This window comes from Streptomyces sp. NPDC056527, from assembly GCF_042794475.1.
Classification (GTDB): Bacteria; Actinomycetota; Actinomycetes; order Streptomycetales; family Streptomycetaceae; genus Streptomyces.
The window spans coordinates 1-47,648 of sequence record NZ_JBHTTQ010000040.1; the positions used below are offsets into that span (position 1 = coordinate 1).

The 47,648-nt window shown below is 72.2% G+C and carries 46 protein-coding genes and 1 pseudogene; 23 read left to right on the top strand and 24 right to left on the bottom strand.

Annotated elements, in window-relative coordinates:
- Positions 1-89: 89 nt before the first annotated feature.
- From ACFQ7Q_RS20095 to ACFQ7Q_RS20105, 3 genes are read right to left on the bottom strand one after another with little or no spacing between them, the layout of a single operon-like run.
- On the bottom strand, positions 90-683 hold the full coding sequence (locus tag ACFQ7Q_RS20095) for a TetR/AcrR family transcriptional regulator (protein WP_329122456.1): 594 nt from the start codon (positions 681-683) through the stop codon (positions 90-92).
- A 26-nt stretch (positions 684-709) separates the two neighbouring features.
- Positions 710-2,368 (bottom strand): AMP-binding protein, encoded by a 1,659-nt coding sequence (locus ACFQ7Q_RS20100; protein WP_383556879.1) that lies wholly within the window; start codon positions 2,366-2,368, stop codon positions 710-712.
- A complete protein-coding gene (locus ACFQ7Q_RS20105; RefSeq protein WP_383556881.1) occupies positions 2,365-3,135 on the bottom strand; it encodes an SDR family oxidoreductase in 771 nt (256 codons plus the stop codon). The genes ACFQ7Q_RS20100 and ACFQ7Q_RS20105 overlap by 4 nt, the downstream gene beginning before the upstream one ends.
- Positions 3,136-3,287: 152 nt before the next feature.
- Between ACFQ7Q_RS20105 and ACFQ7Q_RS20110 the strand changes: the two genes are divergently transcribed.
- The 6 genes from ACFQ7Q_RS20110 to ACFQ7Q_RS20135 all read left to right on the top strand — a co-directional run bounded on the left by ACFQ7Q_RS20110 (position 3,288) and on the right by ACFQ7Q_RS20135 (position 10,087).
- Positions 3,288-4,574, top strand: a complete 1,287-nt coding sequence (locus ACFQ7Q_RS20110) for an exo-beta-N-acetylmuramidase NamZ domain-containing protein (RefSeq protein ID WP_383556883.1) — start codon at positions 3,288-3,290, stop codon at positions 4,572-4,574.
- A gap of 78 nt (positions 4,575-4,652) precedes the next feature.
- A complete protein-coding gene (locus tag ACFQ7Q_RS20115; RefSeq protein WP_383556886.1) occupies positions 4,653-5,975 on the top strand; it encodes an erythromycin esterase family protein in 1,323 nt (440 codons plus the stop codon).
- Positions 5,976-6,086: 111 nt separating this feature from the next.
- Complete coding sequence (locus ACFQ7Q_RS20120) at positions 6,087-7,298, top strand: alpha/beta hydrolase (protein ID WP_383556889.1); 1,212 nt, start codon at positions 6,087-6,089, stop codon at positions 7,296-7,298.
- Between the two features lie 291 nt (positions 7,299-7,589).
- Positions 7,590-8,198, top strand: a complete 609-nt coding sequence (locus ACFQ7Q_RS20125) for a hypothetical protein (protein WP_383556892.1) — start codon at positions 7,590-7,592, stop codon at positions 8,196-8,198.
- A complete protein-coding gene (locus ACFQ7Q_RS20130) occupies positions 8,195-8,893 on the top strand; it encodes a 3-keto-5-aminohexanoate cleavage protein (protein ID WP_383556895.1) in 699 nt (232 codons plus the stop codon). Before ACFQ7Q_RS20125 ends, ACFQ7Q_RS20130 begins: the two co-directional genes overlap by 4 nt.
- Positions 8,894-9,016: 123 nt before the next feature.
- Positions 9,017-10,087 carry an RNA ligase (ATP) gene (locus ACFQ7Q_RS20135; RefSeq protein WP_383556897.1) on the top strand — a complete coding sequence of 357 codons (1,071 nt, stop codon included), beginning with the start codon at positions 9,017-9,019 and terminating at the stop codon, positions 10,085-10,087.
- A gap of 206 nt (positions 10,088-10,293) precedes the next feature.
- On the opposite strand, the gene soxR is transcribed toward ACFQ7Q_RS20135, so the two are convergent.
- The gene (soxR, locus tag ACFQ7Q_RS20140) at positions 10,294-10,758 is read right to left on the bottom strand and encodes a redox-sensitive transcriptional activator SoxR (protein ID WP_383556899.1); all 465 of its coding nucleotides are present in this window, start codon (positions 10,756-10,758) and stop codon (positions 10,294-10,296) included.
- 130 nt (positions 10,759-10,888) lie between these two features.
- Between soxR and ACFQ7Q_RS20145 the strand changes: the two genes are divergently transcribed.
- The gene (locus ACFQ7Q_RS20145) at positions 10,889-11,350 is read left to right on the top strand and encodes a MaoC family dehydratase (RefSeq protein WP_383556902.1); all 462 of its coding nucleotides are present in this window, start codon (positions 10,889-10,891) and stop codon (positions 11,348-11,350) included.
- On the opposite strand, the gene ACFQ7Q_RS20150 is transcribed toward ACFQ7Q_RS20145, so the two are convergent.
- From ACFQ7Q_RS20150 to ACFQ7Q_RS20160, 3 genes are all read right to left on the bottom strand, one after another.
- Positions 11,341-11,967: a TetR/AcrR family transcriptional regulator gene (locus ACFQ7Q_RS20150; RefSeq protein WP_383556905.1), complete on the bottom strand. Its 627-nt coding sequence runs from the start codon at positions 11,965-11,967 to the stop codon at positions 11,341-11,343. The two genes, ACFQ7Q_RS20145 and ACFQ7Q_RS20150, sit on opposite strands and share 10 nt — an antisense overlap.
- Before the next feature lie 59 nt (positions 11,968-12,026).
- Positions 12,027-12,314, bottom strand: coding sequence for a YiaA/YiaB family inner membrane protein (locus tag ACFQ7Q_RS20155; RefSeq protein ID WP_383556908.1), 288 nt, complete (start codon positions 12,312-12,314; stop codon positions 12,027-12,029).
- 70 nt (positions 12,315-12,384) lie between these two features.
- The gene (locus tag ACFQ7Q_RS20160) at positions 12,385-13,536 is read right to left on the bottom strand and encodes an acyl-CoA dehydrogenase family protein (protein WP_383556911.1); all 1,152 of its coding nucleotides are present in this window, start codon (positions 13,534-13,536) and stop codon (positions 12,385-12,387) included.
- Positions 13,537-13,610: 74 nt separating this feature from the next.
- Here ACFQ7Q_RS20160 and ACFQ7Q_RS20165 point away from each other — a divergent pair, with 74 nt between their 5' ends.
- The 3 genes from ACFQ7Q_RS20165 (at position 13,611) to ACFQ7Q_RS20175 (ending at position 16,107) form a co-directional block, all read left to right on the top strand.
- Entirely contained in the window at positions 13,611-14,288 is a 678-nt protein-coding gene (locus tag ACFQ7Q_RS20165; protein ID WP_383556913.1) for a TetR/AcrR family transcriptional regulator, read from the top strand.
- A 164-nt stretch (positions 14,289-14,452) separates the two neighbouring features.
- Positions 14,453-15,148 carry an ArsR/SmtB family transcription factor gene (locus tag ACFQ7Q_RS20170; RefSeq protein ID WP_383556916.1) on the top strand — a complete coding sequence of 232 codons (696 nt, stop codon included), beginning with the start codon at positions 14,453-14,455 and terminating at the stop codon, positions 15,146-15,148.
- A gap of 32 nt (positions 15,149-15,180) precedes the next feature.
- Positions 15,181-16,107 (top strand): DMT family transporter, encoded by a 927-nt coding sequence (locus ACFQ7Q_RS20175; RefSeq protein ID WP_383556919.1) that lies wholly within the window; start codon positions 15,181-15,183, stop codon positions 16,105-16,107.
- On the opposite strand, the gene ACFQ7Q_RS20180 is transcribed toward ACFQ7Q_RS20175, so the two are convergent.
- The 11 genes from ACFQ7Q_RS20180 to ACFQ7Q_RS20230 form a co-directional block, all read right to left on the bottom strand.
- A complete protein-coding gene (locus tag ACFQ7Q_RS20180) occupies positions 16,104-17,183 on the bottom strand; it encodes a zinc-binding dehydrogenase (protein ID WP_383557029.1) in 1,080 nt (359 codons plus the stop codon). The two genes, ACFQ7Q_RS20175 and ACFQ7Q_RS20180, sit on opposite strands and share 4 nt — an antisense overlap.
- Before the next feature lie 108 nt (positions 17,184-17,291).
- Entirely contained in the window at positions 17,292-18,683 is a 1,392-nt protein-coding gene (locus tag ACFQ7Q_RS20185) for an aldehyde dehydrogenase family protein (RefSeq protein WP_383556922.1), read from the bottom strand.
- Between the two features lie 122 nt (positions 18,684-18,805).
- Positions 18,806-19,279: a DUF3574 domain-containing protein gene (locus ACFQ7Q_RS20190; protein WP_383556925.1), complete on the bottom strand. Its 474-nt coding sequence runs from the start codon at positions 19,277-19,279 to the stop codon at positions 18,806-18,808.
- A gap of 81 nt (positions 19,280-19,360) precedes the next feature.
- Positions 19,361-20,161, bottom strand: a complete 801-nt coding sequence (locus ACFQ7Q_RS20195) for a class F sortase (RefSeq protein WP_383556929.1) — start codon at positions 20,159-20,161, stop codon at positions 19,361-19,363.
- Positions 20,148-20,936, bottom strand: a complete 789-nt coding sequence (locus ACFQ7Q_RS20200) for a hypothetical protein (RefSeq protein ID WP_383556932.1) — start codon at positions 20,934-20,936, stop codon at positions 20,148-20,150. Before ACFQ7Q_RS20200 ends, ACFQ7Q_RS20195 begins: the two co-directional genes overlap by 14 nt.
- A 152-nt stretch (positions 20,937-21,088) precedes the next feature.
- Complete coding sequence (locus ACFQ7Q_RS20205) at positions 21,089-22,504, bottom strand: CitMHS family transporter (protein ID WP_383556935.1); 1,416 nt, start codon at positions 22,502-22,504, stop codon at positions 21,089-21,091.
- A gap of 134 nt (positions 22,505-22,638) precedes the next feature.
- Positions 22,639-24,834 (bottom strand): molybdopterin oxidoreductase family protein, encoded by a 2,196-nt coding sequence (locus tag ACFQ7Q_RS20210; RefSeq protein WP_383556939.1) that lies wholly within the window; start codon positions 24,832-24,834, stop codon positions 22,639-22,641.
- A 76-nt stretch (positions 24,835-24,910) separates the two neighbouring features.
- A complete protein-coding gene (locus ACFQ7Q_RS20215) occupies positions 24,911-25,531 on the bottom strand; it encodes a TetR family transcriptional regulator (protein ID WP_383556942.1) in 621 nt (206 codons plus the stop codon).
- 148 nt (positions 25,532-25,679) lie between these two features.
- The gene (locus tag ACFQ7Q_RS20220; RefSeq protein ID WP_383556945.1) at positions 25,680-26,957 is read right to left on the bottom strand and encodes a hypothetical protein; all 1,278 of its coding nucleotides are present in this window, start codon (positions 26,955-26,957) and stop codon (positions 25,680-25,682) included.
- A complete protein-coding gene (locus tag ACFQ7Q_RS20225; RefSeq protein ID WP_383556947.1) occupies positions 26,954-27,916 on the bottom strand; it encodes a hypothetical protein in 963 nt (320 codons plus the stop codon). Before ACFQ7Q_RS20225 ends, ACFQ7Q_RS20220 begins: the two co-directional genes overlap by 4 nt.
- Entirely contained in the window at positions 27,913-29,982 is a 2,070-nt protein-coding gene (locus ACFQ7Q_RS20230; RefSeq protein ID WP_383556949.1) for a right-handed parallel beta-helix repeat-containing protein, read from the bottom strand. The genes ACFQ7Q_RS20225 and ACFQ7Q_RS20230 overlap by 4 nt, the downstream gene beginning before the upstream one ends.
- Positions 29,983-30,124: 142 nt before the next feature.
- On the opposite strand from ACFQ7Q_RS20230, the gene hmgA reads away from it, so the two are divergent.
- The 3 genes from hmgA (at position 30,125) to ACFQ7Q_RS20245 (ending at position 33,474) form a co-directional block, all read left to right on the top strand.
- Positions 30,125-31,450, top strand: a complete 1,326-nt coding sequence (gene hmgA, locus ACFQ7Q_RS20235) for a homogentisate 1,2-dioxygenase (RefSeq protein ID WP_383556952.1) — start codon at positions 30,125-30,127, stop codon at positions 31,448-31,450.
- A gap of 48 nt (positions 31,451-31,498) precedes the next feature.
- On the top strand, positions 31,499-32,248 hold the full coding sequence (locus tag ACFQ7Q_RS20240; protein ID WP_383556955.1) for a GntR family transcriptional regulator: 750 nt from the start codon (positions 31,499-31,501) through the stop codon (positions 32,246-32,248).
- Positions 32,249-32,319: 71 nt separating this feature from the next.
- Positions 32,320-33,474 (top strand): type ISP restriction/modification enzyme, encoded by a 1,155-nt coding sequence (locus tag ACFQ7Q_RS20245; protein WP_383557032.1) that lies wholly within the window; start codon positions 32,320-32,322, stop codon positions 33,472-33,474.
- Here ACFQ7Q_RS20245 and ACFQ7Q_RS20250 read toward each other — a convergent pair.
- On the bottom strand, positions 33,471-34,187 hold the full coding sequence (locus ACFQ7Q_RS20250) for a TetR/AcrR family transcriptional regulator (RefSeq protein WP_383556958.1): 717 nt from the start codon (positions 34,185-34,187) through the stop codon (positions 33,471-33,473). The two genes, ACFQ7Q_RS20245 and ACFQ7Q_RS20250, sit on opposite strands and share 4 nt — an antisense overlap.
- 62 nt (positions 34,188-34,249) lie before the next feature.
- Between ACFQ7Q_RS20250 and ACFQ7Q_RS20255 the strand changes: the two genes are divergently transcribed.
- The 3 genes from ACFQ7Q_RS20255 to ACFQ7Q_RS20265 all read left to right on the top strand — a co-directional run bounded on the left by ACFQ7Q_RS20255 (position 34,250) and on the right by ACFQ7Q_RS20265 (position 37,279).
- Positions 34,250-35,188, top strand: coding sequence for an ATP-binding cassette domain-containing protein (locus ACFQ7Q_RS20255; RefSeq protein WP_383556961.1), 939 nt, complete (start codon positions 34,250-34,252; stop codon positions 35,186-35,188).
- Complete coding sequence (locus ACFQ7Q_RS20260) at positions 35,185-36,012, top strand: ABC transporter permease (protein ID WP_383556964.1); 828 nt, start codon at positions 35,185-35,187, stop codon at positions 36,010-36,012. The genes ACFQ7Q_RS20255 and ACFQ7Q_RS20260 overlap by 4 nt, the downstream gene beginning before the upstream one ends.
- 70 nt (positions 36,013-36,082) lie before the next feature.
- Positions 36,083-37,279 carry a CaiB/BaiF CoA transferase family protein gene (locus ACFQ7Q_RS20265; protein ID WP_383556967.1) on the top strand — a complete coding sequence of 399 codons (1,197 nt, stop codon included), beginning with the start codon at positions 36,083-36,085 and terminating at the stop codon, positions 37,277-37,279.
- A 157-nt stretch (positions 37,280-37,436) separates the two neighbouring features.
- Here the strand turns inward: ACFQ7Q_RS20265 and ACFQ7Q_RS20270 are convergent, their stop codons facing one another.
- The gene (locus tag ACFQ7Q_RS20270) at positions 37,437-37,700 is read right to left on the bottom strand and encodes a hypothetical protein (RefSeq protein ID WP_383556970.1); all 264 of its coding nucleotides are present in this window, start codon (positions 37,698-37,700) and stop codon (positions 37,437-37,439) included.
- 334 nt (positions 37,701-38,034) lie between these two features.
- On the opposite strand from ACFQ7Q_RS20270, the gene ACFQ7Q_RS20275 reads away from it, so the two are divergent.
- Positions 38,035-39,609 (top strand): protein kinase, encoded by a 1,575-nt coding sequence (locus tag ACFQ7Q_RS20275; RefSeq protein ID WP_383556973.1) that lies wholly within the window; start codon positions 38,035-38,037, stop codon positions 39,607-39,609.
- Here ACFQ7Q_RS20275 and ACFQ7Q_RS20280 read toward each other — a convergent pair.
- Positions 39,593-40,399 carry an SGNH/GDSL hydrolase family protein gene (locus ACFQ7Q_RS20280; RefSeq protein ID WP_383556976.1) on the bottom strand — a complete coding sequence of 269 codons (807 nt, stop codon included), beginning with the start codon at positions 40,397-40,399 and terminating at the stop codon, positions 39,593-39,595. The two genes, ACFQ7Q_RS20275 and ACFQ7Q_RS20280, sit on opposite strands and share 17 nt — an antisense overlap.
- A 639-nt stretch (positions 40,400-41,038) precedes the next feature.
- Between ACFQ7Q_RS20280 and ACFQ7Q_RS20285 the strand changes: the two genes are divergently transcribed.
- The 4 genes from ACFQ7Q_RS20285 to ACFQ7Q_RS20300 all read left to right on the top strand — a co-directional run bounded on the left by ACFQ7Q_RS20285 (position 41,039) and on the right by ACFQ7Q_RS20300 (position 44,887).
- The gene (locus tag ACFQ7Q_RS20285; protein ID WP_383556978.1) at positions 41,039-41,869 is read left to right on the top strand and encodes a glycosyltransferase family 2 protein; all 831 of its coding nucleotides are present in this window, start codon (positions 41,039-41,041) and stop codon (positions 41,867-41,869) included.
- Positions 41,866-42,888, top strand: a complete 1,023-nt coding sequence (locus ACFQ7Q_RS20290) for a glycosyltransferase family 2 protein (protein WP_383556980.1) — start codon at positions 41,866-41,868, stop codon at positions 42,886-42,888. The genes ACFQ7Q_RS20285 and ACFQ7Q_RS20290 overlap by 4 nt, the downstream gene beginning before the upstream one ends.
- 20 nt (positions 42,889-42,908) lie before the next feature.
- Complete coding sequence (locus ACFQ7Q_RS20295) at positions 42,909-43,682, top strand: polysaccharide deacetylase family protein (protein WP_383557035.1); 774 nt, start codon at positions 42,909-42,911, stop codon at positions 43,680-43,682.
- 71 nt (positions 43,683-43,753) lie between these two features.
- Positions 43,754-44,887 carry a DUF5925 domain-containing protein gene (locus ACFQ7Q_RS20300; RefSeq protein WP_383556982.1) on the top strand — a complete coding sequence of 378 codons (1,134 nt, stop codon included), beginning with the start codon at positions 43,754-43,756 and terminating at the stop codon, positions 44,885-44,887.
- 97 nt (positions 44,888-44,984) lie between these two features.
- On the opposite strand, the gene ACFQ7Q_RS20305 is transcribed toward ACFQ7Q_RS20300, so the two are convergent.
- Positions 44,985-45,359 carry a GntR family transcriptional regulator gene (locus ACFQ7Q_RS20305; protein ID WP_383556984.1) on the bottom strand — a complete coding sequence of 125 codons (375 nt, stop codon included), beginning with the start codon at positions 45,357-45,359 and terminating at the stop codon, positions 44,985-44,987.
- Between the two features lie 73 nt (positions 45,360-45,432).
- Between ACFQ7Q_RS20305 and ACFQ7Q_RS20310 the strand changes: the two genes are divergently transcribed.
- Positions 45,433-46,353, top strand: coding sequence for a GNAT family N-acetyltransferase (locus tag ACFQ7Q_RS20310; protein ID WP_383556986.1), 921 nt, complete (start codon positions 45,433-45,435; stop codon positions 46,351-46,353).
- On the top strand, positions 46,334-46,819 hold the full coding sequence (locus ACFQ7Q_RS20315) for a DUF402 domain-containing protein (RefSeq protein ID WP_383556989.1): 486 nt from the start codon (positions 46,334-46,336) through the stop codon (positions 46,817-46,819). Before ACFQ7Q_RS20310 ends, ACFQ7Q_RS20315 begins: the two co-directional genes overlap by 20 nt.
- On the opposite strand, the gene ACFQ7Q_RS20320 is transcribed toward ACFQ7Q_RS20315, so the two are convergent.
- Both ACFQ7Q_RS20320 and ACFQ7Q_RS20325 read right to left on the bottom strand, forming a co-directional pair.
- Positions 46,806-47,219 carry a DUF6299 family protein gene (locus ACFQ7Q_RS20320; protein ID WP_383556991.1) on the bottom strand — a complete coding sequence of 138 codons (414 nt, stop codon included), beginning with the start codon at positions 47,217-47,219 and terminating at the stop codon, positions 46,806-46,808. The two genes, ACFQ7Q_RS20315 and ACFQ7Q_RS20320, sit on opposite strands and share 14 nt — an antisense overlap.
- A gap of 76 nt (positions 47,220-47,295) precedes the next feature.
- Positions 47,296-47,556, bottom strand: a pseudogene (locus ACFQ7Q_RS20325) (GNAT family N-acetyltransferase); the annotation flags it as partial.
- Positions 47,557-47,648: the final 92 nt, after the last annotated feature.

Genomic DNA, 47,648 nt, shown 5'->3' on the forward strand with positions numbered 1-47,648 from the left:
TACTCCCCTGGTTGCTTCTGTATTCCGTGTCACCCGGCGGGGGCCCCGGGGGGGCACCCCCCCGGGGCGCCCTCGGTCGTGCCGGAGCGTTACGGTCGCAGCGCCCGCAGCAGCAGGTCGGCGAGCTGGTCGGCGACCTGCTGAGGGGTGAGGGGTCCGTCCGGGCGGTACCAGGTGGACAGGTGGTGGACCGAGCCGAAGTGGTAGTCCACGACCAGGTCGGCGGGGGTCGCCACGGAGAACACCCCGGCCTGCTGGCCCTCCTCGATCAGGGCCCGGAACCGCTCGTGGTAGTGCCGCCGCTCGGCGCGCACCTGCTTGTTCTTCTCCGGGCTGAGGTGGTGCATCGAGCGGAAGAAGATCGAGGCGTCGTCGAGGTTCTCGATCGTGGTGACCACGACGTCGGCCGCGGCGTCCCGCAGCCGCTGCTCGACCGGGGCGTCCGCGTTCGCGAAGGCGTCGAGTCGCTCCTGCTGGAGCCGCAGCACCCGGGAGTAGACCTCCTGGAGGAGGTCCTCCTTGGAGCCGAAGTAGTGGTAGAGCGCGCCCTTGGTGACGCCCGCCGCCTCCACGATCTCCTGGACGGAGGTGCGGTCGTAGCCACGCTCCGCGAAGAGCCGGGTGGCGGCGGCCAGCAGCCTCTGGGGGACGGGGGTACCGCTCCCGTCCGTCGTCCTGGCCATGCGCCGCCGCCTTTCCCTTGTGATCGTCATGTACTGGGGGAACGGAGTTCCCGCCTCAGGATCTTCCCACTTGTCGTTTTCGGCAGCTCCGGCAGGATCTCGACCTCGCGCGGATACTTGTACGCGGCCAGCCGCTGCTCGCAGTACGCGGAGAGTTCCGCGGGCTCGGCGGCGGCGCCCGGGCGCAGGCTCACGTACGCCTTCACCGTCTCGCCCCGGTAGGCGTCGGGGACGCCGACGACGGCGGCCTCACGGACGGCCGGGTGGGTGTAGAGGACGTCCTCCACCTCCCGGGGCCAGACCTTGAAGCCGGAGGCGTTGATCATGTCCTTCTTGCGGTCGACGACATAGAGCCAGCCGTCCGCGTCCATGAAGCCGATGTCGCCGGTCCGCAGCTCCCCGTCGGGGAAGGTCTGCTCGGTGGCCTCCGGGAGCCCCCAGTAGCCCGGCACGACCTGGGGGCCGCGTACCGCTATCTCGCCCGGCTCGCCGAAGGGCACCTCGGCTCCGGTCTCGTCGAGGATGCGGACGACGGTGTCGGGACCGGGGACGCCGACCGAGAGGGTGCCGGAGGCGGGGTCGACGGGGGCCTCCAGCTCGGGCGGTACGGCGGCGCAGGGGGCGGTGCACTCGGTGAGGCCGTAGCCGTTGCGGATGTACGGGCCGAAGCCCGCACGGAACTTCTCCACCAGGGCCGGGGGTACCGGCGCGCCGCCCGAGGAGATGATCAGGAACGAGGAGAAGTGATCGCGGGTCGCGCCCGGGTGGGCGCCGAGCGCCATGAAGGCCGTGGAGGGGCCGACCGTGTACGCGGGTCGGTGCTCCAGGAAGGCGTCGAGGACGACGCCGGCGTCGAAGCGGTAGGCGAGGACGAGGGTGCCGGCGTTGCCGAAGCAGGCGGCGAGTTCGCAGACCAGGCCGGTGATGTGGAAGAGCGGGGCGAGCGCGAAGTAGCCGGCGCCCTCCGGTATCGGGTGCCCGGTGCGCTGGCGCTCGGCGTTGTAGCTGATGCCGTGGTGCAGGTTGAGCGCGCCCTTGGGGGTGCCGCTGGTGCCGGAGGTATAGCTGATCAGGGCCACGTCGTCGGCTGCGAGTTCACGGTCGGCGGGGGCGGGGTGACCGGCGCGGGCGACGGTCAGCAGGTCGTCCACCTCGGTGGGCACGGGCTCGAAGGCGAGGACGCGGGGGTCGTCGCGGGTCTGGAGCTCGCGTTCGCAGGCGGTGAGCGTGATCCGTACGGAGGAGTCGGCGGCGGTGTCCCGCAGATACGCCTCCCAGGCCCGGTCCGAACAGATCAGGGCGGTGGCGCCGGAGTCCCGCAGGGCGTGCCCGACCTCGGCCGACTTGTACATCGGGTTGAGCGGGACGACCGTGGCGCCGGCCTTCCAGGCGCCGAGCAGGGCGAGGACGAAGTGCGGGCTGTTCTGGAGCATGATCGCGACCCGGTCGCCCGGCTCCAGGCCGTGTGCGACGAGGTGTCCGGCGACCGAGTCGGAGAGCGCGTCGGTCTCACGGTAGGTGAGGCGGCCGTCGAAGTAGGCGAGGGCCGGGCTCTCCGGGACCCGTGCGGCGGAGGCCCGGAAGGCGTGGAGCACGGTGGGCGGCGGGGCGATGGGCGCCCGCTGGACCTCGGTGAGCCGGTCGAGCCAGGGCTTGGCCGCGTAGAGCGACTCGGTCGAGGTCATGCGCCGGCCCCTTCCCACTTCCGCTGGATGTGGTTCATGTTGCCGAGCCATCGCTCGGGGTCGGCCGCCCTGGCCCGGTAGAACTCGGCGACCTCGGGGTGCGGGAGGACCAGGAAGCGGTCGGCCTCGATGGCGTCGAAGAGGGAGTCGGCGACGTCCTCGGGCTCGATGGCGGTGGGGGCCAGGACCAGTTCGCCCGCCGAACCGGCGGCGGTGAGCATGTCCGTACGCACGCCCTGCGGGCAGATCGCGTGGACCTTGATCCCGCGGTGGCGGTAGGTGAGGGAGAGCCATTCGGCGAAGGCGTACGCGCCGTGCTTGGAGACGCTGTACGGAGCGGCTCCCACCATGGTCAGCAGGCCGGCGGCGGAGACCGTGGAGACGAAGCGGCCGGTGCCGCGCTCCAGCCAGTCGGGCAGCAGCGCGCGGGCCGCGCGGACGTGTGCCATGACGTTGACGTCCCAGGCGGCGGCCCAGACGGCCTCGTCGGCGAAGGCGTCACCGGGCGAGGCGAGTCCGGCATTGGCGCACCATACGTCGATGGAGCCGGTGCCGCCGAGGGCCTCGCGGGCCTCCTCGACGATCTCCGAGGCATCGCCCGGGACGGCCGTGGCGCCGATCTCCTCGGCGACGGCCTTGGTGCGGTCGGGGTCGAGGTCGTTGACGACGACCCGGGCACCCTCGGCGGCGAACCGGCGGGCCAGTGCGGCTCCGATACCGCCGCCCGCGCCCGTGACGACCACTCCAGCGCCCTGCACCGTACTCATCGAGACCCGCCTCTCCGTTGTGACAGTCCCAGCAGACTAACCAGTCGGTATGTTGCAGGGGAAGACCTCTGGCGCACGCCTCGTTCCCTGGGGCCGTCAGGAGCGCTAGCGTGCGGGCCCATGTCAGGGAAGGCGATCAAGGAGGTTTCCGCATGAGCCTGTCGAGCCCGTCGAACCCGTCGAGCCGGTCGAACCCGTCGGGCCTGTCGAGACGCGGTCTGCTCGCCGCCGGCGGCGCGGTCGGGCTGGGGGCCGCGGCCGCCCCGGTGGCCGTCGCGCACAGCGGCGGCAACCGGGTCCGCACCGGTTTCGAGCGGCTGGCCGCCGACGGGTACGCCCCGCTCGCCGGGCAGAAGGTGGGTGTCGTCACCAACCCGACCGGCATCACCTCGGACGTGCGCCACATCGTCGACGTCATGCATGCGGACGACCGCGTCGACCTGGTGGCCGTCTTCGGCCCCGAGCACGGCTTCCGGGGCACGGCGCAGGCGGGCGGCTCGGAGGGCCGCTACGACGACCCGGCGACCGGGCTTCCCGTCTACGACACGTACCTCAAGAGCGGGCAGCCGCTGGCGGACGTCTTCACCACCTCGGGCGTGGACACCGTCGTCTTCGACATCCAGGACGCGGGCGCGCGCTTCTACACGTACATCTGGACGCTCTACGACTGCATGGCGGCGGCCGCGCTGGCGGGGAAACGGTTCGTCGTCCTGGACCGGCCGAATCCGGTCACCGGAAGGGCGGCCCTCGGTCCGGTCCTCGACCGCGCCTTCGCCACCTTCGTGGGGCGCGAACCGATCGCGCAGGCGCACGGGATGACGGTGTCGGAGCTGGCCCTGCTGTTCAACGGGGAGTTCCTGGCGCGGCCGGTGGAGCTGGAGACCGTACAGATGTCGGGCTGGAAGCGCCGCGACTTCTTCGATGCCACCGGGCTGCCGTGGGTGCCGCCGAGCCCCAACATGCCCACGCCCGACACCGCGCTCGTCTACTCCGGCACCTGCCTCTTCGAGGGCACCAACCTCTCCGAAGGGCGCGGCACCACCCGCCCCTTCGAGCTGCTCGGCGCGGAGGGCGTCGACCGGCGGTGGGCGGAGGCGGCGAACGTCCTGGGGCTGCCCGGAGTGCGCTTCCGCGAGGCGTACTTCGCACCGACCTTCTCCAAGTTCCAGGGGAAGACGGTCGGCGGGGTGCAGGTCCAGGTGCACGACCGGGCGGCCTTCGACCCCGTACGGACCGGGATCGGGCTGCTGATCAGCGCGAAGCGTTCGTGGAGCGGCTTCGCCTGGCGACCGGACAACTGGATCGACAAGCTGACGGGCTCGACACGCGTGCGGACCCTGATCGACGCGGGCGCGGACACGGACGAGGTGGTGGGTGCGTGGGCCGCGGACCTTGCCGCCTTCCGTGCCGTGCGGAAGGAGTACCTGCTCTACCGCTGACAGGTGGGGCAAACCCCCGCATGATCATTGGTGCGGGCAGGTTGGCCACCGAAGGCCGGCCGTCGACAAGCTTGATCCATGAAGACGTTGACGCGACATCGGTTACCGCTGGTGGGGGCGGTCGTGGCGCTCTGCCTCGCCGCCCTCGCCCCCGCCGCGAGCGCGGACACCACGCCCGCCCCGGACCCCGCCCGCGAACTCGCCCGCACCGCTCGGCCCCTGGAGGACCTGCGGCCGCTGGAACGGATGATCGGCTCGGCCAAGGTCCTCGGGATCGGGGAGGCGACCCACAGCTCCTCCGAGTTCTTCGAGACCAAGCACCGGATCTTCGAGCACCTGGTGGAGAAGCAGGGCTTCACGACCTTCGCCCTGGAGGCCAACTGGTCGACGGGTCTGCTGATCGACGACTACGTACGCTTCGGCAAGGGCGACCCGCGGCAGATCCTGGACGACGAGTTCCAGAACGCCTACCGCTTCTGGAACACCGAGGAGTACCTCGACCTGATCACCTGGATGCGGCAGCACAATCTGCGCCACCCCGGCCACCAGGTGCGGTTCATGGGCAATGACCTCGGCTACGCGGGACCGCAGCTCTTCGACAAGGTCACGGGCTACGTGGCCCGCACCCACCCGCGGCTCGTGCCGCGCGTCCAGGAGCTGTACCGGGCCTCACGGCCGGTCGGTGACGTCGACACCTGGATGAACGGGTATCTCGCCAAGCCGCTGGAGGAGCGCCGGCGGATGGCCGCGGACGTGAACCGCGCCCTCGCCCTTCTGGAGGCGCAGAAGCCCGGCCGGGACCGCGAGGCGCATCTGTGGACGGTCCAGCACGCCCGCGCGATCGCGCAGGTCGGCACGGAGATGGCGCACGACGCGGGGAGCGCCACGGGCGTCGCCGACGCGATGCTCTACCGGGACCGGATCATGGCCGAGAACACCGTGTGGTGGCAGCGGGCGACCGGCGACCGGATCGTGCTGTCCGCGCACAACAACCACGTCGGCTACGAGACGACCAAGCCGGACCAGTACCCGCGCCTCCAGGGATCCTTCCTGCGGGACGCGCTCGGCAAGGACTACGTGAGCATGGGCGCCTCCTTCGGGCGGGGCTCGTTCAACGCCCATGACACCGAGGCACCGGGCGAGCCGATCCGTAGGTTCACGGTCGGCCGGCCGGGAGCGGACAGCAGCGCGGAGACCCTGGACCGGGTGTCGCCGCGCCCCTTCTACCTGGACCTGCGCACCGCGACGCCCGCCGCCCGCGACTGGCTGAGCGTGCACCGCCCGGCCTGGCTGATCGGCACCGCGTACCCGTGGGAGGGCAACCGCTCACCGGTCCGCCTGGCCACGGCGTACGACCTGCTCGTCCACTTCCCCGAGGTCTCCGCGGCGCGTCTGCGCTGAAAACCTGGCCGTCCCTCCGTGCGCGCAGGATGCTGTCGCGGGAAGAACATCCCCAGCAGTTTCCTCAGGAACTTCCTCAGCACTTCCTCGACGCGGAGGGACGGGCAGAGCATGGCCGGAATGAGTGTGGAGCCGTACCGGGAGATCACCTTCGACAAGGACGGCGACGGGGCGGCCCGGCAGCACGAGGCGCTCGCGGCGCTGGCCGCCCGAGGCGTCACGGATCTGGTGATGTTCGCCCACGGGTGGAACAACACCCGTTCCGTGGCCACCCGGTTGTACTCGGCGTTCTTCGCGCCGTTTCCGGAGGCCCTGAGGCCGGATGCGCCGGTGGGCTACGTGGGGGTGGTGTGGCCGTCGATGATGTTCTCGGACGAACCGATCCCCGACTTCGAGTCCGTGGCGGCCGTGCACCCGGGCAAGGAGACTGTGGTCGCACGGCTGGCCACGCTGCTGCGGGAGCAGCCGGACGACGAGGCGGCGCTGACCGAGTTCGGGGAGCTGCTGAGGCAGTTGACCGACACGAACGGCTCACAGGGCTTCACCAGGGACGACCCCGAGGTGCCGGACTTCCTGCTCGCGGACCCGGTGGCCGTCTGCGCGATGTTCGCCGACGCGCTGGAGGAGGCGGCGGGGCCGGGGAGCCTCCCGACCCCGCGCGAGGCGTTCGGGGGCAGACTGACGCGGTACTGGAAGGGCGCGCGGGAGGCCCTGCGGCAGGCCACGTACTACACGATGAAGCGCCGCTCCGGCACGGTCGGCGAGCGGGGCCTCGGTCCCTTGCTCGGCGAACTGGCCCGCTCCTCCCCCGGGCTGCGGATCCATCTCGTCGGCCACAGCATGGGCGCGCGGCTCGTCTCGTTCGCCCTGCGCGGCCTGCCCGCCGACGTCCGTAACGTGGCCTCGGTGACGCTCCTCCAAGGGGCCTTCTCCCACTACGCGTTCGCGGCCCGCCTCCCGCACGACCCGGGCAGGGGCGGTGCGCTGCGGGATCTCCAGCGCCGCGTCGACGGCCCCGTGGTCGCCTGCTACTCCCGCCACGACACCGCGCTGCGCGTGATCTACCCCCTGGCCTCCCGGCTGGCCCGCGACGCCGACTCGCTGCTCGCCGGCGACAAGCGCTGGTGGGCGATCGGCCACGACGGCGTCCAGGCGGTCCCGGGCACCCCCTCGCTGTCCCTGGCGAAGGCGCTGCGCGACGGAGTCCCCGCGACGGGATGCGTGAGCGTCGACACGGCCGAGGTGGTCGGGGAGCACAGCGACATCTGCCACGCGGAGCTGGCCCGGCTGGTGGCGTCGGCGGGCCGGATCGGGAGGCGGTGACCGGCTCCGCGGACACCCATCACCGGCAGGCCTCGACGGCGTCCGGCTGCACCCGGCCGACCGACGCCCTCGCGGCCTGAGCCGTGTCCGCCCGAGAGTGAGGATCGTCACGGAACAGCAGCTCCGGCAACGCCGGATTCTCCGCGAGCCCCAGTACGACGTCCCGCAACAGAGCTCCCCCGAGCGCCTCTGATGGCCCCCATCGAATTTTCGATGGAACACGAACGGGCAGTCGTTCGTCCATTCCATAACGTCCTTGACGCCGAAGTACCACCGACGGAGGTGCGAGCGATGGCGGGTTTCCGGAGTCTTGCGAGACAGGTGCGCGATCCCGGGAGTGATACGGCGCTGCGGAGGTACTCGCTGCGCAAGTGCCTGGAGCGGTTCGCCCCGTACGGGCACCGCGCGACCTGGGACCATCTGTGCCGCAGGCACAGGTTCGGCCCCGAGGATCGGGAGCTCGATCCTGGGCGGCTGGTGGCCGCTCTGGAGGAGCTGGAGGAGGCGCGGGCGGTGTGGCTCGCGTACGAGGAGGAGTTCGCGGCGCGGCGGCGGCGCGAGAAGCACGGCGGGCTGCGGCGGCCCGGCGCGCTGGACGACTGGCACCTGCGGACCTGGGGCGGGAACGGGGTCGCGCGGTGCGACGATCCGGCGCTGCATCCCTCGGAGCCGCTGGCCGAGGTGCTGCGGCGGCTGATCACCGCGCTGCAGTCCGCGCCCGGGGAGCGCTGCCCGGTGTGCGCGGGGCCCCGGATCGAGTGGCGGCCGGATCTGGACGACGAGCCGTGGTTCGGTCCGGTGTGCGGTGACTGCGGGGTCGTGGTGCCGCGGGCGGTGCTGACGGCGGGCGCGCTGGCACGGGCGCGGGACACGGTTCCACGGCTTGCTTCCGTGGCGTGATGCAGGTCTGTCTGAACGGGGGCCGCGGTCCGGGGGATTCGGCGGCCGTGCCGATGTCGCCGGCCGCGATGGCGGAAGCGGCGGCACGGGCGGTCGCGGCCGGGGCGACGGACGTTCATGTGCACCCCAGGACTCCGTGCGGCGGGGAGACGCTCTCGCCCCGGGTGCTGGCGCAGACCCTGACGGCGATCCGCGCGGCCGTGGACGTTCCGGTGGGGGTGACGACCGGCGTGGCGGAGGAGCCCGATCCGGTACGGCGAGTGGAGCGCGTCCGCGCCTGGACGGTCCTCCCCGACCACGCCTCGGTGCGCTGGCACGAGCCGGGCGCGGAGGAACTGGCGGCCGTGCTCCTGGAGCGGGGCGTCGGCGTGGAGGCGGGCCTGCGGCCGGGTACGAACGGTCCTGAGCGCTTCCTCGGTTCGCCCCTGGCTCCCCGAGTGCTGCGCGTCCTGGCGGAGGTCCACGGCCCCGACCCGGTCACGGCCGCCCGGGCGCTGCTCGCCGAGGTGGGCGAGGCCCACGGCCTCCCGATCCTCCTCCACGGCACGGACGCCGGCGCGTGGCCGGTCCTGCGGCTGGCCCGCCGCCTCGGCCTGGCGTCGCGTGTCGGTCTGGAGGACACCCTGTTCCTGCCGGACGGAAGCCTTGCCCGGGACAACGCCCAGCTGGTCTCGGCGGCGCTCTCGGAGGAGTAGCGCCATCCGCGGGGGCGGGAGGCTACCAGGACGAAAACCGCTGGCCCAGGGGGTATTCGCACGGGCACAGTGTCCGGCGATGAGAACGCCACACGCCTGCCCCTGAGTTGCCGGAGAACCGACATGTCGACACTGCGCGTCACCGCCGAAACCCTGACCGTCCATGACCACCCCAACGCCGACGCCCTCGAACTGGCCCAGGTCGGCCTCTACCGAGCCGTCGTCGCCAAGGGCGCGTACCGCACCGGCGAGGTCGCGGTCTACATCCCGGAGCAGGCGGTGCTCCCCGTCGCGCTCGTCGACGAGCTGGGGCTGACCGGACGGCTGGCCGGAAAGGCGTCGGACCGGGTCAAGGCGGTGCGGCTGCGGGGCGAGTTGTCGCAGGGGATCGTGTGCCGGCCCAAGGCGCTCGCGGATGTCGACCTGGCCGCGGCGGTCACCGAGGGAACCGACTTCGCCGAACTCCTCGGCATCACCAAGTGGGTGCCGCCGATCCCGACGACGATGAGCGGGGACGTCGAGTCCGCGCCGGATCTGCTGCCGTGGGTCGACATCGAGAACCTTCAGCGGTATCCGGACATCTTCGAGCCCGGCGAGCCGGTGGTCCTGACGGAGAAGCTGCACGGTACGGCGTGCCTGGCGACCTACGTCGTCGAGGACGACCGGCTGCGGGTCTCCTCGAAGGGTTTCGGGGCCAAGGGACTCGCCCTCCAGGAGGACCCGCGCAATCTGTACTGGCGCGCGGTCCACGGCCATGACGTGAAGGCGGTCGCGGCGCGGCTCGCCGCTCGCCTCGGCGCCGGCCGGGTCGGGCTGTTCGGCGAGGTGTACGGGGCCGGCGTGCAGGACCTCGGTTACGGCGCGAACGCCCGCAGCGAAGGCATCGGTTACGCCGTCTTCGACGTGTCGGCCGAGATCGACGGCCAAGTGCGCTGGCTGGACCCGGCCGAGGTCCTGGAGCCCGGCGAACTGCCGCTCGTACCAAGGCTGTACACCGGGCCGTACCACCTGGAGCGGGTGCTGGAGGTGGCGAGCGGCCGGGAGACCGTCTCCGGGCGGGAGCTGCACCTGCGGGAGGGCGTCGTGATCCGCCCGGTGACGGAGCGGTACAGCCCGGTGGTCGGCGGCCGCGCCATCGCCAAGGCGGTCAGCCCGGCCTATCTGACCCGCAAGGGCGGCACCGAGTACGAGTGATCCGCCCCGCCGGAACCGAGGGGCCCGTCCACGGGGGTGGCGGGCCCCTCTCCGCATGCGCGGGACCGCCGGCCGTCCCCTCTGGCCGCGGTGGCCCTTCCGGGACGGTCCGGCGCTCCGGGGCGGAGGAGGACCGGTCCGGCGCTCCGGCATCGAGGGGATCGCCCCTGCGCCCGAGGAGGGCCCGCCGGCCCCGGCGGTGGGGTCTAATCCTCCCGGCGTTCGGGCAGCAGCCGCGAGCCCGCCATCTGCTCGCCGATGACGTCGTCGGGGTTGGACAGCACGCAGTTCTTCAGCGACAGGCATCCGCACCCGATGCAGTCCGTCAGATGGTCGCGCAGCCGTCCGAGCTGCTTGATCCGCTCGTCCAGCTCCGTGCGCCACGCCGCCGAGAGCCGCGCCCAGTCCTCGTTGGTGGGGGTGCGCTCCTCGGGGAGCTCGGCGAGCGCGTTGCGGATGGTCGCGAGCGGGATCCCGACGCGCTGCGCGGCCCGGATGAAGGCGACGCGGCGCAGGATGTCGCGACCGAAGCGGCGCTGGTTGCCGCTGGTACGGCGGCTGCTGATCAGTCCCTTGGACTCGTAGAAGTGCAGGGCGGACACGGCGGCGCCGCTGCGCGCGGACAGCTGGCCGACGGTGAGTTCGTGGATCTTCTCTGGAATCTGCGGCACTCCTCGAACCCTACTGCTCGACCCTTCCGAACCGTTGACAGAGCCCTCACCACCCAGCCAGACTAAGCAGTCGCTTAGATGTGCGACGAGCAACGAGCGTCAAGCCGGGTGAGAGACAGGGAGCAGGGACATGGCCGAGCCGAGGATCTTCACCTCCGCCGAGGAGCTGAGCGCCGGAGTCGGCGAGCAGCTGGGGCACAGCGACTGGCTGGAGATCGAGCAGAAGCGGATCGACCTGTTCGCCGACGCGACCGGCGATCACCAGTGGATCCACGTGGACGCGGAGCGCGCGGCCACCGGGCCGTTCGGGAAGACCATCGCGCACGGCTATCTGACGCTGTCGCTGCTGCCGACGCTGGTCCCGCAGATCATGCGCGTCGAAGGCATGAAGATGGGCATCAACTACGGCACCGAGAAGGTGCGCTTCCCCTCTCCCGTACCCGTCGGCTCACGGCTGCGCGCCACCGCCGTGCTGACGAACGTCGTCGAGGCGGGCGGCGGTGTGCAGGTCACCGCGACCGTGACGGTGGAGCGCGAGGGCGGCGACAAGCCGGTCTGCGTCGCCGAGTCGGTGTCGCGCTACTACTTCTGAGCGCCGACCATCCGTAGGACGAGGTCGGCGTAGAGCGCGCCGACCTCGTCCGGCGTCCGACGGCCCTGCACGTTGAACCAGCGTGACACGTCGATGCAGAGCGAGAGCACCGCGACGGTCGTGCCGGACACGTCCGGCACGTCGAACTCCCCTGCCGTCACACCCTCGTTGATGATCCGGCGTACGGCCGCGTCGGACTCGCGGCGCAGCTCGACGATCTCCGCGCGGTGCTCGGGGGCGAGCGCGTCGAGTTCGTACTGCACTACCCGAGCGGTGGTGTGCCGCTCGGCATGCCAGCGCACGAAGGACCGTACGGCGTCCGCCAGCCGCTGCCCGGCCGTACCCTCACCGTCGGCGGCGGCCCGGAGGATCTCCAGGGCCCTGTCGTGACCGATGCGGCTGATCCGGTGGAGCAGCTCTTCCTTGGTCTTGTAGTGGATGTAGAGCGCGGCCGGGCTCATGCCGGCCCGGCCCGCGATGTCCCGGGTCGTCGTGGCGTGGTACCCGCGCTCGGCGAACGCCTCGACGGCCGCGACGAGCAGCCGCCTGGCCGCCTCGGGCGTGACCTCGCCCCACGGCATGTCCTCGCCGCCGGGCGTCTCCTCCGCCACGCTCATCGCTCGCCCCTCACTCCAGCTGTCAGGACGAACACCATACAACGAAGCTGAGCAAGCGCTTAGAGCTTCTGGAAGGGGTCGTGCTCGGCGAGGAGCTTCTCGAGGCGGGCCTGGTCGACCCGACTGACGATCTGACCCGCCTCCTGGCGGTCGCGGACGACCTTGGCGAGGGTGAAGGCCGAGGTGGTCAGGTAGAGGACGGCGATGGCGAGGAAGGCGCGCACCCACGCGTCGGCGTCCAGCTGGTAGATGCCGATCGCCACGGCGGCGAGCGCGAGTCCGAAGGAGAGGACGGCCTGCAGGTAGTAGGCGGCGGTGTTCTGCTGCTTGACGGGTGTGTCGCTCATGGACGAAGCATCGGGCGGATGCGGCGCCCGCCACATCCGCCCGGATACTCAGTGGCGTAGCGCGAGGTACTCAGAACGCGGACACACCCGTGAGCGCCCGCCCGATGATGAGCTTCTGGATCTGGCTCGTGCCCTCGTACAGCGTCATCACGCGGGCGTCCCGGAGCAGCTTTCCGACCGGGTACTCGTCGATGTAGCCGTAGCCGCCGAAGACCTGGAGGGCGTTGTTGGCGGCACGGACGGCGGCCTCGGAGGCATACAGCTTGGCCTTCGACGCGGCGGTGGCGAACTCCTGGCCGCGGTCGATCAGATCGGCGACCCGCCAGGTCAGCAGCCGGGAGGCGTCCACGTCGACGGCGATGTCACTGATCAGCTCCTGCACCAGCTGGTACGAGGCGATGGGCTTGCCGAACTGCTCGCGCTCCCCGGCATAGCGGACGGCCGCGTCGAGCGCCGCCTGCGCGATGCCGACACAGCCGGCCGCGACCGACATGCGCCCCTTGGCCAGGGCGGACATGGCGATGGAGAAGCCCTTGCCCTCGGGGCCCAGCATCGCGGAGGCGGGGACGCGGACGTCCTCCAGGACCAGTTCGGCGGTCGCCTGGCCGCGCAGACCGAGCTTGCCGTGGATGGTGCGGCGGGTGAGGCCGGGGGTGTCGGTGGGCACGAGGAAGGCGGAGACGCCCCGGTGACCGGGCGTGTCGTCGGTGCGGGCGAAGAGCAGGACGACGTCGGCCCAGGTCCCGTTGGTGATGAACATCTTCGAGCCGTTGACGACGTACGCGTCCCCGTCGCGGACGGCCTTGGTGGCGAGGTTGCCGGCGTCGGAGCCGGTACCGGGCTCCGTGAGACCGAAGCAGCCGAGGGCCTCGCCCGAGGCGAGCCGGGGCAGCCAGTCGGCCTTCTGCCGCTCGTCGCCCCAGGCCGCGATGGTCTTGGCGACGAGACCGAGCGAGACGGAGACGATGCCGCGCACGGAGGAGTCGCCGCGCCCCAGCTCCTCGGTGACGAGGCAGTAGGCGAGGTGATCGCCGCCCGAGCCGCCGTACTCCTCCGGGATCGTGAGGCCGAGGAAGCCGACGGCGCCGAGCTTCTTGACGATCGACCGGTCGACGTCCTCCGCACGGTCCCACTCGACGACGTGCGGGCTGACCTCGCGTGCGACGAAGTCGTGGGCGAGCTGCCGTACGGCTTCCTGCTCCTCGCTGAGCTCCAGGTTCACGCCCGACACCTCGGCTTCCGTTCACGTTTAATTACCACTGCTAGTTTTTAGCGGGCACGCCTACTATGTGCGCCATGGCCCGACCGCGCAAGCCCCTCCTCAGCCGAGACCGGATCGTCGACACGGCGAGCGCGCTCGTGGACGCGGAGGGCCTCGCCGCCGTCTCCACCCGCCGGCTCGCCGCCGAGCTGGGGGTGAGCGGACCGTCGCTCTACAACCACTTCCGCACGAAGGACGAGATCCTCGACGCGGTCGCCGACGCCGTCAGCGCGAAGGTCGACCTGTCGATGTTCGAGGAGGGCGACGCGCGCGACTGGCGCACGGCCCTGCACGACTGGGCGGCCTCCTACCGCGCAGCCCTCGCCGACCACCCGAACATCGTCCCGGTCCTGGCCCAGGGCCCGGGCCGCCGTCCGGCGGGCCTGAAGGTCGCCGACGCGGTCTTCGGCGCGATGGTCCGCGCGGGCTGGCCACCCGCCCAGGCGACCTACATCGGCGCGCTGATGCGCTACTTCGTCACCGGCTCGGCGCTGGGCTCCTTCGCCCGCGGCTTCGTCGACGACGAGACGGCCTACGACCCGGCGGACTATCCGCACCTGGGCCAGGCGCACCTTCTGGCGGAGCACCGCCAGAAGGTCGACGAGGGCGCTTTCGAGACGGGACTGAGGGCGCTGCTCGACGGGTTGGCGATGCAGTACGAGACGGGGGTACGGGGGACGTGGTCGCGAGAGGACTCGACGAGCGGCTCGTAGCGGCGGCGGTGCGGCGCGGGGACATGGACGCCGCCCGGAAGTCGCCGGGCACCGGGGCCGATCCGGCGGCCTGGTACGACCTCCGCCCGCCGCGCCCTCGGGAGCGGCGGCGGAATCGGCACACTTCGGCGGCTGCCGAAGAGCAGGTGCGCGAACCTTGTCGTATGGCAGCCAAAGACCTCGCCGCCCTCGCGGCGCTCCTCGCCGACGAGACCCGCGCCGCCTTTCTCCTCGCCCTCCTCGACGGGCGGGCCTGGACCGCAGGGGAGTTGGCGCGCCACGCGCGCGTGGCGCCCTCCACCACCAGTGAGCACCTCGGGAAGCTCGTCGCGGGCGGGGTGCTCGCCGAGGAGCGGCAGGGGCGGCACCGGTACGTGCGCCTCGCCGACGCCGGGATCGCCCACCTCGTCGAGGATCTGGCCACCCGCTCCGAGCCCGCGCGGAGGCCGCCACCGGGCTCGCTGCGGGCCGCGAGCGCCGGGCAGGCGATGGCACGGGGGCGGACCTGTTACGACCATCTCGCCGGGCGGCTCGGGATCACGATCACCGAGGCGATGACCGTGCGAGGACTGCTGCGCCAGGACACCGGATTCGCGCTCACGGACGCGGGCGTGGAGTGGTTCGGGGAGCTGGGGATCGCCCTCGCGGCCACGGGGCGGCGGCCGGTCGCCCGCGGCTGTCTCGACTGGACCGAGCGGAAGCCTCATCTGGCGGGGGTGGCGGGCGCGGCGCTCTGCCGGCACGCCCTCGACGCGGGCTGGTGCGTACGGATCGGGTCCGAGCGGGCCGTGAAGGTGACCCCGCCGGGCGAGCGGGCCCTTCGGCTGGCCCTCGGCATCGAGCCGGAAACAATTCGGTGAGCGCCGAAGGGTCCAGGGCCTACGGTCACCCCATGACCGAGTCTCCCGCCACCTCCCGCCTGGCGCTCGCCGCCGCCGGTGTCACCGTCGTCCTGTGGGCCTCCGCCTTCGTCTCGATCCGCAGCGCCGGGGCCGCCTACTCCCCCGGCGCGCTCGCCCTCGGCCGGCTCCTCGCCGGGGCACTCGTCCTCGGAGCGGTCCTGCTGATACGGCGGGAGGGGCTTCCTTCCCGGGCCGCCTGGCCGGGGATCGCGGTGTCCGGACTCCTGTGGTTCGGCGCCTACATGGTGGCGCTCAACTGGGGCGAACAGGAGGTCGACGCCGGCACGGCCGCGATGGTCGTGAACATCGGGCCCATCCTGATCGCGCTGCTCGGCGCCCGGTTCCTCGGCGAGAAGCTGCCGCCCCGGCTGATCGCGGGCATGGCGGTCTCCTTCGCCGGCGCGATCGCCGTCGGGTTCTCCATGTCCGGCGAGGGACACGCGTCCGTCCTCGGTGTCGCGCTCTGCCTGCTGGCGGCGGTCGCCTACGCGGGCGGTGTCGTGGCGCAGAAGCCCGCCCTGGCCCACGGCAGCGCACTGCAGATCACCACCTTCGGGTGCCTCGTCGGGGCGGTGGCCTGCCTTCCCTTCGCCCCGCGGCTCGTCGAAGAGGCGAGCCGGGCGCCGCTCTCCGCGACGCTGAACATGGTGTACCTCGGGGTGTTCCCGACCGCCCTCGCCTTCACCACCTGGGCCTACGCCCTGGCCCGTACGACCGCGGGCCGGATGGGCGCGACGACGTACGCCGTGCCCGCACTCGTCGTCGGCATGGCGTGGGTGCTCCTCGGCGAGCTCCCGGGGCTGCTCACGCTCGCGGGCGGGGCGCTGTGCCTGGCGGGCGTGGCGGTCTCGCGCTCCCGGCCGAAGCCCCCGTCCAGGACTCCGGCCGACAGCGTCGGGACAGGCAAGGCCCTCTAGAAGACGACCAGTGCCCGGCCGCCCTTGCCCGCGAGCATGTTGTCGAAGGCGCCCGGGATGCCGTCCAGGGTGATCCGCTCGGTGACCAGGGCGCTCAGGTCGAGGCGGCCGGCCCGGATGTGTTCGGCGAGGACGGGCAGGTCCGCGGCCGGGTCCGAGTTCCCGTACACGCACCCGGACAGGGTCCGGCCCCAGTGGAAGAGCTCCAGGGCGTTGAAGGTGACCTGCTGGTCCTTGCCGCCGATGCCGACGACCGTGGTGCGGCCGCCGCGCCGGGTGGAGTCCCAGGCGGTACGGATCGTGGTGGCGCGGCCGACGCACTCGACGGCCACGTCGGCGCCGTGACCGCCGGTCAGCCGGCGGATCTCCCTCGCGGTGGTCTCGGAGGCGACGACGTACTCCGTCGCCCCCGCGGCCCGTGCCAGGGCTTCCTTCTCGGGCGACACGTCGACCGCGATGATCGGCGAGGCGCCGGCGATCCGGGCGGCCTGCAGGGTGGCGAGGCCCACGCCCCCGACGCCGAAGACGACGACGGACTCCCCCTCCCGTACCCGCGCCGAGTGGTGGATCGCGCCCCAGCCGGTGAGGACGGCGCAGCCGAGCAGGGCCGCGTCCGTGAGCGGGACCCCGTCCGGCACGGGCAGGACACAGTTCGCCGCGACCACGGTCTCCTCGGCGAAGGCGGCCACGTTGAGGCCGGGGTGGAGTTCGGTGCCGTCCTCGGTCGCGGCGTACACCCTCCCGGCACCGGTCAGCGCGTCGGCGCAGAGCCAGACCTCGCCGAGCGAGCAGGGGTGGCAGGAGCCGCAGGACGGCGCCCAGTTGAGGACGACACCGTCACCCGGGGCGACGTGGGTGACGCCCTCGCCGACGGAGACGACCGTGCCGGCGCCCTCGTGCCCGAGGACGGCGGGGACGGGCACCCGCATGGTCCCGTTGGAGAGGGAAAGGTCGGAGTGGCAGACCCCGGCGGCAGCGAGGCGGACCCTGACCTGGCCTGGGCCGGGCTCGGGCAGTCGGATACCGGCTATCTCCAGCGGAGAGCCTACGGCGGGCAGGAAGGCGGCGCGGACCACGCTCATGACGCGTCTTGCTCCTCAGGGACTCGGAACAGGCTCGGAAAGGCTCAGGCCCGGAAGGGACCGGAAGGGACCGGAAGGGACCGGAGCAGGCTCGGAACGGGGTCAGAACTGGAGGGACTTGGTCTGGAGGTACTCGGACAGACCGTGGGCGCCGAGCTCGCGGCCCACGCCCGACTGCTTGTAACCGCCGAAGGGGGCCAGCGGGTTGAAGCGGCCGCCGTTGATGTCGACCTGGCCCGTGTCCATCCGGCGGGCGAAGGCGACGGCCTCCTCCGACTCGCCCCAGACGGCGCCGGCGAGCCCGTACACGGTCCCGTTGGCGATGGCGAGGGCGTCCTCCTCGTCCTCGTACCGCAGGATCGAGACGACCGGGCCGAAGATCTCCTCCTGGGCGATGGTCATGTCCGGGGTGACGTCGGCGAAGACGGTCGGGGAGACGTAGTACCCGGTCTCGCGCGGGGCCTCGGGGCCGCCTGCGACGATCCGGGCGCCCTCCTCGACGCCCTTCTCGATGTACCCGCGCACCCGCTGCTGCTGCCTGGCGTTGACGAGCGGGCCGACGCGGTCGCCGGGGACGTACTTCTTCACGGCCTCGGCGGCCAGCGCCACCGCCTCGTCGTAGCGGTCGGTGGGGACGAGCATCCGGGTCCAGGCGCTGCACGTCTGGCCGGAGTTGGCCATGACGTTGGCGATGCCGACGGCGACGGCCTTGCCGAGGTCGGCGCTCGGCAGGATGACGTTGGCGGACTTGCCTCCCAGCTCCAGCGCGACCCGCTTCACGGCGCCGCCCGCGAGGGCCCCGATCCGCTTGCCGACGGCGGTGGAGCCGGTGAAGGAGACGAGGTCGACGCCCTCGTGCTCGGCGAGCGCCTGGCCCGCGACCGGGCCGAGGCCGGTGACGAGGTTGAAGACCCCCGCCGGGATGCCCGACGCGTGGACCGCCTCGGCGAAGAGCTGGGCGGTCAGCGGGGTGTCCTCGGCGGGCTTGAGGACGACGGTGCAACCGGCCGCCAGCGCGGGGGCGACCTTGGCGACGATCTGGTGGAGCGGGTAGTTCCACGGGGTGATCGCGCCGACGACGCCGACGGGCTCGGAGTAGACGGTGGAGTTGCCGACCTTCTCCTCGAAGGGGTGGGCGGCGGCGAGATCGGCGTACGTACCGGCGACGGCGATCGGCAGGCCGGCGTGGACCGCGGCGGCGAACTGCGGCGGGGCGCCGAGCTCGGCGGTGACCGTGGCGGCGATCTCCTCGGCGCGGGCCGCGAGGGCGTCCCGGAGCGCGCCGATCAGCTTGGCTCGCTCCGCCGGCGGGGTGGCGGCCCAGCCGCGGAATGCGGCGCGCGCGGCATGGACGGCGGCGTCGACGTCCTCGGCGGTACCGGCGGGGACGTGACCGATGACCTGCTCGTCCGCCGGGTTGACGACCGGAATGGTGTCGGTGGAGGCGGCCGGACGCCACTCCCCGCCGATGTACATCGCGTCGTGGCTCTTCATCCGCTGTCTCCTCTGCACCTGTTCCGCACCTACCGGCCGGTTCGTCGTCCGCGACCCAAACTAGCGCTGATAGTTTTCTGGCGCCAGAGCCGCCTTCGTACCGTTCCCTCCGTCGCGCCGGCTCAGAAGTCGGCGCGGGTCGGCTCGTCGAGCCGCGCCACGGACTCCTGCCCGAACGCCTTCCTGTACGCCTCCCTGACCCGCTCGATCCTCGGGTCGTGGAGCCGCGCCTCGGCCGACGGGTAGAGAAGGATCAGCTCGTACGAACGCTCCCGCTCGATGGTGCCGTTCGCGTCACGCCACTGTCCACGCCCGTCCTGGACCGTCAGGCCGGCCGGAAAACCCGGAGTGACCTCCTTGTCGACGAAGGCCATGAACTGCTGGTCGGTGACGTCCGGGCCGCCGTCGGGGCGCTCCGTCCCGAAGAACAGCCGCGTCTCGACATAGGCCTTGCCGCGCGTCTGTGCCGTGCCGGCGGCGGGCGAGGTCGCGTCCTCGCCGAGGGTGGCGTACGCGGCGGGGGCGCCGGCCGCGATCAGCAACCCGACGGTGGCGACGGCGACACGGGCGCGGGTGGTCGGCAGACCGAGGGGCATGTGCGCTTCCTTGCCGGCTCGGGGCCGGGGCCCGGGATTCCTTACGGTCATGACTCCCCGGGAACGCACCGGTCACCCGGGTCAGATCTCCCGGGCGATGTCGGTGAGGTGGGCGTAGACGACGATGTTCGACTCGTAGCCCCTCTTCGGGTCGAACGAGCCGCCACAGGTGAGCAGCCTCAGTTCGGGGCGGCCCGTGGAGCCGTACACCTCTCGGTCGGGGAACTGCTCCTTCGTGTAGGTGCGCACCTTGTCGACCGTGAAGACGGCGACCCGGCCGTCGGCGCGGGCGACACGGACGGTGTTCCCGGGGGTGAGCGAGTCGAGGTTGAGGAAGATGGCCGGCCCGGTACGGGTGTCGCGGTGGCCGACGACGACGGCCGTGCCGCGTTCACCCGGGGTCGGGCCGTCCTTGTACCAGCCGACGATCCGGGGGTCGTCGGCCGGCGGTGTGCCGAGCCGTCCGGAGGAGTCGAGTCCCAGGCCGAGCAACGGGGCCTCGATGGTGATCGCCGGGACGGCGATGCCGGTGGGGCGGGAGCGCGCCAGGGGCGCGGGCAGCGGATCGAGCGTGGGCCGCGCCTTGGGCGCGGCCGGAGCCCCGGGCCGCGGCTGCGCCTTGCGCGTGGCCGAAGCCGTGGGCCGGGGCTGGGGCCGCGCCTTGGGCTTCTGGTCGGGGGGTCGCCCCGACCCGGCCGGGGCGGCAGGGGATTCCGCGCCCGCCCCGTGCGCGGTCGGGGCGGCGATCGGCGGGTCGGACGGTTCCTCGTCCTGTGCCCACCAGATGCCGCCGCCGACCAGCGACAGGGTCACCACCACCGTCCGGGTCAGCCGGAGGAGGCGCCGCTGCCTGCGCGTGAAGCGGGACCTACGCGGCGCCATCGGTGCGGCGGCGCGACCGACGGACGAGGATCAGGCCGACCGTACCCGCGAGGGCGGCGGCGATGGCCGATCCGACCCCGAAGACGGAGTTGTCCGTCCCGGTGGTGTCGGCGCTGCCGCCACCACCCGCTCCGACCGGGCCTTGCGGGGGCTTGGTGGCGCCGCTGCCACCGCTCCAGCCGTTCGCGCTGCTGGTGCTGGTGCTGGTCCCGCCGTTCCAGCTACCGCTGCCGTTGGCGGTTCCGGGGCTTGCGGTGCTCCCGTTCCCGGTGCTGCCGTTCCCGCCGTTGGCTCCGGGGCCGCCGTTCCCGCCGTTCCCGTTCGTCGGCGGCGGGCTGGTGCTGTCGTCACAGTCGACTCTGAAGACCTTGCTCTTCTCCGCGCCCTGCTGGCCCTCCCAGGTCCACTCGACCTTGTACCTGCCGTCGGCGAGCGTCAGATCCGGACTGATCCCGTGCCCCGCGGCGTCGATGGTGATCGAGCCGCTCGTCGTCACACTGTCCACCGCTGGCTGCGGTGTGATGGCCCAGTTGATGGTCTGGAGCCCGTCGAAGTTGAAGGCGGCGAAGTAGAAGGTGCAGACCGAGGGATTGTTGACCGGATTGTTCTCGCCCGTACGGGGCTCCTCGCCCGGACGCCCGGCATGGTGGACCTTGACGTCACCGTTGTCACCGGGGGCGGCGACGGCCGCGGGCGCACCGGCCAGGGTGGCGCCGCCGAAAGCCAGGGTGACCAGCGCGGCGGACAGAAGAGGACGGACGGCAAGAGCGGTCATGCGAAGGTTCCTCCAGTCATGAAGACATCAGATGATCAACCGATAATCTGACTTTCTGTCATGACAGGAATACGGAGGGTGGCAGCAACGCCGCCCACCCTCCGACTTTCACTCCCCCGGCGGAGGAACCGCCGCCCGCCGCGAACCGCGCGCTAGATGATGCCGAAGAGGATCCCGGCCGCGAGGACCACCAGCGAGGTGAGCGCCGCCCACTTGACCGTGAACCGGGTGTGGTCGCCGAACTCCACCTTCGCCATGCCGACGAGGACGTAGACGGCCGGAACCAGCGGGCTCGACATGTGCAGGGCCTGGCCGGCGATCGAGGCGCGGGCGATCTCCAGCGGGGACACGCCATGGGCCGCGCCCGCCTCGGCGAGGACCGGCAGGACACCGAAGTAGAAGCCGTCGTTCGACATGAAGTACGTGAGCGGAAGGCTGAGCAGGCCCGTGACCAGGGCCATGTGCGGACCCATGCCCTCGGGGATCGCGCCCACGAGCCAGTCCGCCATGTGCTTGACCATGCCCGTGCCGGTGAGGACCCCGGTGAACACGGCGGCCGCGAAGACCATGCCGGCGACATTGAGGACGTTGTCGGCGTGGGCGGCGATCCGGGCCTTCTGGTCGGCCATGTTCGGGTAGTTGACGGTGAGCGCGAGCGCGGCGCCGAGGAGGAAGAGGACCGGGATCGGCAGCAGTTCGAGGATCATCGCGGTGAGCAGCGCGACGGTGAGTCCGGCGTTGAACCAGTAGAGCCTGGGGCGCAGGGTCGGGCGGTCGGGATCGAGGCCCGGGAAGCCCTCCTCGGAAGCCCCCTCGGGCTGTCCGGGGGCGGCACCGGCCCGTCCGAGAGGGTCACCGGCACCGCCGGACGCCTCCGCGGTGTCCGCGCCGCCCCCGGCCTTCACGAGGACGGTCTCGGTCTGCGCCGGCTCGAGGACCTCGTCCAGGGTGAGGTAGCCGATGCGCTTGCGCTCGCGGCGGCCGAGGACGTACGCGAGAAGGAAGACGAAGAGCAGGCCCATGCCGAGCGCCGGGATCATCGGAACGAAGATGTCGGCCGCGTCCAGCTTCAGCGCGGTCGCGGCGCGGGCGGTGGGGCCGCCCCAGGGCAGGGTGTTCATGACGCCGTTGGCGGTGGCGGCGACACCGGTCATGACGACCAGGCTCATCCCGAGCCGCTTGTAGAGCGGATACATCGCCGAGACGGTGATCATGAAAGTGGTGGAGCCGTCGCCGTCGAGCGAGACGATCGCGGCAAGTGCCGCCGTACCGACCACGACACGCACCGGATCGGCCTTGCAGAAGCGCAGGATGCCCCGGACGATCGGGTCGAAGAGACCGACGTCGATCATCACGCCGAAGTAGACGATGGCGAACATCAGCATCGCCGCGGTGGGCGCCAGCTTGCCCACGCCTTCGAGGACGTAGTCGCCGAGCTGGGCCCCTTGCCCGACGAAGACGCAGAACAACGCGGGGATCAGCACGAGCGCCGCGATCGGCGACATCTTCTTCATCATGATCAGGACCAGGAAGGTCGCGATCATGGCGAAGCCGAGGACGGTCAGCATGGAGGACACCTCACGTTCACCCTTGAACTCCCACCGGGGCGGCTCCCACCGGTGCGGCGTTCGGATGACGTTAGGTGCCCCCTTCCGCGGTTAACAAGATGTCGACGTGTGAGCAATACGAGCAAAACCCCAGGTCACGGCAGGGGTGCCAGCTCCACGGGGAAGCCGTTGAGCACCGCGGTGCCGGACAGCGGGTCCAACCGGGTGCCGTCGAGGAGCTGGTTCACGTTCACGCCGGGACGGGCTGCGGCGACCGCGAGCCGGGTGCCCGGACGGTCGTGGCCCCAGCCGTGCGGAAGGCTCACCACCCCGTTCCGTACGGTGTCGGTGATCTCCACCTCCACCTCCAGCGCGCCGCCCTCGGCCGCGATCCTGGCGGGCTTGCCGTCGGCGAGGCCGAGCCGGTCGGCGTCGTCCGGGTGGACCTGGAGGGTGCACCGGTTCGAGCCGCCGTTGAGGGACGGCGCGTTGTGCAGCCAGCTGTTGTTGGAGCGCAGATGACGCCGGCCGACGAGAACGAGGCCGCCCGGCTCGGCGTCGAGGGCGGCGCGCAGCCGGGGCAGATCGGCGGCGATCGGCGCGGGCAGCAGCTCGACGCGTCCGCTGCGGGTCTTGAGGAGCCCGGGGAGGCGGGGCTGCAGCGGGCCGAGGTCGACGCCGTGGGGCGCCCGGCGGAGGTCTTCGAGGACCAGGTCGTACGGGCCGAGGCGCAGCATCATGTCGAGGCGTCGCTCGGGGCCGGTCGCGCCGCTCAGCTGCGCCGCGACGGCCTTGGGGTCGGCGCCGTGGACGGGCGAGTGCTCCTGTGCGACGGCCTTGGCGAGGGTGCTGTCGATGGCGAGGTCGTCGACGGCCGAGGGCGGCGCGCCGTGCATCCCGGAGACGGCGAGGATCAGCCGGGCGTGGATCTCGCACTCGTCCATGCGTCCCTCTTCCAGAGGGACGGCGGCGGGTGTGAAGCGGGCCTGGTTGCGGACGGCGAAGTTGTTGAAGGCGAAGTCGAAGTGGGCGCTCCGCGAGGGCGGCGGCGGGGGCAGCACGACATCGGCGTGCCGGGTGGTCTCGTTGAGGTACGGGTCGACGGCGACCATGAAGTCCACGGCACCGAGGGCGGTGTCGAGGCGCGCCCCGTCGGGTGCGGACAGGACGGGGTTGGCGGCGACGGTGATCACGACGCGGATGCGCCCCTCCCCCTCCGTCTCGATCTCCTCGGCGAGGGCCGCCATCGGGATCTCGCCCTTGGCCTCCGGGTGACCGGAGACGCGGCTGCTCCAGCGGCCCAGGGCGAAGCCCTTGCCGGGCCCCGCGGGGCGGGGCGCGGGGGCGGTGGCCGCCAGCGGGAAGAGCGCGCCGCCGGGGCGGTCGAGGTTGCCGGTGAGGACGTTGAGGACGTCGACGAGCCAGTTGGCGAGCGTGCCGTACGCGACGGTGGAGCTGCCCATGCGGCCGTAGACGGCGGCCGTGCGCGCGGCGGCCAGTTCACGGGCGACGGTACGGATGACGGCGGCGTCCAGGTCGCAGGCGGTGGCGACGGCCTCGGGCGTGAAGTCCCGTACCGCTTCCCGCACCTGCTCCACTCCCTCGACGTGCTCGGTGAGCGCACCGAGGTCCGTGAGGTCCTCGGCGAAGAGGGTGTGGACGATTGCGGCGAGGAAGAGGGCGTCGGCGCCGGGGCGTATGGCGACATGGCGGTCGGCGAGCCGGGCCGTGCGCGTGCGGCGCGGGTCGACCACGGTGAGGGTGCCGCCGCGCCTGCGCAGCGCCTTGAGCTTGCCGGGGAAGTCGGGGGCGGTGCAGAGACTCCCGTTGGAGTCCAGCGGGTTGGCGCCGAGCATCAGCAGATGGTCGGTGCGGTCCAGGTCCGGGACGGGGATCGCGAAGGGGTCGCCGAAGAGCAGTCCGCTGGAGACGTGCTTGGGCATCTGGTCGAGCGTGGAGGCGGTGAAGAGGTTCCGCGTGCGCAGGGCGCCGAGCAGCAGGGGCGGGTAGAGCGCGCCGGCCATGGTGTGGACGTTCGGGTTGCCGAGGACGACACCGACCGCGTTCGGTCCGTGCTCCTCGATCAGGGGCCGGACGCGGGCGGCGATGGTGTCGAACGCCTCGGCCCAGGTGGCCTCCTGGAGGGCGCCGTCCTTGCGGACGAGGGGCCCGGTGAGCCGGTCGGGGTCGGCGTCGACCTCGCCGAAGGAGGCGCCCTTGGGGCAGATGAAGCCCTGGCTGAAGACGTCGTCGCGGTCCCCGCGAGCGCCGGTGACACGGGAGCCGTCGAGGGTGAGGGTCAGCCCACAGGTGGCTTCGCAGAGCGGACAGATGCGCAGGGCGGTGGACATGGCGGGCTCCCTGGGGCGGCGGCTGGGACGCGCGGGCACCCGCGAGCATACCGACCGGTACGCACGGTGGGGAGGGTCAAGTCAGCGACGGTGCGAGATAGGCGTAGAGAAGCTCGCGCGTCTCGGCGACGAGCTCGGGGTCTCCTGACGGGTCCGTACGGAAGGCGAGCTGGAGCAGCGCGTCGGCGGCCTCGACGCCGACCAGCACCTTGCGGCGCAGGACGTCGTCGGTGGTACGGCCGAGATGCGCGGCGAGCAGACCGCAGAGGCGGTCGGCGACGAGATGGTTGGGGTCCTCACCCGATCCTTCGTCGGTGGGCGGAGCCGGGACGCCGAAGTCGACGAGGGCGAACCCGGGAACGGTGCGCTTCATGGCGATGTACTCGTCCAGGACGCCGTCGATCGCACCGTGGGCGTCGACATCGCCGGCCGCGGCGAGCCGGGCGGAGATCCGCTCGGCGTAGCGGTCGAGGTTGCGCTGGGCGAGGGCCGCGGCCATGGCGCGCTTGTTGCCGAAGAAGCGGTAGACGGAGCCGATGGGGACACCCGCGCGGATGGCGACGGCGCGGGTGCTGAGCTGCTCGTAACCGGTCTCGTCGAGGAGTTCCGCACAGGCGTCGAGGATCCGCGCGAGGCGCTCGGCGCTGCGCTGCTGGACGGGGGTGCGGCGGAGTGAGGGCGGGGGCACGGGGTCCATGATGCCGCTCCGTTCCGGTCGGGTCAGGAGATGCGTGGGTCGGGGGCTGCGCGGGAGGTGTCTGCGCGGGTCGGAGACTGCGCGGGAGGTGCTTGCGCGGGTCGGAGGCCGCGCCGATGGCGCCTGCCTGGGTGGTGTCTGCGCCGGCTCAGGCGATGAGCAGGCCGATTCCGCCGAGGGTGTACGCGATCATCAGCGCGAACAGGGGGAGTTGGCCCGCCACCGCCCGGGCGGGCGGGAAGAGGCGCACGGAGCGGTCGTGGGCGGCGACGACGCCGAGGACGTGACCGGTGACGATCGCGGCGACCTGGAGGGCGGCGAGGCCGCCGGGGCTCAGGGGTGGGGCGGGCGCGGAGGCGTTGTCAGTGCCCGCTGCCATCATGACTGTACGTGGCGCTTCGGTGACGAAGAGTGTGAAGTAGTGGGCGACGAGATAGCCGAGGGCGATCGGCAGGAGGGAGTGGGCGAAGGAGGTGAGGGGGTGGGTGAGCGTGCGGGTCATCAGGCGCAGGGTGCCGGCGCAGAGGGCGTAGAGGACGGCGACGAGGGCGACGGCGGCGAGCAGACCGAGGGTGGCGGTGAGGGTCGGGCCGAGGGCGGAGGTCTGGAGGGTGGTGATCCAGCGGGGGTTGTCGGAGACGCCGTCGTAGGCGGTGGATCCGAGGAGGACGCAGACGGTGGCGACGAGGCCGGGGGTCTGCGGCGTGGAGTCGAGGCCGTCGAAGGGTGAGCGCAGCACGAGTCGGCCGTCGGCGCGGCGGCCGAGCGGGGAGAGCCGGGCGAGGAGGGAGGAGTAGACCTCGAAGGGGTCGGCGTGGGCGAACCAGTCGGGGCCGTGGCGGGCGGCGCCGAGGAGCCCGGTGACCGTGAGGACGGCGAGGAAGGTCAGCAGGGTGGTGGTGGACGCGGGGTCGGGGGCGGCGAGTTCGAGCCAGGCGAAGAGGAGGAGTCCCGCGGCGGCCGGGCGGATGCCGAGACCGGTGGGCACGGGGCGGGGGGCTCGGGGCGCGGGGAGCAGGGCGTGCAGGGTGCGCAGGGGGTTGAGGAGGCGCCAGACGGGGCCGAGGAGGAGGGAGGCGGGGACGAGCCCGACCCACAGCAGGACGTAGACGGCGCCGGGGGCCGGGTTGCGGTCGGGATCGTCGGGCCCGAGGAGGAGATGGAGCAGGACGGCGAGGCCGGCGGCCGCGCCGATGAGGCGGAGCGCGGTGCGGGTGGCCGGGGCGTCGGCGAGGCGCTGGAGGGCGGCGGGGAGGGGGCGGCCCGCCCGGTCGCCGCGGAAGCGGGAGGAGGACCAGAGCAGACCGAGGGCGAGGAAGGAGACGAAGAGCGCGGCGAACGCGCCGGCGTAGGCGTAGAAGGGCGAGAGGGGGAGGTCGTGCCGGGAGCCGACTCCGTGGGCGAGGAGGTGCGCGGGAGCCGTCACCGGACGGCGAGTTGGGTCAGGAGGAGTCCGGACTCGTGGGTCTCGACCTCGAAGAGTCCGGTGCGGTCGGCGGTCAGGGTGAGGGAGGCGGGCCTGCCGGGGGCAAGGGGCAGTTCGCGGTCGTAGCCGTGGACGTGGAGGGTGTCGGCGCGGTCGCTGGTGACGCGAAGGGTGACGCGCTCGCCCTTTTTCAGCTCGACGCGGGAGGGGGGCGGTTGTACGGAGGTTCCGGTGACGGTGATCTCGACGGTCCGGTCGGGGGCGGTGGCGGTCGGTGTCCCGGCCGCCGGGGCGCCGGCGGTGGGCGCGGCGCCGGCCAGGGGGACGGTGACCTCGATCGGTTTGCCCGCGACGGCCCAGACGGTGTGGTCGTCCGCGTGGAGGCGGACGGTCACGGTGCGCGCGCCGGGCGGGATGTGGCGCCAGGGGCCGTAGGCGCGGCCGGCCTCCTTCCCGTCGACGAGGAGCCGGGCGTGTCCGCGGCCCGGGATCGCGGCGCCGCCGACGCTCTCGGGGGTGAAGCGGAACCTCTCCACGGTCAGGTGGATGTTCCAGCCGCCCTCGGTGTCGGGCCGCGACTCGGCCCGTACGACGGGGGCGCCGGCTGCGGGCACCTCCCGCAGCCGGTGCCCGGCCTCGTCCTTCGCCGCGAGCAGCGTGCCGCTGCCCGCTGTCGCCTCCTCGTGGCTCGTACCGGGCTTGTGGTGGGTGGTGGCCCGACCGCCACACCCGGCGGCGCCCAGAACGACGGCGAGGACGACCCCGGCAAGGACGACGCCCCGCCCGATCCCCCCGCCCGCGCCGGGCAGGGCACCCCCTCCCCCGCCGCTCCCACCCCGGCCGGCCCCACCCCCGCCCGCGCCGGGCAGGGCACCCCGGTCGGACCCTCCCCCGCCCGTCGTGTCCGGGGTGGGTGGGTGGGTCGGCGCGGGAGTGCCGGTTGTCGGCTCGGCGCTCATGCCCGGCCTCCAGCGGTCTCGGCGGGTTCGTCCTGCGTTGCCGGTGGGGCGACCCTGGCCGGTGGGGTGCGGCGGCCGGCCGCCACCACCGCCCACAGCACCCACACCACCGCGAGCAGCCCGCGCAGCCAGGCCGGGCTCAGGGGGATCCACGGGATCATCAGGACGGCCTTGTCGAAGGCGTCGAGGAGCGTGAGGGCGCCCAGGGCGAGGGTGGTCCAGGCGAAGGCGGGACGGGACGGCCGCAGGGCCAGGCCGAGCGCCGTCCACCAGGCGCCGATCAGGAGCAGCGCCAGGGCGGGAACGGGCCCCGAGGACAGGCCGAGGGTCGAACCGGCCACGTCCAGCGCCAGGCCCGCGAGGCCCACCAGGGTCGCCGCGCCCGCGAACCGGCTGCCGCGGAGCCTGCGCCACCACAGGACGCCGCCGACCAGGGCGAGGACGACCGCGACCGCGAGGGCGAGCTGGGTCTCGACGCGCTGGATGCCCCGCGCCCCGTACCAGTCGCAGCCGGCCGGCAGCCGCCGCGCCTGGACGTTGTAGTCGGCGCAGACGAGGAGGTGGGCCAGCTTGGCCGGTTCGCCGACGAGCCGGTCGGTGTCCCCCGAGACGTCGCCCCGCCGCGCCCCGCACTCGGGCAGGGAGCCCGGGCTGGAAGCCCCGGCGTCGGCCTGCCAGCAGTTGCCGCCGCCCTGGCCGTCCCACCACACGTCCGCCCGGTTGGGGCGGGCCGCGCCGGAGCGGTCGACGCCCAGATGGTTGCCGGCGTAGCGGTTGTGGTGGGAGGTGTCGGTCTGCTTGCCCCAGGCGGACTCGCCGCGGATGAAGGCGGGGACGGCGCTCAGGAAGAAGGCGGCGCGCTGGTGCCCGTACACCCAGTTGTTCTCGTACAGGTTCCAGTTGCCGCCCGCCGTGATGATGCCGGTGCCGGGCGGCATGGAGATCTGCGGGCAGACGACGCCCTGTTCGTAGCCGCGCTCGACGGGCGGCTTGGCGCAGGTGCCGTCGGCGACGTGGCGGTAGTAGTTCTGGTTGTTGTCGTGGATCAGGTTCCGCTCGAAGCGGGCGTGGTTCTGCGGGAGTCCGGGGTGACCGGGGAAGGCGGAGTCCATCGACGCGCCGCCCATGTTGTGGTCGAACTCGTTGTCGTGGACGTAGACCGAGTCCCCCGCCGTGCCCGAGTAGCCGACCATGTTGTGGTGGCTGCGACAGCCGGTGATCTCGATGGAGTAGCGCGGGACGTCGTAGCCCCGGCCGTCGTTGATGTCGGAGGCCGAGCCGGGGTAGATACCGGAGTCCCCGTTGCCGTACGACTCGCAGTTCTTGTACAGGCCGTGGTCGGAGGCGAAGGTCAGGAAGCCGTACTCGTCGTTCCACCGGGTCAGCACGTCGTCGATGACGAAGCCGTCGCCGGCGAGCACGTACAGCGAGTTGAAGGTGGTGCGCTGGGCGGTGAAGTTGCGGAAGTAGATCCCGTCTGACTCGTCGGCCCGTATCGCGTTGAGCTTGGTGTACTTGGCGTCGATGACGACGTCGAGGCGCGAGGCGCCGGTGCCCTCGATCTGGAGGTTCCTCTTGCCGAGGATCGCGACCAGGTTCTGGTTGTGGGGGCACTGCTTCTGCTGTTCGTACGACAGGATCTGGTAGCCGAGCGCGGAGTTCGGCGCCTTGAGCGCGGCGCAGGCGCCGGTCGGCGCGGGCTGCGAGGGCTCCTCCTCGTACAGGCCGGGCAGGACGGCGATGGTCATGCCCGGCCGGTCGACGGCGTCGACGGCGTGTTGGAGATGGCGGTAGCCGGTCCGCGTACAGCGTTCGAACAGGGCCAGGTTCCGGGTCTTCACCTCGGCCGGGAAGCCGGATACGCGACGGGTGAAGTCGGCCCGGTCGGTCTTGCAGACGAGCAGATCGGGTTCCCCGGTGCGCAGCGTCGGCACACTGCCCGAGCCGTCGGGGAAGGTGACGGGCCGCTCCTCGTGTGCCTGGGCCACGGGAGCGGTGACAAGGGCGGCGGCGAGCGCCGCGAGAACGACCGAGAGCGCGACAAGGAGCCTACGGGTCCACGACATGCGCGTGAGAGTAGAGCAATGTTCATCTTTTGGAACCCCTTCTGCACGCATCACGTCGAACCGTGACCCGTTGACGCGAGCGGTCGCGGAATCCTACGGTCATCCATAGGATTCCTTTGCGGGCTCAGAACAGGAGCGGGCGATGACCACGGAACAGCCGACGGAGCAGGCCGGAAAAGTGGCCGAGGCGCTGGACTACAGCACCGGCTTCGGCAACGAGCACAGCTCGGAGGCGGTGCCCGGCGCGCTGCCGCACGGCCGCAACTCGCCGCAGCGCGCTCCCCTCGGGCTGTACGCCGAGCAGCTCAGCGGCAGCGCCTTCACCGAGCCCCGCGCGCACAACCGCCGCTCGTGGCTCTACCGCATCCGGCCGTCGGCCGCGCACCCGCCGTTCGCGCGGATCGACAACGGCGCGTTGCGTTCGGCGCCCTTCACCGAGACGGTCGCCGACCCCAACCGGCTGCGCTGGAACCCGCTGCCCGACCCTGCGCCGGGCACGGACTGGCTCGCCGGCCTGTGGACGCTCGGCGGCAACGGCGACGCCACCCAGCGCGCCGGCATGGCCGTGCACCTCTACCACGCGAACGCCTCCATGGACCGGGTCTTCAGCGACGCCGACGGCGAGCTGCTGATCGTCCCCGAGCGCGGCGGACTGCTGCTCCGCACCGAGCTGGGCCTGCTCGCCGCCCGCCCCGGCGAGGTCGCGCTGATCCCGCGCGGCGTCCGCTTCCGCGTCGAGCTCCTGGACGAGAGCGCCCGCGGATACGTCTGCGAGAACTACGGGGCGCCCTTCCAGCTCCCCGACCTCGGCCCGATCGGCGCCAACGGCCTCGCCAACGCCCGCGACTTCCGCGCGCCCGTCGCCGCCTACGAGGACGTCGAGGGCCCGGTCGAGGTCGTCAACAAGTACTGCGGAAACCTCTGGTCGGCGACGTACGGCCACTCCCCGCTCGATGTCGTCGCCTGGCACGGCAACCACACCCCGTACGTCTACGACCTGCACCGTTTCAACGTCATCGGGACGATCTCGTACGACCACCCGGACCCGTCGATCTTCACGGTCCTCACCTCGCCCTCCGACACCCCGGGCCTCGCGGGTGTCGACTTCGTGGTCTTCGCGCCGCGCTGGCTGGTCGGCGAGGACACCTTCCGCCCGCCGTACTTCCACCGCAACGTGATGAGCGAGTACATGGGCCTGATCGAGGGCGCCTACGACGCCAAGGCGGAGGGCTTCGTCCCCGGCGGCGGCTCGCTGCACAACATGATGTCCGCGCACGGTCCGGACCGGGAGACCTTCGACAAGGCCAGCGCGGCGGAGCTGAAGCCGCAGCGGATCGACGACGGCCTGGCCTTCATGTTCGAGACCCGCTGGCCCGTCACCGCCACCGGCCAGGCCGCGAACGCCGACCATCTGCAGAAGGGGTACGACGACGTGTGGCAGGGTCTGGAGCGCCACTTCCGGCCGTAGAGTCTCGTAGCCGTCGAGTCTCGTCGTAGTCGTCGTACGGAGAACGCCGTGACCGCCTTCGCTCCCGACTCGCTGGTCCTGAACCGCAAGCTGCCGCTGTGGTATCAGGTCTCGCAGTCGTTGCGCGCCTCCATACTGGGCCGCACGCCCGACGCCTCGCTGCGGCTGCCCACCGAGGAGCAGCTCGCCGCGCACTACGGCGTGAGCGTGCTGACCATGCGCCAGGCCCTCAAGGAGCTGGAGGAGGAGGGCCTGATCAGCAGGCACCGGCGGCGCGGCACCTTCATCGAACCGGGCGCCCGGCGCTCCAGCCCGCGCCGGCTGCTCGGCTCGATCGACGCGATCGTGGCCCAGCAGTCCGGCGAGCGGACCACCGTCCTCGGTCACGGTGCCGAGCCGGTGCCGGGCGAGCTGGCCGAGTACTTCCCCGATGTGACGGAGGTCGTCGCGTACCGGCGGCTGCGGCGCGACGGGGAGACCGGCGAGCCGACCAACTGGGCGCAGAACGCGGTACGGCCGGAGATCGCGGCCGGTCTCGACCCGGCCGATCTGGAGCGCTGGCCGATGACGAAGGTGCTGCGGGACGTGATGGGGGTCCGGATCAGCCGGATCACGGACACCGTCGAGGCCCGTCTCGCCGACCCGGAGACGGCCGCGCTCCTCGAAGTGCCGCTGCTCTCCCCGATCCTCCACTACACCGGCGTGACCTACGACGACGACGGCCGGGTGGTCGACGTGGCCCGGATCCGCTACCGGGGCGACCGCTTCTCGTTCACCGTGACGGTGGAGGCGCACTGAGCCCGCTCGCTAGCATCCGGGGCGTGACCGAAGACGTACCGCTGGACGACGCGCCCCTCCTGGACGAGCTGATGCCGTGGTCCGTCGCGCCGTTGCGGCTCGGCCGTTCCTGGATCGTGGCGCCCGACGTCCGTACGCTGCGGGCGCGCTGGGACCGTCTCGTCGGGACGGAGGGGACCGAGCGCGAGGAGCTGTTCCGTCCCAGCCGGGCGCGTACGCCGTCGAGTTCGGTGGCCGCTCTGCCCGGGCAGCGGACCGGCACCGTCCGGTTCGTCCGCGAGTCGGGGCCGTGCCCGGAGCCGGTACGGCTGGTCCACGGCCCGTTCGACGAGCAGTGGCTGCTCCCCGATCACCGGCTCATCGACACCGCCCGCCCGGAGCTGTGGCGGGTCGCCGACGACCGCCAGCTGTTCGCGGTGGAGCAGGGGTATGTGCCGGGGGCGGCGGGCCCCGCGCTGCTGGTGACCTCGGCGCTGCCCGACGGCCGCTCCCCGGCGGGGCGGCCGGGGCGGATCCGGCCGCTCTTCCGTCGCCCCGGGGGCGAGGAGCCGAACCTCGCGCCCGGTCTGCTCCCGCTGCTGAGCGAACGGTACGGGCGGCCGGTCGACCCGCAGTCCGTACTGGCCTGGGCCCTTGCGGCCGCCCGTCCCTCCCCCGCCGGCTGTCGCGTCCCGCTCCCGGCGGACCCGGACGTCTGGGCCACGGGTGTGGCGCTGGGCCGACGGCTCACCGACATCCAGTTGCGGGGCGGCCGTGGCGGCGAGCGGCCCCGGCTGCCCGGTGGCCGCCGGCCCTATGTGCGGGCGCCGATCCCCGCCCGGCCGACCGTGCTCGCGTACGAGCCGGAGGAGGAGACGCTGACCCTCGACGACGGCAGGATCTCCCCCGTCCCGGCCGAGGCGTGGGAGTTCCGTGTCGGCGGCGTACGGATGCTCGAACAGTGGTTCTCGCACCGGACCGTGCCCGCCGAGCCCGGCGGCCTGGAGGCGATCGGCCCGGCGGTCTGGCCGCAGGAGTGGACCTCGGAGCTGCTGGAGCTGATCACCGTCCTCGCCCTGCTCTCCCAGCGGGAGGCGGAGCGGGAGGCGCTCACGCGCGGCGCGCCGCTGACCCGGGACGAGCTGCGGGAGGCCGGCGTGCTGCCGGTACCGGACGCGGCCCGCCGCCCCGCGTCCGTACTGGATCACCAGGAGGAGGGTCCGGAGGGTCAGTTCGCGCTGCTCTAGCCCGCGACGAAGGAGTCCAGGACCCGCCCCAGGGTCCGGTCGAAGATCTCGTCGGGATCGAGGGGTCCGACCCCGGACGCACCGAACACCGCGGCCAGTCGGGGGTAGGCGCCGCCCGCGAGCCGCTCCCACAGATAGGCCCCGCGCACCGCCTGTTCCTGCTCCTCGGACCAGGGCAGTCCGCGGGCCCGCTCGGCGATGGCGAGTTCGTTGGCGACGATCGTCATCACGGTGCCGTTGACCGTCGCGATCAGCTCCATCTTGGTGCCACCGGGCAGGTCGAGACCGTCCAGGCAGGCCAGACACCCTTCGAGGAAGCGCAGCGCGTTGGGGCCGTAGGCGTACCCGGTCGTCATCAGCCTGATCACCCACGGGTGACGGCGCAGGATACCCCGGGCCTCGCGGGCCACCTGGAGCATGTCCGCGCGCCAGTCACCGCTCGGAGGGTCGGGGAGGTCGTACTCGCCGCTGACGGCGTCGACCATCAGCTCGTACAGATCCTCCTTGCGCGGCACGTAGTTGTAGAGCGACATCGTGCCGCAGCCGATGTCGGCCGCGATCCGGCGCATCGAGAGCGCGTCGATCCCGTCCGCGTCGGCGATGCGGACCGCGGCGGCCACGATGTCGGCCCTGCTGTACGCCGGTTTCGGGCCACGGCCCGTGCGCTCGGGGCGCGCCCAGATCACTTCCGGTTCGGCCGCTCGGCCCGCCATTGATCATCACCTCCCCATCATCGTAGTTACGTACAGCGTACGTAGTGGGGTATGGTCGAGCCATGACTACTACGTACGCTGTACTTAGTGAGGGTCTGAGGAAGCGCTACGGCGACGTCCACGCGTTGCGCGGGCTCGATCTCGCCGTCCCCGAGGGCACGGTCTGCGGTGTTCTCGGCCCCAATGGCGCGGGCAAGACGACCGCCGTCCGGGTCCTGACGACGCTGGTCGCCCCGGACGCGGGCAGCGCCCGGGTCGCCGGGCACGACGTGGTGCGCGACCCGGCGGGGGTGCGGAGGCGGATCGCCGTCACCGGCCAGCACACCTCGGTCGACGGCGACCTCTCCGGCGCCGAGAACCTGCGGCTCTTTGCCAGGCTGCTGCGCGCCCCGCGCACCCGCGCCGACGAGCTCCTGGAGCAGTTCGGCCTGACGGAGGCGGCCGGCCGGCCCGCCCGGACGTACTCGGGCGGGATGCGCCGCCGGCTGGATCTCGCGGCGAGCCTGCTCGTCCCGCCGCGCGTCCTCTTCCTCGACGAGCCGACGACCGGGCTCGACCCGCACAGCCGGAACGGGATCTGGGACGCCGTACGGGGGTTGGCGTCGCAGGGCACGACCGTGCTGTTGACCACGCAGTACCTGGAGGAGGCGGATCAGCTCGCCGACGACATCGTGCTGATCGACGAGGGCCGGGCCGCTCACCGCGGCACCCCGGCCGAACTCAAGGCGATGATCGGCAGTCGGGCGGAGGTCGTCGTCGCCGATCCGGCGCTGCTCGACGCCGCGGCCGCCGTCCTGGACCGGCTGACCGGCTCCGCCCCCGCGCTGGACGCCGAGCGGCGCACGGTCGGCGCCGTGACCACGGACGGCACGCTCACCCTCCCCCGGATCGTCCGCGAGATCGACGCGGCCGGGGTCCACATCGTCGACGCCTCCCTGCGTCCGCCCACCCTGGACGAGGTGTTCCTGCGCCTCACCGACCGAAAGGAACTCGCGGCATGAGCGCGCTGGTCCACCACGAGAAGGAAGGTGCGCGCGAAGCGCTCACCATAGGGGCGGCGGTGGGAGACGGGTGGGCGGTACTCGGCCGCCATCTGCGGAAGGTCCGCCGGGCCCCGGCGATCGCCGTCATGACGCAGACGATGCCGATCGTCTTCCTGCTCTTCTTCGGGTACGTCTTCGGCAGCGCGCTCGCGATGCCCGGCACCGAGTACCGGGCGTACCTGGTGCCCGGACTGCTCGTCGCGACGGCGGCGGGCGGGCTCATGACGGGGATGTTCCAGGCCGCCCAGGACTCCCACCGGGGCGTGACGGACCGCTTCCGGACCATGCCGATGAGCCGGACCGCCGTTCCGCTGGGGCAGGCGCTCGCCGACCTGGTGACGAGCGCGGTCGGCATGGTCCCGATGATCCTGGTCGGGCTCGCCATGGGCTGGCGGATCGAGGGCACGGCCCTGGAGGCGCTGGGCGCCTTCGGCCTCCTGCTGCTCTTCCGCTTCGCGACGACCTGGGTGGGCATCCTGCTGGGCCTCGCCTCGCGGAGCGAGGAGGCGGCCGGCCAGTTGGGCAGCGCCACGTTCATGCTGCCGCTGCTCTCGAACGCCTACATCCCGACGGAGAACATGGCCGGCTGGCTCCGGACGGTCGCCGAGTGGAACCCGATCTCGGCGGTGACGACGGCCGTACGGGAGCTGTTCGGCAACGCGACCGTACCGGCGGACGCCGCCTGGCCGGTGGCGCACCCGGTGGCCGGGGCGCTCCTCTGGTCGCTGGGGCTGATCGCGGTCTTCGCCCCGCCGGCGGTGCGGCGCTACGCCCGCGGCTGACGCCGCCCGAGGACGACGGTGACGAGGGCGACGGTGACAAGGCGCCGCCCGCAGGGTAGGCAGGGCTGTCATGAGCACTCAGCCACTCCCCCTGGAGGGGATCACGGTCGTGGCGGTCGAACAGGCCGTCGCCGCCCCCTTCGCCACCCGCCAGCTCGCGGACCTGGGCGCCCGCGTCGTCAAGATCGAGCGTCCGGACGGCGGGGACTTCGCCCGGGGCTACGACACGGCGGCACGGGGCCTGGCCTCGCACTTCGTGTGGTGCAACCGCGGCAAGGAGTCGGTGGCCGTCGACCTCAAGGACGCCCGGGGTCTCGACCTGGTCCGTCGCCTGGTGGCCGGCGCCGACGTCTTCGTACAGAACCTGGCGCAGGGCGCGGCGGCCCGGCTCGGCCTGGACGCGGCCACGCTCTGCGCCGCGCATCCGCGGCTGATCGCTGTGGACGTCTCGGGGTACGGGCCGGGCGGGCCGTACGCGCACAAGCGGGCCTACGACATGCTCGTGCAGTGCGAGGCGGGGCTGGTCTCGGTGACCGGCACCGAGGAACAGCCGGTCAAGTCGGGGATTCCGGCGGCCGACATCGCGGCGGGGATGTACGCCTGCACAGGCGTCCTCGCGGCGCTGGTGCGACGGGGGACGACCGGGCGGGGCGGCCCCGTGGAGGTGTCCCTGCTCGACTCGCTGGCCGAGTGGATGGGGCATCCGCTGCACCACGGGATGCACGGGGGCACGGCACCGGCGCGCACAGGTCTGGCGCACGCCGTCATCGCGCCCTACGACGCCTATCCCACGGCCGACGGGAGCCTGGTCCTGCTGTCGGTCCAGAACGACCGTGAGTGGCGTCGGCTGGCCGAACAGGTCCTGGAGCGGCCGGATCTGGCGGACGATCCGGCCTTCGCCACGAACACGGCCCGGGTGGCCGGCCGGGCGAAGACGGACGCGGTGGTGGCCGACGCGCTGGCGCCGCTGACGGCCGCGGAGGCGCTGGCACGGCTGGACGCGGCGGGGGTCGCGTGTGCGCGGCTGAACACGGTCGCGGATCTGGCGGAGCATCCGCAGCTGGCGGCGCGGGACCGGTGGCGGTTCATGGACTCGGCGGCCGGGCCGCTGCGGACCCTGCTGCCGCCGGTCACGTTCCCGGACGGACCCGAAGCCCGGATGGGGCGCATCCCGGCGTTGGGGGAGGACACGGATGCGGTACTCGGTGAGCTCGGGGTGGGGCCGGCGGAGCTGGAGGCGCTACGAGGGGACGGTGTCGTGGCGTGACGGGGCCGCGGGGGTGAGCGGGGTGCGGCAGCCGACGTCTTCGGGGGTGTGCCCACCTGCCCCCGGGGCTTCTCCCCCGGAGCTTCGCCCGGGAGGTACCCCCAGGGGGATCCCAGCCCTGCGGATCAGGTGCCCACGACCCCGGAGGAACGCCGGCTCAGCCGCGGCTGCCGAAGAGGGAGCGCCGCAGGCGGCGCAGAGGGGCGAAGAGCGAGACGCGCGCGCTCTTGCTGCGACGGCTGTGCGAGACGTCACGCGACGTCAGCTCCAGCATCAGCAGCGTCGCCTCGGCCGCGTCGCGCTGTGGCACGACGGGACCGCCGAGCACCGCGAGATGGCGGTCGAGTCGCGAACTGGTCGCGCTGCTCCCGCATGTGATGGCAGGCACTCGCGGCCTGCTGCGCATTGCTATCTGTTCCATGTCACTCCCCACCCTAACGAGGGCACCCAGCCCGGGCAGGTTAACCCTATCGCCCCGCTGTGACACTCGTGTATCCCGGCGGCAGGATTCACCGCACTCGTACGGGGGTTGACGGTTACTGTCCGAATCCATCTGATTCCAGGGCGAGTTGGACAGCACTCGAACACCTGCCGAACCGTCACGAACCATCCTGCACGCAAGCTCGCCGATCTCCGTCTTCTGACGGTGTGTGATCTCCACCACCAAGATCACCCGAGGCTCGCGGCGCGGTGTTCGAAGTGGCCGGGGCGGGGGCAGGAATGTTCCACCGGTGGACGACGGACGGGGACACGCCATGACCGTGATCGCGGGGCGGTACCGACTGCTCGACGTCCTGGGCCAGGGGGGCATGGGCACCGTATGGCGGGCCAGGGACGAGGTCCTGGCCCGCGACGTCGCCGTCAAGGAGGTCCGCGCCCCGGCCGGGCTCGCCGGGGACGACGAGCGGCGGCTCTACGCCCGCCTGGAGCGGGAGGCGTGGGCGGCCGCCCGGATCTCGCACCGGAACGTGGTGACGGTGTACGACGTGGCCACCGAGGACGGCCGGCCCTGGATCGTCATGGAGCTGATCCGCGGGCTGACGCTCTCCGACGTCCTCGACGCGGAGGGCCCCGTGTCCCCGCAGCGCGCCGCGAGCATCGGCGCCGACGTACTGGCCGCGCTGCGCGCCGCGCACGAGGCAGGGGTGCTGCACCGGGACGTGAAGCCGGGCAATGTGCTGCTCGCCAACGACGGACGGGTCGTCCTCACCGACTTCGGCATCGCGGCGGTGGAGGGGACCTCCAATCTCACGATGACCGGCGAGCTGGTCGGGTCGCCCGAATTCCTCGCACCGGAAAGGGCGTTGGGCCGAACTCCCGGACCCTCGTCGGACCTGTGGTCGCTCGGAGTGCTCCTGTACGCGGCGGTGGAGGGCGCCTCGCCCTTCCGTCAGGACACCCCGCTGAGCACCCTGCGGGCCGTGGTGGACGAGGAGCTGCCGCCGCCGCGCAGAGCCGGCCCGCTGACCCCCGTGATCGAGGGGCTGCTCCGCAAAGATCCGCAGGAGCGGCTCCAAGCGGCCGAGGCGGAGAGCGAGTTGAGGCTGGTGGCCGCGGGCGGCGCGCCGCGCCCGGGGCCGCCGCGGTCCGCGCCGGTGCCCTCGGAGCCGTACGACCACGCCGGTCCGACGGAGCCGGCCGGGTCGACTCCGCCCATGCCCCTTCCGTACCACCAGCCCCCCGGGCCCACCGGCGAGGCGCCCCAGGACCGCCCGAGCCGGGCCGGCACCGTGCTCGCGATCGGGGTGGCCCTTCTGCTGCTGGCCGTGGGCGGACTGACGTACGCGCTGTTGCGGAACCAGAACGGCGACAAGGATCCGGGGGGCACGGCGACCAGCAGCGCCCCGGTCACGACGTCACCGGCGACTCCCTCGCCCACCAGGACCACGGCCACCCCGAGCAGCCCGCCCACGACGCAGACCACCCCGCCGCCGGCGCAGACGGTCCTGGTGCACGTGCGGGCCCTGCGCGACAGCTACAGCGGTGCCTGTCCGCCGCCGGAGGCCTCGGCCCCCGCCTTCGCCGGAGTGATCACCGTGGGGCGTACGCCGGTCTCGGTGGAGTACCGCTGGGTGACGGAGAGCGGCGAGAGCCCGGCGACGGACTGGCGGACGCTGGAGTTCGCCGCGGACGGCCCGCGGGAGAAGGGGGTCGAGCACACCGAACTGACGTACCGGGCGGACGAGACCCGCCGCGACCGCATCCGGCTGGAGGTGCGCGCCCCGGTCGAGAAGCGCTCGAACTGGGTGGCCTTCTCGGTGACCTGTGAGCAGGCGACCCCGACGGACGGGGTCACCTCCCCGAGCGGGTCAGCTACGCCACAGCCCTGAAGCTGGGCAGGTAGCCGCCGGACTGTCCGGCGGCGGTCGGGTGGTACGACTCCCCGATGTTGAGCCAGTTGACGCTGTGCAGCCATGCCGAGCCGGAGCAGATCTCGTGCCCGGTGAACGACGGAACGACGCTGGCGAAGGTGTAGCCGTGGTCGGCCGCGCGCTTGGCGGTGGCCGCGTTGAGATAGTCGGCCGCGTCATTGATGGCGCGGCGCTCGTTCTCGCTCAGCCCGGCGACGCAGCTGCCGCCGAGCTTGTAGAAGCGCGGGTAGCCGAGGACGACGACCCGGGCGTTCGGAGCCTTGGACGCGATGGCCGAATACACCGCGTCGAGCTTCCCGGGCAGGGTGGTGTCGACGTAGCCCTTGGCCTGATTCACACGGTTGATGCAGGTCGATTCCGACTGGAGGACGCAGGTGGTCATGACGTCCGCGAAGCCGGCGTCGTTACCGCCGATCGTGATCGAGACCAGGTCGGTGGCGGTGGAGAGGGGTCCGAGCTGCCCGCTCGTGACATCACCCGTTCGGGCGCCCGAACAAGCCGTGAAGGCGAACGACGAGGGTGCGTTCGCGTTCTTCCAGAGGACGGGGAAGGCCTTGGTGGAGCGCTTGCAGTCGCCGCTGGCGCTGTCGTAGCTCCCGGCGCCCACACCGGAGGAGTACGAGTCACCCAGCGCCACGTAGTCGAGCGCTGCGGTTTCGGCGGCCTGCGCGGCTCCCGCCCCGGTCAGGGCGAGGACGGCGCCGAGCATGAGTGAGGACGAGAAAGCCGCGAATCGGGACAGTTTCATGGAACCTCCCTGTAGCAGGATCTCTGCGTTACTTGGTAGTAGCAGCGGATCCGGCGCGCTGGAAGTGTCCATGCCAAGAATCCTTGGCGAGAAGTTGCCGACCCTCCGTCAGGGACCGTCGAAATCAAGCCAGCTGATGGATCATGCGGAGCCGGCGACCGCGAGCGCTCGAACGCGCCCCGAAAAGAATTCGCACGGCATTACTCAGAAGTTTCATCCAACCCCAATGACACCATTGGGCAAACGGATTGTGAAAATCCGATCGGGACGGTTCCGTATCTGACCGCAGAAGGCTCTCCAATTAGCAGAAACGGGAGTCGCCGATCCAGGACTTGCCATACAGTCGCATTCATCAATACCGTCGTACATCTCACCCGCATCGGTCCATCGGCAAAGCGGCTCAGGGGAGGGCTCTAGCGTCGCGATGGTCCCGGAGCGGGGCGCGGTAGGGGGGTGCTGTGCTCGGCGTGCACAAGCGTGTCGCCGAGTCGCGTGCCGCGCGGCTTGAGATGCCAACTCACCCATGCCATACGGCGATTGTTGCCGTGCGGACGGGGTGAGGACCCCCCTTTCGAACCGGACAGACCACCGGACAGCCCGGGGGCGGGCGGTCCACCGGACGAGAGGGAAACACCAGCCATGAGCTCATTCCTGCGCCCGGCCGTCACCGGCCATGATTCCGCGGACCAGACTCTGATAGCCGCTCAATACAAGGCGATCACTTCGCATTTGGCGATCACACCGCCGGTGAGTGTCGTCATCCCCGCGATGAACGAAGCGGAAAATCTTCCGTACGTCTTCAAGACGCTTCCGGACTGGATCCACGAAGTCGTTCTCGTCGACGGGAACTCCACCGACGACACCGTCCGGGTCGCCCGTGAACTGTGGCCCGACGTCAAGGTCGTCAAGCAGGTCGGCAAGGGCAAGGGGGACGCCCTCATCAGCGGATTCGCCGCCTGCACCGGCGACATCATCGTCATGGTGGACGCGGACGGCTCGGCCGACGGCCAGGAGATCGTCTCCTACGTCTCCGCCCTGGTCGGCGGCGCCGACTTCGCCAAGGGATCCCGCTTCGCCAACGGCGGCGGCACGGACGACATGACGCCGGTCCGCCGGCTCGGCAACTGGGCGCTGTGCGCCCTGGTCAACCGGAAGTTCGGCGCCCGCTACACCGATCTCTGCTACGGGTACAACGCCTTCTGGCACCGCTGCCTCGACGAGATCACCCTGGACTGCACCGGCTTCGAGATCGAGACCCTCATCAACATCCGGGTCGTCAAGGCCGGTCTGAAGGTCCAGGAGGTGCCGAGCCACGAGTACCTGCGCATCCACGGCGTCAGCAACCTCAACGCCGTCCGCGACGGGATCCGGGTCCTCAAGGTCATCCTCAAGGAGAAGGGTGTGAGACGTGCGGCGCGCCGCCGGCCCACCGCCTTCTCCGTCAACGTTCCGCGAGGAGAGGCGTCTTGAGCGACCGTCGGTTCTCGGTCGTGATCTGCGTCTACACGGAGGAGCGCTGGGAGGACATCCTCGCGGCGGTCGACTCCGTACGGGCGCAGTCGCATCCGGCACTGGAGATCCTGCTCGTGGTCGACCACAACGAGCGACTCCTCGCCCGGCTGGCCGAGGAGTTCAAGGACGAGTCGGTACGCGAGGAGGTGCGGGTGCTCGCCAACGCGGGCCCCCGCGGCCTCTCCTCCGGCCGCAACACCGGAATCGCCGCGTCCCGCGGCGATTTCGTGGCCTTCCTCGACGATGACGCCGTGGCCGAGCGGGACTGGCTGCGGTACTTCGCCGCGGGGTACGACGACCCGGACGTGATGGCCGTCGGCGGCCGGACCCTCCCCGCCTGGGCGTCGGGAAAGCGGCCGGCCTGGTTCCCCGAGGAGTTCGACTGGGTCGTCGGCTGTACGTACCGGGGCCTGCCACCCGGGCTGGTCCGGGTGCGCAACGTGCTGGGGGGCAACGCCTCCTTCCGGCGTACGGCCTTCGACGTCGCCGGCGGCTTCGCCACCGGCATCGGGCGGGACGGCGACAAGCGGCCGCTCGGCTGCGAGGAGACGGAGCTGTGCATCCGGCTCTCCCAGGCGCTCCCCGACGCGGTGCTGCTGATCGACGACCGGTCCGTCATCCACCACAAGGTCCCGGCCGCCCGCGAGCGTTTCGGCTACTTCCGCAGCCGGACGTACGCCGAGGGCATCTCCAAGGCACTGGTGTCCAGGAGCGTCGGAGCGAACGAGGGACTGGAGGCCGAACGGCGTTACACCACCAGGGTGTTGCCCGCGGGCGTCGTGCGCGGACTGCGCGACGCCGTGCTCCGCCGCCCCGGCGGCGCGGGCCGGGCGGGCGCGATCGTAGCGGGTGTGGTGGTGGCGGCCGGCGGGTTCGTACAGGGCGCGCTGCGGGTACGCCGGGGCGGGGCGACGTTCTCCTCGGGCCCGATCCCGGCCTGGTCCGACTCGGCGTCCGCCCCGGAGGTGGCCGCGTGACCGAGCCCGTACCGATCCTGATGTACCACGCGGTGGACCACCGGCCCGCCCCCGCGACGCACCGGCTGTCCGTCTCGCCCGAGGCGTTCGCCGAGCAGATGGCGATGGTGGCCGACCGCGGTCTCACCCCGCTCACCACCGCCGAACTGGCCACGGCCTGGCGCACGGGCGGGACCCTGCCCGCGCGCCCGGTCCTGATCACCTTCGACGACGGTTACGAGGGGGTGTACCGGCACGCCCTGCCGGTACTGGCCAAGCACGGCTTCGCCTCGACGCTCTTCGTCTCCACGGGCTGGCTGCGCGGCGCGTACGACGAGGGCGGGGCCCCAGACACGATGCTCGACTGGGACCAGGTCCGTGAACTGGCCGCCGCCGGCACGGAGATCGGTGGGCACACTCACACGCATCCACAGCTCGACCAGGTCGACGACCGACGGCTCTGGTACGAGACCCTGCGGTGCAAGGAGATCGTCCGCGAGGAGCTGGGCAGGGCGCCGGTGTCCTTCGCCTACCCGTACGGATACTCCAACCGGCGTGTCCGGCGGACCGTCCGGGCGGCCGGTTACGCCCAGGCGCTCGCGGTCGGCAACGCGACGGCGAGGCGCCGCCAGGGACCGTACGCCCTGGAGAGGGTGACCGTACGGCGGTCCACCGGCATCGAGGAGTTCGAACGGCTGGTGGAGGGCCGGGCGATCGGGCGCGCCTTCGCCGCGGACCGGGTGCTGACCAAGGGGTACGCGGTGGTGCGCCGGGCGCGGGGGGCCCTGCGGGCGGCCGGTCGGCACGCGGTCTGACTCCGAGGGGTCGCGGCGGCCGTCATCGCCGCGACCCGCGGGATCGTCCCGTTCAAAACACCGTGCACGGAATGCCCGATTGCCGGATCATGGCCGTCATGTCTGCCACCATGCCGCCGTCAGAGCCGCAGCAAGCACTGCCGATGCGGCTCACCGTCGACGACAGCGACTCACCCGCCGACGTCGTCGACGCGCTGTTCCTCGGCCGCTTCGCGACCGGCGAGCAGCCGCACTCCCACAGCACCACCCTGGACCGGGTGAAGCCCACCGCGACGCTCCTGCCGGCCGGGGCGAAGGTGCTGCGGGCCGCGAAGGACGACGACCGCAGCGCCCTGCTCGCCGAGGGCGAGGGCTGGACCCTGCTGGTCTCCCGCTGGAACCGGGGTGCGGACGTCACCGTCACGGCCACCGGGGCGGAGCTGGCGGAGAAGGTCCTCAAGGAGGCGACGGACGGGGCGAAGGACGAGCCCGAGCCGCAGCCCGAGAACGTGACGATGGGCTTCTGGTACGTGTCGCCGCGGCGCGGCCCACACCGTACGACCCGTCAGATCAGCGCGGGGACCTGGGAGGAGATCCGGCCCAACTACACCGCGCCGGTCGCCGACCAGATGGACCGGCTGATGAAGGTCACCCCGGACGACATCGCCGGTCGGCTGCTGCTCCTCCACGGGCCGCCCGGAACGGGCAAGACGTCCGCGCTGCGCACGCTCGCCCGGTCGTGGCGGGACTGGTGCCAGGTGGACTGCGTCCTGGACCCGGAGCGGCTCTTCAACGACGTCGGATATCTGATGGACATCGCGATCGGCGAGGACGAGGGCACGGCGAAGGGGCGGTGGCGGCTGCTGCTCCTTGAGGACTGCGACGAGCTGATCCGCGGCGAGGCGAAGCACACGGCGGGCCAGGCGCTGTCCCGGCTCCTGAACCTGACGGACGGGCTGCTCGGCCAGGGCCGCAACGTCCTCGTCGGCGTCACGACCAACGAGGACCTGGAGCGGCTGCACCCGGCGGTCGTCCGCCCGGGACGGTGCCTGGCGCGGATCGAGGTGGGCGCTTTGACGCGCCGCGAGGCGGTGGCGTGGCTGGGCACGGAGGAGGGGGTTCCCCACGACGGTGCGACGCTGGCGGAGCTGTACGCCCTGCGCCGTGGCACGTCGGCCCCCGGGCTCCCGGAGCCCCGGATCCCGGATGCGGGGATGTACCTGTAGCGGGCCCCGTCGTGGGCCGTCGCCCTGCCCGGCTCCCCCGGGAGGAAGCCCCGAGGGAGGACGGGTGGACGCGCCCCTCCCCCGGGGCCCGGCGGAGTCAGCTTCCGTACACCGCCCGCAACGCGTCCGTCACCGCCGAGGCCGCCGACTCGCGGGACAGGCCCAGCCGCCTCGCCTCCGCCGCGTACGTCGCCGCCGCGCTCGCCGCCAGGCGCTCGGCCGCGTCGCCCGCCGCCGCGACGAACGTGCCGTTGCGGCCGCGCGTCTCGATGACCCCGTCCGCCTCGAGCGACTTGTACGCCTTGGCGACCGTGTTCGCCGCGAGGCCCAGCTCCTCCGCCAGGCCGCGTACCGTCGGCAGCTTGTAGCCGACCGGCAGGGCGCCGGAGCGGGCGCGCTCGGCGATCTGGGCGCGCAGCTGTTCGTAGGGGGCGGTCGACGAGTCCGTGTCCACGGTGATTCGCAATGTCACGGGCCGATTCTGCCCCCGCCCCCGGGTAAATGGGGAGGCGGCCGCGCCACTTCGGCCCGTACCGTGCGACACCATGACTGTGATCGTCCGTGACGTACGACCCGAGGACGCCGAGGGCTTCGCCCGCGTCCGGCGCGCCGCCATCCCGTTCATGCTGGCCAACGCCGCCCAGGTGGCCTTCGACTGGGCCCACTCCCATCCCGACGCACACGCGCGTCCGCTGGTCGCCGAGGTCGACGGGGAGATCGTCGGCACCTCCCAGCTCCGTATCGCGCACGACGCTCCCGAGGCCGGTGTCGGCTCGGTCAACGTCTACGTCCATCCTGAGAAGCGGGGGCTCGGCGCCGGCACACTGCTGGTGCGGGCCTCCGAGGAGCACCTCGCGCGGCACGGCGCGACCACGCTCTACAGCTGGGTGCTCGACGAGCCGGCGTTCCGCGCCTTCGCCGAGCGGCACGGGTACGCGGCCCGCCGTTCCGCGCACTTCCTCCGCCTCGACCTCACCTCCGCCGACCTGCCGCCGCTCCAGGAGCCGCCGGCCGGTGTCGAACTGCGTTCCGCGGCCGAGTTCGCCGCCGATCCCCGTCCGCTGTTCGTGCTCGACGCGCTGACCACGGCCGACGAGCCCGGTGATGTCGGCGCCGAGCTGACGGACTACGAGCACTGGCTGGCGACCACCTGGAACCATCCGCTGTTCGACCCCGAGCTGACGACCGTCGCGGTCGTCGACGGCCGTCCCGCCGCCTTCACCGCCGCCCAGACCGACGGCCAGGGGCGGTACAACACAGGGATGACCGGCACCGACCCGGCCTTCCGTGGGCGCGGTCTGGCCAAGCTCGCCAAGAACCATTCCCTGCACCGGGCAAGGGCGGCCGGCTGCACGGAGGCGTTCACCGGGAACGACGCCGGCAACGAGCCGATGCTGGCGATCAACAAGTGGTTCGGCTACGAGATCTGTGCGACGGAGGTACGTCATGTCCGCACCATCGGTTGAGGTCGTGCTCGTGAAGGCGGGGCGCACGAAGATCCGCTACCCCGCCGAGGTCCTCGCCGACGACGGCACCCGGCTGTCGGTCCGGGCTCCGTGGGCGGCCGAGGGGGTACGGGACTTCGGCTTCGTACGGTTCGAGCCGGGCGATGTGTTCGTGGAGCACTACTGGCGCGACCGCTGGTACGCGGTGAAGGAGGTCCGTTCCGCCGACGGGACGCTCAAGGGCTGGTACTGCGATGTCACCCGGCCGGCCGTGATCGACGGCGCCGAGGTCGTGGTCGAGGACCTGGACCTGGACTTGTGGGTGTCGGCGGACGGCAGCGAGGTGCTGCGGCTCGACGAGGACGAGTTCGAGGCCAGTGGCCTCGCCGCCTCGGACCCGGAGGCGGCGGACTGCGCCGTCGCGGCTCTCGACGAGCTCGAGGACCGTGGCAGGGACGGCCTCGTCGTCCTGCTCAGCGCAGGGTGACGTCCGACTCCTGCGTGGCGAGGAACCCGGGCAGCGGAAGGCCGAGCGAACCGCCGGCGTTGAGCCGCATCAGGGTCGCCCGCACCCGGGCGGAGCCGGCGCGGTAGGCCGGCTCCTTCACGACGGCCGTGTTGGACCAGGTGCGCTCCAGGCCGTCGCAGACGGCCCGGGTGCCGCCGATCCCGGCGGACCGCTCCCCCTGAACGAGCGTGCTGCTGACGAAGACCGGGCCCGCGCTGTCGTCGACGCAGCGGTAGGTGCCGGAGACGGTGACCGTGCCGTCGGCGGCGACGGTTCCCCGGCCGTCGACGGAGAGCTCGTCGCCGGGGCCGGCGTGGGCGACGGACGCGCAGGCGGCGACCAGCAGGGTGCCGACGGCGAGGGCGAGGCGGAGTCGCATCGGGGGATGTCCCTTCGGGGTGGGGGGTGGTATCGCCCGCCAGGGATACCGGATCAAGCCCTCTGCTGTCCGAAACTCACCCTATCGGGGGCGAGTTGAGGCGCTTGCGGTAATGAATACGGTCGTACGGGCCGTCCAGCCGCCGTTCGACGACCTCGTAGCCGTGCCCCTCGTAGATCTTCTGGTTCTCCCACATCATCGCGTTGGTGAGCAGCCGTACCTCGGGGAGACCGAGTTCACGGGCGCGGGACTCCACGAAGGCCAGCAGGCGGTGGCCGAGGCCGGTGCCCTGGGCGTCGGGGTGGACGGCGATGTTGTCGAGATAGAGGTGGTGGGGCCCCGGGCCCCGGGACACCAAGCCCTCCCCCCGGGGGCCCGCGACCTAAAACCCACCCCCCCCCGCCACCCCCCCCGGGTGCCCCACCAAAA

Coding starts and splice junctions, on each gene's coding strand:
- ACFQ7Q_RS20225 (WP_383556947.1), bottom strand. CDS start 27,916: ATGAGCGCCGAGCCGACAACCGGCACTCCCGCGCCGACCCACCCACCC.
- hmgA (WP_383556952.1), top strand. CDS start 30,125: ATGACCACGGAACAGCCGACGGAGCAGGCCGGAAAAGTGGCCGAGGCG.
- ACFQ7Q_RS20135 (WP_383556897.1), top strand. CDS start 9,017: ATGTCGACACTGCGCGTCACCGCCGAAACCCTGACCGTCCATGACCAC.
- ACFQ7Q_RS20165 (WP_383556913.1), top strand. CDS start 13,611: ATGGCCCGACCGCGCAAGCCCCTCCTCAGCCGAGACCGGATCGTCGAC.
- ACFQ7Q_RS20315 (WP_383556989.1), top strand. CDS start 46,334: ATGTCCGCACCATCGGTTGAGGTCGTGCTCGTGAAGGCGGGGCGCACG.
- ACFQ7Q_RS20105 (WP_383556881.1), bottom strand. CDS start 3,135: ATGAGTACGGTGCAGGGCGCTGGAGTGGTCGTCACGGGCGCGGGCGGC.
- ACFQ7Q_RS20250 (WP_383556958.1), bottom strand. CDS start 34,187: ATGGCGGGCCGAGCGGCCGAACCGGAAGTGATCTGGGCGCGCCCCGAG.
- ACFQ7Q_RS20285 (WP_383556978.1), top strand. CDS start 41,039: ATGAGCTCATTCCTGCGCCCGGCCGTCACCGGCCATGATTCCGCGGAC.
- ACFQ7Q_RS20255 (WP_383556961.1), top strand. CDS start 34,250: ATGACTACTACGTACGCTGTACTTAGTGAGGGTCTGAGGAAGCGCTAC.
- ACFQ7Q_RS20205 (WP_383556935.1), bottom strand. CDS start 22,504: ATGCTGACCGTCCTCGGCTTCGCCATGATCGCGACCTTCCTGGTCCTG.
- ACFQ7Q_RS20145 (WP_383556902.1), top strand. CDS start 10,889: ATGGCCGAGCCGAGGATCTTCACCTCCGCCGAGGAGCTGAGCGCCGGA.
- ACFQ7Q_RS20175 (WP_383556919.1), top strand. CDS start 15,181: ATGACCGAGTCTCCCGCCACCTCCCGCCTGGCGCTCGCCGCCGCCGGT.
- ACFQ7Q_RS20110 (WP_383556883.1), top strand. CDS start 3,288: ATGAGCCTGTCGAGCCCGTCGAACCCGTCGAGCCGGTCGAACCCGTCG.
- ACFQ7Q_RS20185 (WP_383556922.1), bottom strand. CDS start 18,683: ATGAAGAGCCACGACGCGATGTACATCGGCGGGGAGTGGCGTCCGGCC.
- ACFQ7Q_RS20245 (WP_383557032.1), top strand. CDS start 32,320: ATGCCGTGGTCCGTCGCGCCGTTGCGGCTCGGCCGTTCCTGGATCGTG.
- ACFQ7Q_RS20100 (WP_383556879.1), bottom strand. CDS start 2,368: ATGACCTCGACCGAGTCGCTCTACGCGGCCAAGCCCTGGCTCGACCGG.
- ACFQ7Q_RS20265 (WP_383556967.1), top strand. CDS start 36,083: ATGAGCACTCAGCCACTCCCCCTGGAGGGGATCACGGTCGTGGCGGTC.
- ACFQ7Q_RS20295 (WP_383557035.1), top strand. CDS start 42,909: ATGTACCACGCGGTGGACCACCGGCCCGCCCCCGCGACGCACCGGCTG.
- ACFQ7Q_RS20275 (WP_383556973.1), top strand. CDS start 38,035: ATGACCGTGATCGCGGGGCGGTACCGACTGCTCGACGTCCTGGGCCAG.
- ACFQ7Q_RS20115 (WP_383556886.1), top strand. CDS start 4,653: ATGAAGACGTTGACGCGACATCGGTTACCGCTGGTGGGGGCGGTCGTG.
- ACFQ7Q_RS20280 (WP_383556976.1), bottom strand. CDS start 40,399: ATGAAACTGTCCCGATTCGCGGCTTTCTCGTCCTCACTCATGCTCGGC.
- ACFQ7Q_RS20310 (WP_383556986.1), top strand. CDS start 45,433: ATGACTGTGATCGTCCGTGACGTACGACCCGAGGACGCCGAGGGCTTC.
- ACFQ7Q_RS20260 (WP_383556964.1), top strand. CDS start 35,185: ATGAGCGCGCTGGTCCACCACGAGAAGGAAGGTGCGCGCGAAGCGCTC.
- ACFQ7Q_RS20095 (WP_329122456.1), bottom strand. CDS start 683: ATGGCCAGGACGACGGACGGGAGCGGTACCCCCGTCCCCCAGAGGCTG.
- ACFQ7Q_RS20170 (WP_383556916.1), top strand. CDS start 14,453: ATGGCAGCCAAAGACCTCGCCGCCCTCGCGGCGCTCCTCGCCGACGAG.
- ACFQ7Q_RS20320 (WP_383556991.1), bottom strand. CDS start 47,219: ATGCGACTCCGCCTCGCCCTCGCCGTCGGCACCCTGCTGGTCGCCGCC.
- ACFQ7Q_RS20200 (WP_383556932.1), bottom strand. CDS start 20,936: ATGACCGCTCTTGCCGTCCGTCCTCTTCTGTCCGCCGCGCTGGTCACC.
- ACFQ7Q_RS20270 (WP_383556970.1), bottom strand. CDS start 37,700: ATGGAACAGATAGCAATGCGCAGCAGGCCGCGAGTGCCTGCCATCACA.
- ACFQ7Q_RS20230 (WP_383556949.1), bottom strand. CDS start 29,982: ATGTCGTGGACCCGTAGGCTCCTTGTCGCGCTCTCGGTCGTTCTCGCG.
- ACFQ7Q_RS20150 (WP_383556905.1), bottom strand. CDS start 11,967: ATGAGCGTGGCGGAGGAGACGCCCGGCGGCGAGGACATGCCGTGGGGC.
- ACFQ7Q_RS20155 (WP_383556908.1), bottom strand. CDS start 12,314: ATGAGCGACACACCCGTCAAGCAGCAGAACACCGCCGCCTACTACCTG.
- ACFQ7Q_RS20300 (WP_383556982.1), top strand. CDS start 43,754: ATGCCCGATTGCCGGATCATGGCCGTCATGTCTGCCACCATGCCGCCG.
- ACFQ7Q_RS20120 (WP_383556889.1), top strand. CDS start 6,087: ATGGCCGGAATGAGTGTGGAGCCGTACCGGGAGATCACCTTCGACAAG.
- ACFQ7Q_RS20195 (WP_383556929.1), bottom strand. CDS start 20,161: ATGGCGCCGCGTAGGTCCCGCTTCACGCGCAGGCAGCGGCGCCTCCTC.
- ACFQ7Q_RS20215 (WP_383556942.1), bottom strand. CDS start 25,531: ATGGACCCCGTGCCCCCGCCCTCACTCCGCCGCACCCCCGTCCAGCAG.
- ACFQ7Q_RS20125 (WP_383556892.1), top strand. CDS start 7,590: ATGGCGGGTTTCCGGAGTCTTGCGAGACAGGTGCGCGATCCCGGGAGT.
- ACFQ7Q_RS20190 (WP_383556925.1), bottom strand. CDS start 19,279: ATGCCCCTCGGTCTGCCGACCACCCGCGCCCGTGTCGCCGTCGCCACC.
- ACFQ7Q_RS20210 (WP_383556939.1), bottom strand. CDS start 24,834: ATGTCCACCGCCCTGCGCATCTGTCCGCTCTGCGAAGCCACCTGTGGG.